We start from the raw sequence: 55524 nt of genomic DNA on the forward strand, positions 1-55524 counted from the left end.
CGCAGTGATCATCTTGAAGGTCGATCCGGGCGGATAGGTGCCCTGCACGGTCTTGGACGCAAGCGGGCGGTATTTGTTGCCAGTCAGTGCGTTGTAATCACGGCTGGAGATGCCGCGTACAAAAAGGTTCGGGTCATAGGTGGGCGAGGAGGACATCGCCACCAGATCGCCGCTGTCCACGTCGATGACCACTGCGCTGGCACTTTCTTCCGACAAGCGGGCCTGCACGTAGCTTTGCAATTCGGCATTCACGGTCAACTGGATATCGGAGCCGGGAATGCCCTCGCGCCGATCCAGTTCCCGCATGATCCGTCCCGAGGCGTTGACCTCGACCCGTCGCGCGCCTGCCTTGCCGCGCAGGCGTTCTTCGATTTTGGATTCGACACCAACCTTGCCAATCTGAAAACGCGGGATGCGCAAGAGCTGGTCCGGGTCTTCGATCCGCTCTAGGTCGTAATCGCTGACCGGGCCCACATAACCCAGCACATGCGCAAAGTCGGACCCGCGTGGATAAACACGGCTGAGCCCAACCTCGGGCGTGATGCCGGGCAGGGCGGGGGCATTCACGGAAACGCGGCTGAGGTCATCCCAGGTCACCTCTTCGGCCACCGTCACGGGCAGGAAGGGAGGCGAACGCTTGATCTCGGTCTTCACCCGCTCCAGTTCTTCTGGGTCGAGGGCAATAACCTTGCTCAGACGATCCAGCACGGCGTCTACGTCACCTGCGTCTTCCTGTACGATCACGATCCGGTAGCTTGGCACATTGCGCGCCAGTGGCATTCCGTTGCGGTCGAACACCTCCCCCCGTTCCGGCGGGATGAGACGGATGTTGATCCGGTTTTCTTCGGCCAACAGCCGGAATTGGTCGGCCTGATCCACTTGCAGGTACTGCATTCGCACGCCAAGCGCTCCGACAAAGGCCAACTGCACGCCGCCCAGCAAGGCCGCGCGGCGGGAGATCAGGCGATGGCTTGCCTCAGTATCGACGCGGGGCCGTTTCATGTGCGCACTCCGGTTGCGCCCAGATCATGCGGCGTGGCCTTGCGGACGCCCATGAACAAATGCGTGATGGCCACGACCGCAGGATAAGCGATAACGGTGATCACAACCTGCAACAGCGCGGGCGCAAGGGCGGGCATATCGACCAGAAGGATCGCAAGAACGACGCGGTAGCCCACGCCCACACCCACAATCCACGCCGCGGCCGACATCATCTCGGTCGCGAGGCTTGCATCGCGCAAGGCGCGTGCCTGATGTTGCATCTGTGCGCAGGCCACCAGCGCCAGCACAGCCCACAGGCCCGGAGGACGTTGCAGCAGCAAATCCGCCAGCAGGAAAAGCACAGCGAGCAGCGCCAAGGGCACGTAGTCAGGGCGGCGTACCGACCATGCCAACGCAAAGGCGAGGATGAAGTCGGGCCAAATCCACCCGCCCGTTGCCGTTTGCAGGGGCAGCATGTGGAAAAACAGAATCACCATCACAAGCGTGGTGAAAGCGATCCGCATGGTCCATGGACGGGCGGGGTTCAGCTCGCTCATTCCGTCGCCTCCTCGGGCAGGAGGGCGGCGGCTTCGGCGGGGGTCAGCACTTCGGTGGTGTCAGACACGGGTTCGGTGCCGTAGTGGCGCAGCACCCGCAGGAACTCGAGCCGTTCGTAGTCAGCGGCGAGACGCACGCGCAGGCGGCCGCCGGGGTCTTCGGCCACCTGTCCGATCAGCAGACCGGCGGGAAAGACGCCGCCGTCGCCGCTGGTGATCACCCGGTCGCCCGCGCGCACGAGGTCCGGATTTTCGAGAAAGTCGATGGGCGGGGCGGCGGTGTTGTCGCCCGCAATGATGGCCTTTTGCCCCGAGGGCTGGATCACCGCGGGCACTCGGCTGGATGCATCAGTAACCATGATCACGCGCGCGGTGTTTTGGGCCACACCGGACACGCGGCCCACAAGGCCGATGCCGTCCATGGTCGCCCAGCCTTCGACAATGCCATCGCGCGCGCCGACGTTCAGCAGGACGGACTGGCGAAAGGGGGAGCCTGAATCGGCCAGAACCACCCCGGTAATGTACGTCAGACGCGGGTCGAGCCGCACGTTGTTGAGGTCGAGAAGACGCGCGTTTTCCTGCTCAAGCTGAAGCGCGGCCTCTTTCCATGCCTCCATCTGCCGCAATTCACGACGCAGTTCTGCGTTCTGCTCGGCGATGCGCCGGTAGCTCTGGAAGTCGCGGAACAGGTTGATGGTGCCCGTTACGGGTGCCATGGCCCAATCCATATTGGGCACGATCCGGTCTGTGACCTGCGCCCGGAACCGTTCGACCCGTGGGCTGTCGATACGCCAAAGCAGGAATGTGCCCGTCAGCGCCAGAACCAGCACAGCCAGCACCAGCCGCCGCAGCGGGCCGCCGTAGTCGATGCTGTTGCGGTCCTTTGCCAAGGTGGCATCACCTCACGTTGGTCGCGTGGCGCGATGGTGGTGGATTTGACCCGCCAGAGCAAGCCTGACGGCGTGCGCCGCGCTGTTGTCTCAGCAGATGCGCTTAGCTGTCGTAGTCGATGGCGTGGCGCAGTTGTTTTTCATATTCCAGCGCCTTGCCGGTGCCAAGTGCCACGCAATTCAGGCTTTCGTCAGCGATTGACACGGCAAGCCCCGTCTGTTCGCGTAAGGCGAGGTCCAGATCGCCCAAAAGCGCGCCGCCACCCGTCAGCATCACGCCGCGGTCGACGATGTCCGCTGCAAGGTCGGGCGGCGTGGTTTCAAGCGCTGTCATCACCGCTTCGCAGATTTGCTGCACAGGTTCGGCCAGCGCTTCGGCGATTTGCGCCTGTGTGACTTCGATCTCTTTGGGCACGCCATTCAGCAGGTCACGGCCACGGATCTGCATTGACGTGCCGCGCCCGTCATCGGGCATCCGTGCGGTGCCGATCGAGGTTTTGATGCGTTCGGCGGTGGTCTCACCCACCAGAAGGTTCTGCTGGCGGCGCAGGTAGGAAATGATCGCTTCGTCCATGCGGTCGCCACCGACCCGGACCGACCGGGCATAGACGATGTCGCCCAGGCTCAGCACCGCCACTTCGGTCGTCCCGCCGCCGATGTCCACGACCATGTTCCCGGTCGGGTCGGTAATCGGCATACCCGCGCCGATAGCCGCCGCGATGGGTTCCGCGATCAGGCCCGCGCGCCGTGCGCCCGCGGACAAAACCGACTGGCGGATCGCACGTTTTTCCACTGGCGTGGCACCGTGCGGCACGCAAACGATGATTTTGGGTTTGGAAAACGTCGAGCGTTTATGCACTTTGCGGATGAAGTGTTTGATCATCTCCTCGGCGGTGTCAAAGTCGGCAATAACACCTTCACGCATGGGGCGGATGGCCTCGATACTGCCGGGCGTCCTGCCCAGCATCAGCTTGGCATCTTCGCCCACGGCGAGCACCTTTTTGACCCCATCCTTGACGTGATAGGCAACGACCGAGGGTTCCGACAGGATCACGCCGCGGCCCTTGACGTAGACCAACGTGTTGGCGGTGCCGAGGTCAATCGCCATATCCGACGAGAACAACCCACCAAGATTTCCGAAAACCGACATTTCTGACCCACGCCCCAACTGTTCTTGGCCCCTGAGTCGGGGCTGTTTGACTGTCGTCTTATAAGGGCGGGCAGGGGTGGTTTAAAGGCCGTATTCGGGGCCCGGGCGGCACCATCACGCCGATAGCTTTGCGAGGAACGACGCACACTCTGCCGCTGCGTCCAACGGCAGAACGTGGGCCACATACTGATCCGGACGGACGAGCACCATTGCCCCTTGTGTCCGGTTAATCCCCCGCATCTCAAAGATGTCCGCACCCGGGTCCGCGCAGAACACAGTTTCGTAGTTGCGCAGGTCCAAGGCGCCCTTGACCGGGAAAAGGTCAGACGGCACCTGCGTTTCCCGGTGCGGCGTTTGCAGGATCAGGCGGCAGTCCAGCCTCGCCTGTGGTGGGTTGCGCATCAATTCGACCGCTGGATCGGCATCCTCGCCGGCAAAGACAAACAGGCGCCATGTCCCGTCCGCCTCTATCACGTGGCCCAAATGGGTCTGCCGGGCGTCAGCCCAGCGGATGACGGGCGCAGAGTGCAACCGCGTGCCAATCTCGAACCCCGTCGCAAGGTGTTGCCATGTCTCGGGGGCACGGATGATTGAAGGGGCATAGCGCGTGGCAACACCGGCGGTATAACGTCCCTGCTGCTGGAAATAGCGTTGGAACGCTTCGGGTTCTGCGCCGCTGGCAAAAAGCCCGGCGAATTCCTTGTCGAAATCAATCAATTCGCGGGCGATGGCCTGTCGTTCATCGGAATAGCTGCTGAGCAATGCGGGGGACCCATGACCTTCGATCACGTGTTGCAGCTTCCAGCCAAGGTTCAACGCGTCGGCCATGGACACGTTCATGCCCTGACCCGCCTTGGGGCTGTGTGTGTGGCAGGCATCTCCGGCAATGAATACGCGTGGATTCTGCGCATCATCGGTAAAGCGTTCGGTGAGACGTTGCCCGATCTCGTAGACGGACCACCACGCGATTTCACGTACATCGAGCGTATAGGGCGCCAGAATGCGCCCTGCGGCGGCGATCAGGTGATCGGCGGTGATCTCGCGGTCGGCCACGCGTTCTTCGGGGCGGAGCTTGTCCAGCTCGATATAGAGCCGGACCATGTAGCCGCCCTCGCGCGGGATGATCAGCAGGCTGCCTTCGTCCGCGGACTGGATTGCGGCCTTGAACCGGATGTCGGGAAAGTCTGTAACGGCGAGCACATCCATGACGCCCCACGCGGCGTTTTGTGCCTCGCCTTGTAGCTGCAGGCCAAGGGCCTGCCGCACGGTACTGCGCGCCCCATCGCAGCCGATCACGTAGCGGGTGCTGAGCTCTTCGCTTTGCTCATCGCGGCGCACGGTGACGCGCACCGGTGCGTCCGGTGCACCGGGTATATCCAGCGCAGTGACGGTGGTGCCGTACTCTGGCTCAAGGCGCGTCGGGCATTTGCGCATCAGGTCGAGATAGAAGTCCTGCACCCGGGCCTGACTGAGAATAACATGGGGGAACTCTGACAGCCCGTCCTCGACATCTTGTACACGCCCGCTGCGGGCGATGCGGGTCGGGTCAAACGGGTCGGGTTTCCAGAAGGTTGTTTCGTTGACCCAATAGGCCTCGCGCATGATCTGGTGGGCAAAGCCAAAGAGTTCGAACATCTCCATGCTTCGACAGGCGATGCCGTCGGCCTGTCCCACGATCAGCGGACCGTCGCGGCGTTCGATGATGCGGGTCCGGATGTCCGGAAAATGCGCCAGATAGGCGGCAAGTGTCAGGCCGGCGGGGCCACTGCCAACGATGAGGACGTCACAATCGGATGTGCTATGGGACTGCGCAGGTCGCAAGGTTGGATCGCCGGGGCGGAAACCGTCATAATGGTATTGCATACGGGCCTCCGCTTGTGGCGCAGGATGGGCAGCATCGCCCATCCTGTCTGAGGATCAGGTGGCGTCTTTGTAGCTGATCTCGCGTTGATCCGTGCCGCCTTTCTCGCGTCGCACGAGCAAGCGGTTGAGGGCGTGCACGTATGCCTTGGCGCTGGCCACAACAGTGTCGGTGTCTGCGGACTGGCCGGTGACAATGCGACCGTCCTCTTCCATGCGGACCGATACCGTTGCTTGCGCGTCGGTGCCTTCGGTCACGGCGTGCACCTGATAAAGCTGCAACCGCGCCTCGTGCGGAAAGAGCGCTTTGACCGCGTTGAAGGTGGCATCGACGGGGCCGTCGCCGGTCTGCGTGGTCATCTTGGCCTCACCGTCGATCATCAGCACCATGTCGGCCACTTGCGGACCTTCGGTGCCGCAGCGTACGGCGAGCTTCTCGATCTTGAGCCGTTCATCCTCGGGGTCTGTGGAGGTGCGCATGAGCGCGATCAGGTCGTCGTCGAACACCTCTTTTTTGCGGTCGGCGAGATCTTTGAACCGGACAAAAATGTCCTTGAGCTGGTTGTCGCCCACCTCGAAGCCCAATTCTTCGAGCTTGGCGCGCAGTGCTGCGCGGCCTGAATGTTTGCCCAAGGGCAGCGACGTTCCGGCAAGGCCCACATCCTCGGGGCGCATGATCTCGAACGTTTCGGCGTTTTTGAGCATCCCGTCCTGATGGATGCCCGACTCGTGTGCAAAGGCATTCTTGCCCACGATGGCCTTATTGAACTGGACCGGGAAACCCGAGACAGTGGCGACGCGGCGCGAGATATTCATGATCTTGCGGGTGTCGATGCCGGTCTCGAATGGCATGATGTCGCCGCGCACCTTGAGCGCCATCACGACCTCTTCGAGGGCGGTGTTGCCCGCGCGTTCGCCAAGACCGTTGATTGTACATTCGATTTGCCGCGCACCCGCCTCGACTGCGGCGAGGCTGTTCGCCGTCGCCATGCCAAGGTCGTTGTGGCAGTGGGTGGCAAAGACCACCTCGTCCGCGCCCGGCACCCGTTCGATCAGGGTGCGGATCAGTTCCGCGCTTTCGCGCGGGGCTGTGTAGCCGACAGTGTCGGGGATGTTGATCGTGGTGGCACCGGCCTTGATCGCGATTTCCACAACGCGGCAGAGATAGTCCATCTCGGTCCGCGTGGCGTCCATCGGCGACCACTGCACGTTGTCGCAGAGGTTGCGGGCGTGGGTCACGGTCTGTTCGATCCGCTCGGCCATTTCGTCCATGGTCAGGTTCGGGATGGCGCGGTGGAGGGGCGAGGTGCCAATGAAGGTGTGGATACGCGGTTTTGCGGCATGTCTGACCGCCTCCCAGCAGCGGTCGATGTCGCCGATCTGCGCGCGCGCGAGGCCGCAAATGACCGCATTGTTGGCCTGTTTGGCAATCTCGCTGACGGCGGCGAAGTCCCCTTCGGAGGCGATGGGAAAGCCCGCTTCGATGATGTCCACGCCCATTTCGTCCAGCAGCCCGGCAATCTCGAGCTTTTCGGCGTGGGTCATGGTGGCACCCGGCGATTGCTCGCCGTCGCGCAAGGTCGTGTCAAAAATGACAACTCTGTCTTTGGTCATGGGTCTGTTCCGTTTATCTGCTTCGTGTTCCGTGGCGCGCACCGCATTCCTCTGAGCAGGCGCGCCAGTCGGTGCGCTCAGAGGCGGATTAGAAGCAGGAGGCCACGCAGGATCGCGCCCTGTGGGCGTGCGATGGGGGTATGCGTGGTCGGTGTCATGCCAGCAGTTATACCGCGCCTTTGGCAAATGGGAAGGCTGGAAATTGCAATTGGTGTGTGGGTGCGCGGGGGCGGACGCCTCCGGCGGGAGTATTTGTAAAGAGAAGAAGTTGATGGATCCAGTTTGACCGCTAGCTGGTGCGGCCATGGATAAGATTTTGATCATTGGTGCGTCGGGCGGGATCGGGTCGGCATTGGCTGCGGGGTTCGAGGCGGGTGGCGCATCGGTAGACCGGCTGTCGCGGTCTGCGGATGGGCTGGATGTTACGGACGCGGCGTCCGTGTCGACACATCTGGACGGGCGTCGGGGCTATTCCCGTGTGGTTGTGGCGACCGGAGCATTGGAAATCGACGGCGCAGCACCGGAAAAAACAATCAAAGGTTTGCGCGCGCAGGCCATGCTCGATCAATATGCGCTCAACGCCGTGGGGCCTGCATTGGTCTTGAGCCATGCGGCTGGACTGTTGCGGCGAGACGCACCGTCGGTTGTGGCGGTTTTGTCGGCCCGTGTGGGATCGATCGGTGACAACAGGATCGGCGGCTGGATCGGTTACCGCAGCGCCAAGGCGGCGGCAAATCAGGTCGTGCGGACAGCAGCAATTGAATTGGCCCGGACGCATAAGCAAGCCGCCGTTGTGGCGCTGCATCCCGGCACGGTGGCGACGGCGTTTACCGAAAAATACCTTGGACGGCATCCATCGGTGTCCCCCTCTGAGGCGGCGCGCAATCTGATTTCGGTCATGGATGACCTTGGGCCTGCGCAGTCGGGCGGTTTCTACGACTACAGCGGGGCGGAGGTGCCGTGGTGAGCCGTCTTGTCCTGATCCTTGGCGACCAGTTGACCGAGACCATCGCGGCACTTGCCGCAGCAGACAAGACGCGTGACGTCGTGGTCATGGCAGAGGTCGCGGAAGAGGGCACCTATGTGCCCCATCATCCCAAAAAGATCGCGCTGATCCTGGCCGCCATGCGCAAATTTGCCGCGCGCTTGCGAGACGATGGATGGCAGGTCGCCTATTCGGAACTGGACGACAGCGAAAACACCCAGTCGATCCCGGGCGAGTTGATCCGCCGGGCGGAGCAATATGGCGCGTCCGAGGTGATCGCGACGGAGCCGGGCGAATTCCGTCTCATTGAGGCGCTGCGGGACTGCCCGCTTAATATTCAGATCCTCGAAGACACCCGGTTTATTGCCGCGCACGCAGAGTTCGATGCATGGGCCAAGGGGCGCAAGGCCCTGCGCATGGAGTATTTCTATCGTGAGATGCGGCGCAAAACCGGCCTGATGATGGACGGCGACGCGCCTGCGGGCGGTCAGTGGAACTTTGACCATGACAACAGGAAACCGGCAAAAGAAGGAGTGGACTATTCCGGTCCGATGCAGTTCACGCCAGATACGACGGTGGAAGCGGTGCTGGACATGGTCGAGCGCCGGTTTGGCACCCATTTTGGGGATCTGCGCCCATTCTGGTTTGCGACGGATCAGGGGCAGGCGCGGCAGGCGCTTGCTTATTTCGTGCGCGAGGCATTGCCCAAGTTCGGCGACTATCAGGACGCCATGTTGGCCGATCACCGCTTTCTCTATCATGCGCTGGTGTCGCCTTATGTAAACATCGGTCTTCTGGATCCGCTGGAAGTGTGTCAGGCGGCAGAGGACGCGTGGAAAGAGGGTGATGTGCCGATCAATGCCGCCGAAGGTTTCATCCGCCAGATCATCGGATGGCGCGAGTACATGCGGGGCATTTACTACCACGAGGGGCCGGATTACCCGTCCCGCAACGGGTTGGGCCATGACCGCAAACTGCCGGAATTCTTCTGGGGGTCGGAGACGCGGATGCGCTGTGTGTCCAAGGCAGTGGAGCAGACGGGCACCGACGCCTATGCGCACCATATCCAACGTCTAATGGTGACGGGCAATTTTGCGTTGCTTGCGGGGCTCGACCCGGCGGAGGTGTCCGACTGGTATCTTGCCGTCTACGCCGATGCTTTCGAATGGGTCGAGGCCCCCAATGTCGTGGGTATGTCGCAATTCGCCGACGGCGGTGTGATCGCGTCAAAGCCCTATGTGTCATCAGGCGCTTACATCAACCGGATGTCCGACTATTGCAAAGGCTGCCACTACAAGGTCAGCGTCAAGACCGGAGAGGGTGCGTGCCCGTTCAACCTGTTGTACTGGCATTTTCTCGACCGCCATCGCGACCGGTTATCAGGCAATGCACGCATGGGCAACATGTACCGGACATGGGACCGCATGGACGAGGCGCGGCGCAAGACGGTTTTGGCGGACGCAGACGCGTTTCTTGCAAAGCTGGACGCGGGCGACGTGGTCTAAATCCGGCTCTTATGGTATGCTGTCCCGGACTTCGGTTCGGCAGGGACAGGACATGACGCAATCGTTCGACGCATTGGTGGAGCGGCAGATTCAAAGAGCGCTGGCCGAAGGGAAACTGGATGGCCTGACCGGCGAGGGCGAACCTTTGCCTGATCGGTCCGGAGAGGCCTTTGCCGATCTCGCAACCGGTGTCGCCGTAAGGATGCTGGCAGAGGCTGGCGCCTTGCCCGAGGAATTCAAGATCAAGAAACTGCTTGATGCTGCCAAAAACACCTACACGGCGGCGCAAACCGACATCGAAAAGCGCACGGCGATGGCCCTGATCGCCGACTTGCAGCAGCGGTACAATATTGCGGTTGAGGCGCGGCGACGGTTTATGGCCCCCTGAGCGTCTCACTCGCCTTTGGCCACACAGACTTCGAACCCGTCGATGTCTCGGGCGTCGCTGATTTGGGGACTACAGGCCGTGACCTTTTGCACGCAAGCGATGTCGAGCTTTGGGAACTGGCAAGCGCTCATGGCGGCGAGCATGGCCTGGGATGCGGCGTCTTCCCACGCGGCACCTGCCGCCACCCCTTCAATATTGAGGCCAAGCGCTTGCGCGATGGGCAGACTGGCCCCTTCCATCGACCAGTCGGTTTCCACCGTTTCGCCATTTGCAAGGGTCACCGTCAGAGCGACCGACGGGGCCTCCAGCACATCCGCCAAGGTGCCAACGGGCACCTGACCCTCGCCATGCCACAAACGGTCGCGCACCGCGCGGCCCGTTGAACGGGCGTATTCCACGATGCGCCCCTGTTCGGTGTGGGCAATGATGTCCTTGGCTGCAAATCCTTGGGGCGTGACGACGGCCACCAGACCCTCGTCGGGCAGGTTCCCGATGCGATCCGGCAGCGCATAAAGCGCCATGACACGGCCCACCGGGTTGCGATAAAGGTGCAGGCCGAACCCGTCATCGTTGATCATCTGCGCGACTTTGGTCTCGAAGCCGTCGACAGGGTCGGACCACGTCTCGACAAACGCCCACTCGGCAGAGACCGGCCCCGCAAGGCACAGCGTCAGCATCAGCGCGGCTGTTTCTCTTGACCGAAAATACCACGGGGGAGCGCCAGAGGCGCGGGGGCAGAGCCCCAAAAACATGGCCCCCAGCATCAGCTGTCGTCAGCCAGCGCGCCGCCGTCCCAGTCGCCTGTGGCCTCTTCGCCGGTGGCGTAGCGCATCGTGCCGCTGCCTTGCCGCTTGCCTGCTTTGAACGTGCCTTCGTAGACGTCGCCATTGGCGTAGGTGGCAACGCCGACCCCTTCGATCTCGCCCCGTGCCCACGCGCCTTCGTAAACAAAGCCCTTCGACATCACAATCTTGCCGGTCCCGTGCCGCTGCCCGGCCTCGAATTGACCGTCATAGACCGTGCCATCCGGGTACGTCGCGCGCCCCATACCGTGGCGCTGTCCGTCCAGCCACTCGCCCTCGTAGCGGTATCCGTCGGCATAGGTCATAACGCCGGTGCCGTGATTGCGCGCATTCTTGAATTCGCCCTCGTAGACCACGCCGTTGGAGTAGGTGGCGCGGCCCGAACCCTCGATCACACCTGCGACCCAGTCTCCTTCATAGGTGGAGCCGTCCGTGTATGTGATTTTGCCGGTGCCATGGGCCAGATCGTCGCGAAATTCGCCTTCGTATACGGCCCCGTCCGGATAGGTTACGCGGCCTTGCCCTGCAATCTGTCCATCGCGCCATTCGCCCACATAGAGATAGCCGTCAGTGCCTGTGAACGTCCCTGTCCCGTGACGCCGGTCATCCTGAAACTGGCCTTCGTAGATATCGCCATTGGCATAAGTGACCTTGCCGTCGCCCTCGCGTTTGCCGGACACCAGCGTGCCTTCGTAGACGTCGCCATTTGGCTGGGTCAGCGCGCCCGTTCCGTCAATCTGGCCGTCTTTCCAAAAACCCACATAGATCAGCCCGTCGGGCATGGTCAGTTTGCCCTGACCTTCGCGCTTGCCGTTCTGGATTTGGCCGTCATAGACCGCCCCGTCAGGGTAGGTGATCACACCCATCCCCTGCTTGATTCCGTCGACCCAATCGCCCTTGTACTCATAGCCGCCAGGGCTTTGCATGACGCCCTTGCCATGGTGTTTGGCATTGCGGAATTGGCCTTCGTAGCGAACCCCGTTGGCATAAAGCGCCACGCCCTCGCCGATAATGGCGCCCGCCTGCCACGTGCCCTCGTAGGTGCCGCCATCGGCAAAGGTGATCTTGCCAAACCCGTCGGGCTTGCCTTTTTCAAAATTGCCTTCATAGACCGAACCGTTGGGAAAGCGCGCGGTGCCTTCGCCCTTGATCTCACCATCGACCCACATGCCGGTGTATTCGTAGCCGTTGGGCAACCTGTATGTGCCCTGTCCGTGCTGAAGGCCCCCGCGAAAGGTGCCCTCGTAGATGCCGCCATCGTCATATTGCTTGGTCTGGACCTGACCACTTTGGGCAAATGCCAGTGCGGGCATGAGGGTGAGGGCCATGATCAGACTGCGAGCGCGCATATGTCACCTTATCCAGAATCTCACGTCCGCAGCGGATCACCCGGACGCAGCAAAGGTTAGGGCAGGGGCGGACAAGGGGCAATGGGCTTGACCGACCCGTGAACGGCGCGCGGCACATCTCGTCGCGGGTGGGTTCCCTCCCCGGCGCATTCTGCTACATCACGGCCCGCAAGCAGGAGTGCCGACATGGCTGACACATTCCGTATCACGATTGCCCAGATGAATCCGGTGGTGGGCGACATCCCCGGCAATATCGCCAAGGCGCGCCGCGCATGGGAAGCGGGACGGGACGCAGGCGCTGACCTCGTCGCGCTGCCCGAGATGTTCGTGTCGGGCTACAATGCACAGGATCTGGTGATGAAACCGGCCTTTCACGCCGCTGCGATGCAGGCGGCACAGGACCTTGCTACGGATTGCGCCGACGGCCCTGCATTGGCCATCGGGTGCCCATGGGCCGAAGGCGCTGAACTGTTCAATGCCTATCTGATCTGCAAAGGCGGTCAGATTGCCAGCCGGGTGCTGAAACACCATCTGCCCAACGACACGGTCTTTGATGAAGTGCGGATTTTCGATGCCGGGCCATTGGGTGGGCCGTATTCCGTTGGCAATACCCGTGTCGGCTCACCCATTTGCGAGGATGCGTGGTATCCGGATGTGGCCGAAACGCTGGAAGAGACGGGCGCAGAATTCCTGCTGATCCCCAACGGCTCACCTTACCACCGCGACAAACTTGAGGTGCGGCTGAACCATATCGTCAGTCGCGTGGTCGAAACCGGCCTGCCCGCGATTTATCTGAACATGATCGGGGGGCAGGACGATCAGGTGTTTGACGGCGGCAGCTTTGCGCTGAACCCCGGCGGCAAGCTCGCGTTGCAACTGCCCGTCTTTGATGAGGCGATGTCCCATGTGGATCTGATCCGCACGCCCGAAGGCTGGCGCATCGTCGAAGGTGAAATCTCGGCGCATCCCGACGCATGGGAACAGGATTACCGGGTCATGGTGACCGCCTTGCGCGACTATTGCGCCAAGACGGGGTTCCGTCAGGTGTTGCTGGGCATGTCGGGTGGGGTGGACAGCGCGCTGACCGCGACCATCGCCGCTGACGCGCTGGGCCCCGAAAATGTGCGCTGCGTGATGCTGCCATCGGAATACACGTCGCCCGACAGTCTGGAAGATGCGGAGGCCTGCGCGAAGGCGCTGGGTTGCCGCTATGACTATGTGCCGATTTCCGACACCCGTGCGGCTGTGACGTCTACGCTGGCGCCGCTGTTCGAGGGGACCGAAGAGGGACTGACCGAGGAAAACATCCAAAGCCGCATCCGCGGCCTGTTGCTCATGGCGCTGTCCAACAAGTTTGGCGAGATGCTGCTGACCACCGGCAACAAATCCGAGGTCGCTGTGGGTTATGCGACGATCTACGGCGACATGGCGGGCGGCTACAATCCGATCAAGGACCTCTACAAGACCCGCGTGTTCGAAACCTGCCGCTGGCGCAATGCCAATCACCGCGACTGGATGCTGGGCAACGCTGGCGAAGTGATCCCGGAACGCATCATCTCCAAGCCTCCAAGTGCGGAGTTGCGCGAGGATCAAAAGGACAGCGACAGCCTGCCTGACTATCCCGAATTGGACGCCCTGCTACAAATCCTCGTGGATGATGACGGGTCCATCGCGGATTGTGTTGCGGCGGGATACGACGCCGATACGGCGCGCAAGATCGAACGGTTGATCTACCTCAGTGAATACAAGCGTTTCCAGTCCGCACCGGGTGCGCGGCTAACCTCAAGCGCCTTCTGGCTCGACCGCCGCTATCCCATCGTCAACCGATGGCGTGATCCATCTTGACCACAAGGCTGCCGGAGCCGCTGATCCTGCACGTGATGCCCGCGAAACTGCGCGGCTCGGCACGGATGTCCATCGGTCTGGGGCTGTTTCTGGTGGGCTTATGTGCCGCCGTCTAAGTCTACGGCACGTATATCCATCTATTCTTCAATTTCTTTCTGGTGATTGGTCTGTTGCTGGTCGTCTTTGGCACGATGAGCCTTGCCATGGCGCGTGGCCGCCCCGTCGCTTTGCGGATCGACCGGCATGGGGTGTCGGGGTACTACGTGCGCACGCTCAACTGGACCGACATCTTGCGCTTTGACCGTATGGAAAGGGGCAGTGGATCGCTGGGCATTGAACTTTTTGACCGCGATGAGGTGCGCCGACGTCAACGCCGGTTGATGTGACGGTTCAACCTGCGTCTGCCACTGTCGGGCAACTGGCACATTATTGTGCCGGGCGAAGTGCTGGACGCAGACCTGGACAGGATCGTCGCAGCCGCCAAGGCGTTTCAGTCCGCGGCCATTGCGCGGGACCAGAGGCCGGGCCGCCGCTGAATGTCATTCCCACCACCGGTCAATCGTGGCGATATCCTCGTCTGACCAGCCAAAGTGGTGCGCAAATTCATGCACGACGACATGTGTCACGAGTTGCGCCAGTGTCACGCCCGGCCTGTCGCGCAGTTCGTCTAGGATCGGCGCGCGATACAGCCAAACGGTGTCAGGGTATGGCGCGGGGTCTGCGACGCTTTTTTGTGTCAGGGGGATGCCGTCATAAAGGCCTGTGAGATCCAGTGGATCATTGATGCCAAGATCGGCCAGCACGTCGCCGGGCGGCCAATCGACCACCTGAATGATCACGGCGCGGGCATGGGTGCGAAAGGGCTCTGGCAGCCCGTCCACGGCGTCTTGCGCCAGCGCGGCAATGGCCGCCGCGCTGGTGGGGTCGTCACGGCCCCTCAGAGCGTCAGCTGATAGCTGTGCGGAACATATCGGTAGCCTGCATCCGCCCGTTCCACATAGCCAAAGGCAGGCCACGGCATATGATAGCTGGAGAACGGCACAGCGTCCGTGGCCATCATATCGAGCAGGGTCTTGCGGGTGGCTGCGGCGGCGGCCTTGTCCATATCGAACCGCACCTCCCAATCCGGGTAGCCCAGCGACCAGACAAAGTGGTTCGCGAAATCCGCACCCAACATCAGTTGCGCACCATCGCTTTCCAGCATGTAGACCATGTGGCCGGGGGTATGCCCAAAAGCGGCCATGCTGGTAACACCGGAGGCAATGCCTGCCCCGTCATCCACCATTGTGAATTGGTCCATCAGCGGCCTGACGATGCCGTCGAAGCGTTCATTCCCGGCGGCGGCCCAGTGGTTCATCTCGACAGCACCCGCGTAGTGCTGGGCATTGCCAAAAGTGGGCGTGCCATCGGTTTGCAGCCCGCCGATATGGTCGCCGTGCATGTGGGTGATCACCACTTTGTCGACCTGATCTGCAGTGTATCCCGCAGCCTCGAGCGCGCCAACCGTGCCCGCAGGGTTCAGACCGGTGTCGAACAGGATCAGTTCGGCGCCGGTGTTGACAACGACCGGGGTGAAGAAGAACTGCGCTGCGTTCAGCGGCAGGTTGTTGGCGTTTGACACTTCTTCGAACGTGGTCTTGTCGACATTCATGCCAAAGATCGACTGCGGGTCTTCGCGCACGGCTGTGCCCGCCAGCAGGTTCGTGACCTCGAATCCGCCAAGCTTCACGCGCTTGAAAGGTGGCTGGGACGCCCCGAGCATCGGGGCACCTGCGGTGACGGCGGAGGCAGCAAAGGGCAGGGCGGCAGCCCCGGCCAAAGCCGCGCGGCGTGAAAATTTGGGAGCGTGGGACATCGGTGTTATCCTTCCTGTCAGATATCTAAGACATAGCGCGCCTGACGCACAGTCACGTGCAAAGCTGCGGTCGCATCTGTTCATTTTCGCGCGAGGGGGCATGGCGGAGCCGAAAACCAAAGTACTGGATACACCGTTCAGCCAGTGGGTTGCCGAAACAGTGCCTGAGGCCCGCCAAGATGAGGCGCGCAGGCTGGACGCCCTTTTTCGCGGTGCCACAGGCTTTGCCCCGCAGGTCTGGACCGGCGGCATCGTGGGATATGGCGCTTACGATTATACCTATGCGTCGGGACGCACCGGTACGTGGATGGCCACCGGATTTGCCCCCCGCAAGGCCAAGATCAGCGTCTACATTATGCCCGGCTATACCGACTTCGGTCCGATCCTCGACCGGTTAGGCCCGCATTCCAAGGGTAAGAGCTGTCTTTACATCACTCGGCTGGCGCGTGTGGACGACTCAGTGCTGGCGGAACTGATCACGGCGGGGGTGAAGGACCTGAACGGATTGTGGCCCGTCAGGTCCATCGCGTGAGCCTGTCGAAGTGGTCGGCGTAACGCCGAATTCGCTGTCGAAGACACTTGTTGATGTGGGCAGCACTCTATTGCGGGGCGGAAGGCTATTATCGATTGGCAGGCTGATACCGGGTGGCAGGTTCAGCTCAATGTCCAATCCGCCCCACGCGCGCACGCATAGGGTCAGTGCAGAAGTCTCTGGGGGGTACGTTTATGGTGCCATCGTCGTCTTAGGAGAGATGATCATCGCCTGCTCTCAGGACATTGAAGCCGTACTGGTCCGTCAGCGCGGTTTCCCAGTGGGATCGGGTGACGTATCGGGGCCGTTATCGACCACCAAGTCTTCGGTGCCCCGGCTCATCTCACGGCCGACCACCGCGATCACAGTCGTCAAAGGGTGCACGTTGTGTGCCCGTTCCAGTCCGGGGTCACCCTGTTTTACGCTGCCACATGGCGCCAAAGCGGAACAACAGGCCGATCCGAGCCAACGCTCCTTGGCCATCGGTCGCGTTATGGCCACAACAATCACAGCCTTGAGGGCAGGAATCGCGCGTCAAAGAGGGTGTTTTGTGACGAATTCCTTACAATTCGGACGGGCCAAACGGTCGCACTTTTGCTAAGGTGCTGAAAAAACAAGGAAACACACTAATTTCCTGATCACGAACACATGTTGCGGGGTGGCAAACCCTCTGCTACATCCCCCCTGATTTTGACGCCGTTGGCTCATCTGCGGCGTACCAACGCCCCCGGATCACTCTATGTGATGACCTACCGGGGCCAAGACATCGAAAGGGTGGACGTGTCCGAACCAGCTTCGATCTCAACTGGCATCGCGGCCCGCTATGCAACAGCGGTCTATGATCTTGCCAAAGACGACAAGGCCGTGGGGACCCTCGAAGGGGACATTGACACGCTGAGCGCCGCACTGGCCGACAGCGGTGACCTGAACGCGCTGATCCACTCGCCGGTCTACAGCCGCGAAGAGCAGGCCGCCGCGATCACGGCGATTGCCAAAAAGGCCGGGCTCAGCGCGCTGATGACAAACACGCTGGCCCTGATGGCCGACAAACGTCGTTTGTTTGTTGTACCGCAACTGCTGCAAGCGCTCCGCGCCATCATTGCCGAAGACAAGGGCGAAGTGACCGCAGAGGTGACATCAGCCAAGGCGCTGACCAAGGCGCAGTCGGACAAACTTGCCAAAACGCTCAAGGCTCGCATGGGCAAGGACGTTTCCATCACAGCTTCCGTCGATGAAAGCCTCATCGGCGGTTTGATCGTTAAAGTGGGCTCGAAGATGATCGACACGTCGATCCGCTCGCGGCTCGCCTCCCTCCAGAATGCAATGAAAGAGGTCGGATAAATGGGTATCCAAGCAGCAGAGATTTCTGCGATCCTGAAAGACCAGATCAAGAACTTTGGTCAGGAAGCAGAAGTGGCCGAAGTGGGCCGCGTGTTGTCGGTGGGTGACGGTATCGCCCGCGTCTACGGCCTCGACAATGTTCAGGCCGGTGAGATGGTCGAATTCCCCGGCGGCATCATGGGGATGGCCCTGAACCTCGAAAACGACAACGTCGGCGTGGTGATCTTCGGCTCCGACCGGGACATCAAGGAAGGCGACACCGTCAAGCGCACCAACTCCATCGTGGACGTGCCTGCGGGCAACGGCCTGCTGGGCCGCGTTGTGGATGGTCTGGGCAACCCGCTGGATGGCAAAGGCCCCATCGAAGACGTGACTCGTTCGGTTGCGGACGTCAAAGCCCCGGGCATCATCCCGCGTAAATCGGTGCACGAACCGATGGCAACCGGCCTGAAGGCTGTGGACGCGATGATCCCGATTGGCCGTGGCCAGCGCGAGCTGATCATTGGTGACCGTCAGACCGGCAAAACTGCTGTGGCGCTGGACGCGATCCTGAACCAGAAATCCTATAACGACGCCGCGGGCGATGATGAGAGCAAGAAGCTCTACTGCATCTACGTCGCCGTTGGCCAAAAGCGTTCCACCGTGGCGCAGCTGGTGAAAAAGCTCGAAGAGAGTGGCGCGATTGACTACTCGATCGTTGTGGCTGCCACCGCGTCCGACCCTGCGCCGATGCAATTTCTGGCACCCTACGCCGCGACCGCGATGGCCGAATTCTTCCGTGACAATGGTCGCCACGCGCTGATCATCTACGATGACTTGTCCAAGCAGGCCGTGGCCTATCGTCAGATGTCCCTGCTGCTGCGCCGCCCGCCGGGCCGCGAAGCCTATCCCGGCGACGTGTTCTACCTCCACTCGCGCCTGCTGGAACGTTCGGCCAAGCTGAACGAAGACAACGGTGCCGGTTCGCTGACCGCGCTGCCGATCATTGAGACGCAGGGCGGCGACGTGTCGGCCTTTATCCCGACCAACGTGATTTCGATCACCGACGGCCAGATCTTCCTTGAGACGGAATTGTTCTATCAGGGCATCCGTCCTGCCGTGAACACCGGTCTTTCGGTGTCTCGTGTGGGTTCGTCCGCTCAGACCGACGCGATGTCGTCCGTCGCCGGCCCGGTGAAACTGTCGCTGGCTCAGTACCGCGAAATGGCCGCCTTTGCGCAGTTCGGTTCCGACCTTGATGCCGCCACCCAGCAGTTGCTGAACCGCGGTGCGCGTCTGACCGAACTGATGAAGCAGGCGCAGTATTCGCCACTGACCAATGCCGAGATCGTCTGCGTGATTTTTGCAGGTACAAACGGCTATCTCGACAACATCCCCGTCAGCGACGTGGGCAAGTTCGAAGCCGGTCTGCTGGCATTCCTGCGGTCGCAAAAAGCTGACTTCCTCAAGTGGATCGCCGACGAAGACCCCAAGTTCAAGTCGGGTGAAAACGTCGACAAGATGAAGGCGGTCCTCGACGAGTTCGCGTCGACCTTCGCGTAAGGAGATCGGGACATGCCCAATCTCAAGGACCTGAAAAACAGGATCGCGTCGGTCAAATCGACTCGCAAGATCACCAAGGCCATGCAAATGGTGGCCGCCGCAAAACTGCGGCGGGCGCAAGAGGCTGCCGAAAACGCACGGCCCTATACCGAGCGTTTTAATGCCGTGATGGCCGGGCTCGCCTCGGCGGCGGCCGGATCCGACAGCGCGCCCAAGCTGTTGTCGGGCACCGGTTCTGACCAGACCCACCTTCTGGTGGTGATGACAGCCGAGCGTGGCCTGTGCGGTGGTTTCAATACCAACATCGCCAAGCTGGCGCGCACAAAGGCTCAACAGCTGGTGGCCGCTGGCAAGACGGTAAAAATCCTCACTGTCGGCAAAAAAGGCCGTGATCAATTGAAGCGCGACTTTGGCGATCATTTCGTCGGTCATGTGGACATGACCGAGGTGAAGAACGTGGGTTATGCGGATGCGCAGAATGTGGCCAAGGATGTCCTTGGGCGCTTTGACGCGGGTGAGTTCGACGTGGCGACGATCTTCTATTCGAAGTTCCAGAACGTTGTGACGCAGATCCCGACCGCGCAACAGGTGATCCCGTTCGAGGTGCCAGAAGACTACGAAGCGCCCGATACGCTTTATGACTACGAGCCGGACGAAGAGGCGATCCTTGCCGATCTTCTGCCGCGTGGCGTGGCCACGGCGATCTTCGCTGGACTGCTTGAAAACGGCGCATCCGAACAGGGCGCGCGCATGAGCGCAATGGACAACGCGACCCGCAACGCGGGCGAGATGATCGACAAGCTGACCATCGAGTTCAACCGCTCGCGTCAGGCCGTGATCACCAACGAGCTGATTGAAATCATTTCCGGCGCGGAAGCGCTGTAAGACACCCGGAGACGAGATAATGGCAAACGCTAAAGGCAAAATCACACAAGTCATCGGGGCCGTCTGCGACGTGCAGTTCGATGACCACCTGCCAGAGATTTTGAACGCTCTGGAAACTGACAACAACGGCAACAAGCTGGTTCTGGAAGTGGCGCAGCACCTTGGTGAGAATACCGTGCGCTGCATCGCGATGGACAGTTCCGAAGGTCTGGTGCGCGGTCAGGACGTGACCGACACAGGTGGCCCGATCATGGTGCCTGTCGGCCCCAAGACACTTGGCCGTATCCTGAACGTCGTGGGCGAGCCTGTTGACGAAGGTGGCCCGGTCGAGGCCGAAGAAAAACGCGCCATCCACCAGGACGCGCCGGAATTTGCCGAACAGTCGACAGAATCAGAAATCCTCGTGACCGGGATCAAGGTTGTGGACCTGCTGGCGCCTTATGCGAAAGGCGGTAAAATCGGCCTCTTCGGTGGTGCTGGCGTGGGCAAGACCGTTCTGATCATGGAACTGATCAACAACATCGCCAAGGTGCACTCGGGCTATTCCGTGTTCGCCGGTGTGGGGGAGCGGACCCGCGAGGGCAACGACCTCTATCACGAGATGATCGAATCCAACGTGATCAAGCCCGACAACCTTGAGGATTCTCAGGTGGCGCTGGTTTATGGTCAGATGAACGAACCTCCAGGTGCGCGTGCTCGTGTGGCTCTGACCGGCCTGACGCTGGCGGAACAGTTCCGCGATGCGTCCGGCACCGACGTTCTGTTCTTTGTGGACAACATCTTCCGCTTTACCCAAGCGGGTTCCGAAGTGTCGGCTCTGCTGGGTCGTATCCCTTCGGCGGTGGGCTATCAGCCGACGCTGGCGACAGATATGGGCCAGATGCAGGAACGGATCACGTCGACCAAATCTGGGTCCATCACCTCGATCCAGGCTGTGTATGTGCCTGCGGACGACCTGACCGACCCCGCGCCTGCGACAACCTTTGCGCACCTTGACGCGACAACCGTTCTGTCTCGCGCGATCTCCGAGCTTGGCATCTACCCCGCCGTGGACCCGCTCGACAGCTCGTCGCGCCTGATGGACCCGCAGATCGTGGGTGAAGAGCACTACAAAGTGGCCTCTGACGTGCAGCAGATCCTGCAACGCTATAAGTCGCTGCAAGACATCATCGCCATCCTCGGGATGGACGAACTGTCGGAAGAGGACAAGCTGACCGTGGCCCGTGCCCGGAAAATCCAGCGCTTCCTGTCGCAGCCCTTCGACGTGGCCAAAGTGTTCACCGGCTCTGACGGTGTGCAGGTGCCTCTCGAAGACACGATTGCCTCGTTCAAGGCGGTTGTAGCTGGAGAATACGACCACCTGCCCGAAGGCGCTTTCTACATGGTGGGTGGCATCGATGAGGTGATCGCCAAAGCCGAGAAGATGGCCGCGGACGCAGCCTGAACGTAAGGCGGGCTTAAGCCCGCCCTACATCTCAATCTCCGGGCGTAGGGCGGGCTTCAGCCCGCCGCCCCTAAGAGGAGAACGACATGCAATTTGATCTGGTTTCGCCCGAGCGCAGCCTCGCCTCCATGGACGCAACATCCGTGCAGATACCGGGTGCTGACGGTGACATGACCGTCATGTCCGACCACGCCCCCACGATTACGACCCTGCGTCCCGGCGTGCTCAAGGTCGAAAGTGGTGGCACGAGCCACGAATATGTGGTGACCGGCGGTTTCGCTGAGATCGGCTCGCAGGGCGTGTCCGTTCTGGCTGAACAGGCTGTGGCCAAGGGTGATATGACCCAGGATCAGCTGGACGCGATGATGGACGATGCGCAGGACAGCTATAACCGAGCCAAGGACGGCGGCAACGTGGATGACGCGGCCAAGCTGCTCGCTGACATGGTTGCCATGGGTGGTGAGATCGGTTTGAGCCCGAAACAGCCAAGCCTCTGACCCTGTCTAGATAAGTCCCTACAGGAACCCCGCTTTGGCGGGGTTTTTTGTTGTCTGCTGTTGCCCCATAAATGGGGACTCCCATTGTTGGCTGGACATGATACTTCGGTGAAACTGGGGAAAAAATACGTTTTTGGCATGAAGCGACTGCGCAATCATTTGGTAGGCATCGATCAGGGTGATACGGTGCTGTTTTCGGATTTTGAGGATGGCGGCGAGATGTGGACCGGACGCGGGCAGCGAGAGCGCCGCAGAAGGGTCGCGTTTTCCGAACCGTTCCGCGATGTGCCCATGGTACATGTGTCGATCTCGATGTGGGATGTGGACAACGAGACCGCCATGCGCGCGGACGTAGCCGCCGAAACAATCACGAAGGACGGGTTCGATCTGGTATTTCGCACGTGGGGTGACACCCGCGTGGCGCGGGTGCGCATGGCATGGCTCGCCATGGGCGAGTTGCGGCAAACGGATGAGTGGGATCTTTACTGACGCGGAGGCTCTGCCCAGTGTATCGGCCCTTCGGGGAGGATTTTTGGGGGACAGAGACGGGGACTAGCGCAGTACGCTGGCCAGAAACCTGCGCGTCCGGTCTCGCTTGGGGTTTGAGAAGATATCTTCGGGCGCGCCTTCCTCGGCGATCACGCCCTGATCCATAAAGACCACGCGATCAGCCACGTCACGGGCAAAGCTCATCTCGTGGGTGGCGAGCACCATGGTCATGCCATCGTTGCGCAACTGGCGCAGGACATCAAGCACCTCGCCGACCAGTTCCGGATCAAGGGCAGAGGTGATTTCGTCCAGAAGCAGGGTTTCCGGGCGCATGGCAAGCGCCCGGATCACCGCGACGCGCTGTTGCTGGCCACCGCTGAGTTGGTCGGGATACTTGTTGATGTGATCGGCGAGGCCAAAACGCTGGAACAGTGCCTCGATCCGCGGACGGGCTGTGTCCGTTTCTTGCAGCACGCGGCGCGGGGCGAGTGCGACGTTTTCATAGGCGCTCATATGGGGGAAAAGGTTAAAGCTTTGAAAGACGATGCCAATGCGTTGGCGTATGGGCCCCAGATCGAACCCCGGTTCTGCGATGTCCACGCCGTCAAGCAAGACCGCGCCATCGTCCACCGGCTCCAACCCGTTCATGCAACGCAGCAGTGTGGATTTCCCCGATCCGGACGCGCCGATCAGGCAGACCAGTTCCCCGGCGCCGATGTTGAGGTCAATGCCGCGCAGCACATGGGCCTCGCCAAAGCTCTTTTCCACGCCGCGCAAGGAGAGCTTAGGATCTGGCATTGCGGTCCTTGTTCAGCAGATAATCGGCATAGCGCGTCGCAGGCACGGTCACGCAGAGGAAGATCACGGCGGCCACCACATAAGGGGTGAAATTCGCCAGCAGGCTTTTGAAGATGCCCGCCTGCCGCAGGATTTCGACCGGCCCGATAAAGCTGAGCAGCGCCACGTCTTTTTGCAGGGCCACAAGCATGTTCATGTTGGCGGGCACAACGCGGCGAATGGCTTGTGGCAGGATCACGTAGCGCATTGTGTCGCGGCTGCTGAGGCCAAGGCAGATGGCCGCGTTGCGTTGGCTGGCGTGGATGCTTTCGATGCCGGACCGCAGCACTTCGGCCACGTAGGCCGAATAGGTCAGCACCAGCGCCACCGTGCCCCAGATGTAGGGTGAGTTCCAGGGCCGCGGCAGGCCGAGGCCCGGTACGCCAAATCCGACGAGATACACCAGCAGCACAACGGGAATGCCACGAAAAAGGTCCACATACACCGCGCCAAAGATGCGCAGCGGAAAGAGCGCTGCGGATTGCGCCCCACGCGCCAATGCGATGGCGAGGCCAAGCGCAAAAATCATGGGCACCGACCAAGCAAAAATGGCCACGTCCAGCAGGAAAGCCCGCAGGAGCGTCGGGAAGGTGTTTACGAAGGTCTCAGCGTCAAAAAACGACCGTTTGACCGCGTCCCAACCGGGTGCCAGCGGCACCAGCACCACAACGAGTACCACGACAATTGCCGTGCTGAGACCTGCGATCATGTTGGCCCGGCGGCGTTGCCGGGCCTCGTAGGCGGCGCGTCTGCTCACTTGATCAGGGGCACGCCTGTCGCTTCTTGCAGCCACTGCGCCTCGATCTCAGCCAACCGGCCGTTTTCAGTCATGACGGCAAGTGCGGCATCAACACATGCCTTGAGCGCGGAGCCCTCGGGCATCAATGCGCCGAATTGATCCGGGTCTTCGGCGGCATTGGGATCGAACTGGCCAAGAATAGCGCCGCCTTCAACCACAACCGCCGACAGGTAAAGCGCGGTCGGAAGATCAAAAAGCGCGGCATCGATCTGACCCGCTTGGATGGCCGCAGTGACGTTGACGTTGTCATCGTAGACCAGCGGGCTTTGATTTGGCTGGATCTGTTCCATCACAACCGGCAGCGCCGTGGTAGAGGCGACGACACCCCATTTCAGCTCTTTGAGAAAATCCATGGTGGGCGATGTGCCACCCGCGGCCATGACCGTCTCGGTGGTCAGAACGGCCTGCGGCGCGGTGTAGTAGGGGGCGGAAAAATCGACCACTTTGTCACGTTCCTCGGTGATCGAATATTGCTGCATGTTGATGTCAAAATTCTTGGCACCGGGTTGGATCGCCTCGTCAAATGACGTGCGCACCCATGTGACCGCATCGGCGGCAAAGCCCATTTCTTCGGCCAGCGCATAGGCTACGGCGGCCTCGAACCCTTGGCCGCTTTCGGGGGCGTCGTCGATGACCCAAGGGTAATAGGCCGGGTTGCCGGTGGCGATGGTCAGCGTGCCGTCGGTCAGGGTCTTGCCAGCGGCGCAGTGCCCGTCGGCCAGCGCTGCCCCGGCGAGGGCGGAAAAAATCGCGGCGGTTAAGACGGTCTTCATGTGGAAACTCCCTTATGCTTTGCGTGAAATCTTGACCAAGCGTGCGGGGCTGTCCACCCCTTACTGCCCGCAGCGTGGGTGCAGGGGACTAGTCTTGGCCAAAATCGCATCACGCTTGTTCGATATCGGGCAAAGGCTTAGTCTGTAGAAAAAACGCGGCAGACCAGACACGAACCGGGCGCAGTGCCGTCCGGGACAGACGAGGCAGGCATGGACCAGACGGCCACGGGCAGAAACATCATGCTCATCACGTTCGATGATGCGGTGGCGTTCTGGAAGTACCGGAATATCTTTGGCGCATCGCTACAAACGCCGAACCTCGACCGTATTTGTGCGCAGTCGACCGCGTTTCATGCGGCCTATTGCCAGTCACCGATTTGTAGCCCGTCCCGCGCCTCGTTCATATCTGGCCAGACACCGCACCAATCGGGCATGACATTGCCCAAAGTGGACATGTTCAAACTGATCCCGCCGGAACGGATGTGGCCGCATCAGTTAAAGAAGAACGGCTATTACACGTCGTCGGGCGGCAAAATTATCCTTGGATATGTGCCGTTGGAAGATCGTATTCACGACGTGCTCTATTGCGACGCGCCCAAGACCTTTCGCAAGGACTGGAAAGTGCCCGACGACATCAGCACCGCGTTGGGTGGGTTCCGGGGTGGCCGGGCGACGGACGATCCAAAGCACGACAAGCGCTATTACGATTTTCAGTCCTCGCGGTCCGCGATCAAGTTCCTGAACGCCTATGACGGCGACGCGCCATTCTACCGTGAGGTCGGGTTTTACGGACCGCATGGGCCGTGGATCACACCACGCCGCTTCAAGGATATGTATAACGAAGACGACTTTGAGGTGCCGCAGGCGTGGAAAGACGGTTTCGCCAAAAGCCCGTTTTTCGATGCGGTGTCCGAGGAAAACTTCGAAGACAAGCCATTGGCCTATTGGCGCAAGAGTGTACGCAACTATTTCTCTGCGATCAGTCACGTGGACTATCATCTGGGCCGCGTCTGGGATGCGCTGAAGGCGTCACGGCACGCCGACAACACGGTGGTTGTTATCGCGTCGGATCACGGCTTGCATCTGGGCGAACGCAACCGGTTCCGAAAACACACCCTGTGGGAGCAGGTGGCCAATGTGCCCATGATCGTGCACGACCCGGCGCAGCCGGTCGGCCATGTGGTCAGTGATCCGGTGGCCTTGCTTGATATCGGCCCAACGGTCATGGACTACGCCGGGCTGCCACCCTTGCCAGATTGTGTGGGCCGCTCGCTGCGCCCCCAATGCGAAGGGGATCGTGTCCCTGACCGTGCGATTTTGACCGTGCGGGGCGACAATGCAGCCATGCGCATGGGCCGGTATCGCTTTATCCGCTACGAAGACGGATCGACCGAATTTTATGACATTGGGCGGGATTGGTGGCAGACTTCGGAATTGGGAACGTCGCACCCGGATTACGCAGATGCCAAAGCGGCGCACGCGGCCTGCTGCGCCGAGTACGGTTTTGATCTTGGTAGATCACGCGCGGCAGCTTAGGACGATGCGATGACTGTGCACACACCCTCTGGCCGCAACATCATGCTGATCACTTTCGATGATGCGGTGGCGTTTTGGAAGTACAAGACGGTGTTCGGTCAGGCCCTACAGACACCGAACCTGGACCGCATCTGCGCACAATCCACAGCGTTCCACGCCGCCTATACGCAGGCCCCAGTGTGCAGCCCGTCGCGCGCCTGTTTCATGTCCGGCAAAGCGCCGCATCAAAGCGGGCTGACCACCCCCTACAAGGAAATCTTTGAAAAGATCCCCCCACAGGAGATGTGGCCGTACCTTTTGAAACAGAACGGTTATTTCAACTCGTCCGGTGGCAAAGTCATGCAGGGCTTTCCGCCCATCGTGGATGACATCCATTCCGTGATCTACTCTGATGAGCCCAAATTCTTTCGCGTGGATTGGAAGGTTCCGCCTGCGATCAGTATGGAATTCGGTGGATTTCGCGGGGGCAAGGCAACGATCAGTGACGCATATGACCGGCGGTTCTATGACTTTCAGGCGTCGAAATCCGCGATCCAGTTCCTCAAGGCGCAGGACGGCACACAGCCCTTCTACCGCGAGGTCGGCTTCTACGGCCCGCATGGACCATGGATCACGCCGCGCCGGTTCAAGGATATGTACGAGGCGGACAAGTTTCGGATGCCCGATGCATGGGGCGACGGTATCGCCGGCCACCCCTATCTCGATCAACACTGGACCGAGAATTTCGACCCGACCCGCGTGAACATCTGGCGCAAGTCGGTGCGCAACTACTTCTCGGCCCTTAGCCATGCAGATTACCATCTGGGTCGGGTTTGGGACGCGCTGAAGGCGTCGGATCACGCGGACAACACGGTGGTGATCATCGCCTCCGATCACGGGATGCATTTGGGCGAACGCAACCGGTTCCGCAAACACACCCTGTGGGAGCAGGTGGCGAACGTGCCGCTGATCGTCCACGACCCCGCGCGGCCTGTGGCACATGTGGTTACGGACCCTGTGGGCCTGATCGACATCGGCCCGACGGTCATGGATTACGCAGGTCTGCCCCCGCTTGAAAACTCAGTAGGTCGGTCGTTGCGGCCCTTGTGCGAATGGGGCCGCGCGCCTGATCGCGCCGTGCCCACAATCCTGCGGGACAATGCAGGCGTGCGCAAAGGCAAGTACCGCTTTATCCGCTACGAAGACGGATCGACCGAGTTCTTTGATCTGGCGCAGGACTGGTGGCAGACGCACAACCTAGGCCCCGATCATCCCGATTACGCCGAGATGGAAGCCGCCCACGCAGAATGCTGTCTGGAATACGGGCTGGACGTCTTGACGGTCGAAGCTGCGGCGTGATCCAAAGGCAATTGACCGGCCCGCACCGCGCCCGCTAGCGTGCGGATATGCGACGTGATTACTCATTGGTCGAGGGCACGCCCAAGCTCTCCAATCCTTCTTGGTTCCGCCCCAAAGTGGACCCGGATCAGATACGTGCGCTCATGCAGAAATCCGACGCCATCGCGGGCCGCGATGCGCTGCTGTGGCTGGGGATCATGGTGGTGAGCGTAGCAATTGCGATTGCGCTCTGGCCATCTTGGTGGTCGGCCCCGTTCTGGTTTGTTTATGGGGTTATGTACGGCTCAGGGTCGGACGCACGCTGGCACGAATGCGGGCACAAGACCGCGTTCAGGACCGAGTGGATGAACCGCGTCATCTACCACATCGCCAGCTTCATGCTGTTCCGCAATCCGTACGTCTGGCAGGCGAGCCATGTGCGCCACCACACTGATACGATCATTGTCGGACGAGACCCGGAGATCCAAGCAATGCGTCCGCCTGATCTGGCCAAGCTCGTGCTGAACGTCTTTGGCCTGATCGACAACTACCACATGATCCGGCGCATGTTCCTTCACGCAGGAGGCCGCCTGCACCCGGACGAGGCCGAATACGTGCGCATGGACGATATGGGCAAGATCACAATGGCGTCGCGCGTCGCGCTCGTCATTCATGGTGCGACGATCGTGTTGGCGGTCGCGATGGGGTCGATCCTGCCGTTGATGGTGATCGGGTTGCCGGCATTTTACGGCGCGTGGCACCGGGTGATGACGGGGGTGCTGCAACATCTGGGCTTGGCCGAGAATGTGACGGACCACCGGCTGAACACCCGCACGGTGCTGATGAATCCGATCAGCCGCTTTATCTACCTGAATATGAACTACCATGTGGAACACCACATGTTCACCATGGTGCCCTACTATCACCTGCCCACATTACACAGGCTGATCGCGCAGGATGTGCCCGCGCCCGAACCGTCCATTGCCGCGGCATTTCGGCGGCTCGTGCCGGTGATGGTCAGACAGCTGCGCTACAAGGATGCCGTGATCGTCTACGATTTGCCGCCCGGTGCCACACCCTATCGACCGGAGGTCGAGGCGCTGCGACCGCACGTGGTCTGAGGGTCACTCCGCCGCGTACATCCCGTCATAGATCGGGCTGAGTGTGTCGGCCTCAAACAGGGACGATACCGACGTGCCGTGCCAGATGTTCAGGATCGCCTGGGCAAAGATCGGGGCCACAGGCACGATACGGATATTTGGCGCTGCCTTGACCGCATCTGTCGGCTGGATTGTGTCGGTGATCACCAGCGATTTCATCACCGACTTGGTCACACGTTCGACCGCAGGCCCGGACATGACGCCGTGCGAAATGTAGGAATGCACCTCTTTGGCGCCGTTCTCCATCAGCACTTCGGCGGCCTTGCACAGCGTGCCCGCGGTATCGACCATATCGTCGATAATCAGACAGACCTTGTCGGTCACGTCGCCGATCACCGTCATCTCGGCCACTTCGCCCGCTTTTTCGCGGCGCTTGTCCACGATCGACAAGGGCGCGCCCAGCCGCTTGGCCAGTTCGCGCGCACGGGCCACGCCGCCCACGTCGGGCGACACAATCATCAGGTCGTCCATGCGGCCCGCAAATTGAGATTTGATGTCCAGCGCAAAGACGGGCGAGGCATAGAGGTTGTCCACCGGAATATCGAAAAAGCCTTGAATCTGTGCCGCGTGCAGGTCCATGGTCAGCACCCGCTCGATCCCCGCACCCACCAGCATGTTTGCCACCAGCTTGGACGAGATCGGAGTGCGCGCTTTGGTCCGCCGGTCTTGCCGCGCATAGCCGAAATAGGGGATCACAGCCGTTATACGTGCCGCCGACGACCGCCGCAGCGCATCGCACATGATCAGCAATTCCATCAGGTTGTCATTCGCGGGGTTCGACGTCGGCTGGATGATGAACATGTCCTCACCGCGCACATTCTCGAACACTTCGACGAAAATCTCACCGTCATTGAACCGTTCGACCCGCGCATCCACCAGACCGGTATGCACGCCCCGGTGCATCGTCATGCGCCGGGCAATCGCCTGCGCCAGTGGCAGGTTGGCATTGCCCGATATCAGTTTTGGTTCCTCGATATTCGGCATCTCATGTCCCCCGCGGCAGCAGTTATTGTGACAGATTCGTGATGTTGACTTCGCTTAGCACGGGCGTACCGTCCCGCGAAACAAAAGACCCCGCAACCGGAGACCAAAATGGCCCATATCGACTACTATTTCGCTACGTTATCCCCGTACACCTACCTTGCCGGGAAACGGTTCGAGGATGTGGCCCAAAAGCATGGGGCCTCCGTCACCTACAAACCGCTGGATGTGATTGCTCTGTTTGGTCGGACGGGCGGGACCCCACCCAAGGATCGACACCCGAACCGCATCGAATACCGTGCGCAGGAACTGGTGCGGCAGGCAAAGAAACATGACCTGCCGTTCAACCTCAAACCTGCGCACTGGCCCACCAATGCGGCACCGTCCTCCTACGCGATTATCGCGGCACAATCTGCGGGGGGCGGCGATCTGGGCGCGCTGGTACACAGCGTGCTGCGCGCCGTTTGGGCCGAAGACAGGGACATTGCACAGGATGACGTGGTCAAGGCGTGCCTCTCCGAAGCCGGATTTGACCCCGGTCTGGCGGACAGCGGGCTGCTGAGCGGGGCGGAAACCTATGCCGCCAACCTCGAAGAGGCCGTGAACGCAGGTGTGTTTGGTGCGCCGTTCTACATCGTGGACGGTGACCAGCGGTTTTGGGGACAGGACAAGATCGAAGACCTCGACGCCCACCTCGCGGGTCGTTTGTGACGCCACATGTCCACCGCCGGACCTTCGGGTCCGGTGCGCATCCCATCCTCGCCATTCACTGTTCACTGGCCCATTCCGGCGCATGGCGGGGGCTGGCCAGAGCGCTCGGGCCAGAGGTCACGTTGCACGCTTTCGATCTGCCAAATCACGGGCAGTCGGGCGATTGGGACGGGACGGGCGACATACACGACGCCGCCACGGCAATGGCCCGACAGGTGATGGACGAGATCGGCGATGGCCCCATCGACGTGATTGGCCATTCTTTCGGCGCGACTGTGGCCTTGCGCCTTGCGGTCGAAACACCCGGGCGATTGCGGCGTGCGGTGCTGTTCGAACCGGTCTTCTTTGCAGCCGCCTGCGTGGATGACCCGGCATTTGCTGCGGAATACACATCTTTCGACTGGGCCCGCGCGACGGCCTATGCCGAGGGCCGGTTGGAAGACGCCGCGCGCATTTTCAACCGCCAATGGGGTGGTGCCGGTACGTGGGACCGCCTGCCTGCCAAAGCGCGCACCTACATGTCCGACCGGATCGGGTTTGTGCACCACAGCACACCATCCTTGATCCACGACAGCGCCAACCTGCTCGGTCCGGGGCGGATGGATCACGCGCATCTGCCGATCCTGTTGATGCGCGGCGCGCTGTCGCCATGGGCGACCAAGGTGAACCACGCCATCGCCCTGCGCCTGCCCTGCGCGACCGAAACCACTGTGGCGCAGGTTGGCCATATGGCGCCCGTCACCGATCCCGAAGCTACCGCAGCACCTGTCCGCACGTTCCTCGGCCTGACAGGTTAGTCGCCCATCGGCTCTTCGATAATGTGATCTTCCCAATCGTCGTCAGCCACGTCGAACTCACTGACCGTACGGTTCCGCATCGACACAGCAGCACGGTGCACCGTCTCCGGATCGCCGGAAATCAGCGGATGCCACTCCGGCAATGCCTTGCCCAGATGCAGCAACCGGTAGGCACAGGTCTGCGGCAGCCAATACATGTGTTCTGCGATGGTGGATGGTTTCAGCACAATGCAATCGGGCACAAACTGGTGGCGAATGTCGTATTGGGCGCAACGGCATGTGGCATCGTCCAGCAACCGGCACGCCACGCGGGTCAATGCGACCTCGCCGCTGTCCTCGTCCTCCAGCTTGTTCAGGCAGCATTTGCCACAGCCGTCGCACAGCGCTTCCCATTCGGCGGGGGTCATCTGGTCCAGCCGCTTTTTGTCCCAAAAGCGCGCAGGCAGGCCCTTGCGGTCAATCGGGTCGTTCATAGCTCCGCCAGAATGCGCCGCGCAGCGGCGCTGTCCCGATCCATTTGTTCGATCAATGTGTCGACGGACGCAAAATGCTCTTCGCCCCGCAAATGTGCCACCAGCGCGACAGAGACAGCAGCACCATAAAGATCGCCGGAAAAATCAAAGACAAAGGTTTCCAGATTTGGCGTGTTCACACCAAACATCGGGCGCACGCCCAGTGATGCGACGCCGTGATAGGACCCGGCATGGGGTCCGTCCAGCACGTCAAACAGAACCGCATACACCCCGAAGGCGGGCAGGTGCAGACCATCCACCGACATGTTCGCGGTCGGATAGCCCAGCTTGCGCCCGCGCTGTTCACCACCAATCACCGGTCCTTCGATCCGGTGCCAGTGCCCCAGCATCGCCGCTGCATCCTGTGGCTTGCCATCGCTCAGGGCCTGACGGATCGCGGTGGAGGAAACGGTCTTGTCCGACCGCTCCAGCAATGGCGCAATGGTCACGCCAAAGCCCATCTCATCGCCAAAGCTCTGCAAGTCCGCCGCCGTCCCGGCGCGGCCTTTCCCAAAACAGAAATCAGCCCCCACAACCACATGGCGCAACCCAAGCCCCTGCGCCAGAACGTCATGCGCAAAGGCACGCGGCGTCAGACCGGCCAGTTCCGCGTTGAACGGCAACTCATAAAGCCGGGCAACCCCCAGCTTCTCCAATCGGCTTGCACGTGCCGCAGGCCCCATCAAACGGAAATCTGGCGCGTCCGGCGCAAAGTAACTGCGCGGATGCGGCTCAAAGGTGAGAATGCCCAAAGGTGCTTCCGGTTCCGCCGCCCGCGCAAGGTCGATCACCGACTGGTGGCCAACATGCACCCCGTCGAAATTCCCGATTGCCACCGAAGCCCCACGGTCGGCGGCATCCACAAACTGATAGTCCCGGACAATCCGCATGTGCCTTGCCTAGCCGCGCCCATCCGCAAGAGCAACCATGCGTTTCTTCTGACCAGAAATACCACGGGGTGAGGCCGCAGGCCGAGGGGCAGCGCCCCTTCCAAACAATCGCGTCGCGCGTCTGCGCGTCCTTTGGATCAGTCGAATTTGCGGGACGGGGCCAGCACGGTCGCTTCACCCACCAGCACCTTTTTCCCGTCCACACGGCAGGCGCAGTCCATCCGCACACGGCGTTTCGAAAAATCGATGTCCGTTACGGTCACCATCGCCTCGACCATGTCACCGGGTCGCACAGGCGCCAGAAATTTCAGCGACTGACCCAGATACACTGTGCCGTGCCCCGGCAACTGTTCACCGATCACTGCCGACACAAGGCCCGCCGTCAGCATCCCGTGCGCGATGCGCCCCTCAAAGATCGTGTCGCGCGCGTAATCATCGTCCAGATGCACCGGGTTCCGGTCCGTCGACACGGCGGCGAACATCTCGATATCTTCGTCCGTTACAACTTTGCGCAGGGACCGGGACATGCCCATTTCGATGTCTTCGATGCAGATTGTGCCACGGGGCTGGTTGTCCAACATCTGTACCCTCCGGTAATTTTCTGACGCAACGCGCGACTCTCACGCAAGGTAATTACTTTGCGCGCGCAGAAAAGCAAGGGAAATGTGGTCTAACGCAGAAAGCCGATCGCATAGGTGGGGGCGCTTTGTTCCTGTGTTAAATAGGCCTCCAGCGCATCCGGGTCCGGTTGGTGCGACGTTTTGGTCTCCGCCGCAGCGAGACCGCCAGAGATAAACAGCGAATCGATGTCTTCGCCCATGGCCCCCGCGATATCCGTGAGAACCCCATCGCCAATCGCGAGAATGCCCGCATCCGGCACGTCCGCGCCCAATTCCATCAGTCGGCGCCGCGCCAGATCGTAGATCGGCGGATGTGGTTTGCCGAAACAAAGGCTCTCGCCCCCCATATCGGTATAAAGCTGCGCCAGCGCACCCGCGCACCACTCCCGTACCTCACCGCGATCCACCACAATGTCAGGGTTCGCACAAAGCAGCTTCAGCCCCCGTGTCTTGGCCGCCAGAAATTCCGGGCGCATCACGTCAGGGTCGGCCATCGGGTCGCGCGGCCCCGTGCACACAATCCCGTCAGCCTCGTCCAGCGGCACCATGGTCACGTCCACAGGGTCCTTGATCACGCCGATGGGTTGAAAGAACTTTTCTTCGCCCGGTCGCCCGATGAAATAGACCTTGTTGCCCACCACGCCGCGAAACATCGCGGCCCGCGCACTGTCGCCCGAGGTGGCGATTGTGTCCCATGCGTCGTCCGGCACGCCAAACTGCACCAATTGCTTTTGCACACCCGCCCTCGGACGGGGAGAATTGGTGACCAGCACCACCTTGCCGCCGCGCGCTCTGTACGCCTGCAACGCCGCCACCGCGTCGGGCAGGGCGGCCACACCGTTGTGCACACAGCCCCACAGGTCGACAAACAGCGCGTCGTAGCGGTCTGAAATCTCTGCGAGCGAAGCGATAATCTGGGCCATGACACCTCCATCTGGCAAGGGTACTGGCGACTTGCCACAGTCGGTGCGCCAGCGAAAGGACTAACATCGGGGCGGGTCACGCCACCCTGCCAACGGCAAAGGGCCGCATATTTGCGGCCCCTTGAGAGACGTCTACCTGTCCGCCATGCGGTCAGAACTTAACGGCCGTTCCGGTGACTTTGCGGGAGGCCCAGCTGAGCGGTACAACACGCGGCGCTCCGACAGTCACGTTGATCACCGCATCCGCACCACGTTTTGACGCCTCCTGCCGCAACCGCTCCAGCGCATCCTCGCGGGTCGGATCCGGATGAAAGGCGGTCAGCTTGCTCACCTCAATCTCGATGTCACCCAGCGCGGTGAAAGTGCGATTTGGCGTGCCGTCGAAAGTCTGAATATAAGCCGCAGGCGTGGCCGCCTGCGCAACGGGTGCTGTCGTGACAGTCTCCGGTCCCGCCGTGACGAACTGGCCGTTCTGCACGTCACAGGCCGTCAACGCGGCCAGCGCCACCATGGGCGCGGCAAGTCTTTTCAAGATGTGGCTCAGACCTTTAGATTGGGAATGATCTGCTTTTTGCGGCTCATCACGCCGGGCAACACCACGGTGTCGCCGGACACTGTCGCGTCAAAGCTCTTTTCGGCAACGCCCTTCACCCGATCGTTGGGGATCAGCATCGTGGCCTCTTCGTTCAGGATATCGACGACAAACAGAAGCACTTCGTCTGCGCCGTCTTCCTTGGCCACGTCGACCATCGACGCCATCAGGCTGTCCTTGCGGTCCAGCACCAGCTTGGGTGCGGTGGTTTCCAGAACGGACACCCGGAACTGTGTCCCGTCCACGGCGTATTCCTTGCTGTCCATGCGCAAAAGCTCCGCGTCGGAGAATGCGGAGACGTCGGATTTCGCCTCGAACATCTGAGACGCGTATGCGCTGATGTCGATGTCCAGATCTTTGGCCAGATCATAGGCAATCGCCTTGTCTTCCTGCGTGGTCGTGGGCGAGCGGAATTCCAGCGTGTCGGATAGGATGCACGACAGCATCGCGCCTTTGACCCACTTGGGCGCTTGCGCCATGTCCTTGCCGATCATCTTCCACATGATGGTGGCGGTGCAGGCCAGCGGTTCAATCCGGATGTCGATGGGGCCCTTTGTCTCCAGCCCGCCCACCAGCTTGTGGTGGTCGATGATGGCTGTGATGTCGGCGTCGTTGATCGCGTCGGGCAGTTCGGCGGGATTATTGGTGTCTACGATGACAACGGGCTGATCGGCGTCCACACCGTCGATGATGCGTGGCTTGGGCAGGTCCCAGTGGTCCAGCACAAAGGCCGCTTCGGTGTTGGGCTCGCCCAGCAGGACCGCTTCGGCGTCGCCGCCCTTGATCTCGTTCAGATACCACGCCCAGATGATGGGCGAACCGGTGGAATCCGTGTCGGGTGATTTGTGGCCAAAGACAAGCGTGGTCATGGGGGAGGCGTCCTTTAGAATCCGAATTTCGCGCCCTTATAGCAGCGCGCCCGCCGGTGTCACCGGGGGCGAAGGGTGATCATGTGACGCAGGCTGCGTTGACGGGTCCGCGCACGCCGTATATCCTGACCTTATTCCAGCCAAGGAGTGCCCTGCACATGGACAAGTCAGCCTGACCGCACACCCCTTTCGCGCCATGACATGGCGTATTCTGGCATCGGAGTATTCTGACAATGGACCATTCTATCTGACTCGCACGGCGGGTTGAGCCCGCGCATTCGCGCCGTTCCATTCAGATCACGAGGCACATCATGCCCAAAACATCCAAACCCTCCCGCAAACGCGGGGACACCCGAACTTTGTCCGCGCCACGTCCCAAGACCCCGGTGCGCCCCTCTGCCGCCCCGCGCGGCGGACGACCGCAACGCGGTGCACAAACCCAAGGGGGGCGCCCCCCGCGCTTTCCGGGACGTACTGGCGGGCGTTAGACCTTGCCAAAAGGCCCGGGCGCAGGCTTAGCTCGCCCGGGCAAACCCTTCTGACCAGCCAAAGACCGTGACCGCCCGCGAAACCGACCTTTATCCCCCCGTCAAAGCCTTCCTCGAAGATCAGGGCTATGTGGTGAAATCCGAAGTCGGCGCGGCGGATGTTGTGGCCGTCCGGGGCGGTGAACCACCGGTAATCGTCGAGTTAAAACTCGGATTTTCGCTGGCGCTTGTGCATCAATGTGTCGCCCGGCTGGGGCTGAGCGATGACGTCTACATGGCGGTGGCGCGCGGCAGCGGCAAACGGTTCCTGAAGACGGTCAAAGACATGACACGGCTTTGTCGCAGGCTGGGTCTGGGCCTGTTGACCGTGCGGCTGTCGGACGGTCTGGTGCAGGTGCATTGCGATCCCGGCCCTTACGCTCCACGCAAGAACGCCAAGCGTCAGGGCCGCTTGCTCAAGGAATTTGCGGCCCGAACGGGCGATCCCAATGACGGCGGGCAGACCCGCGTCGGGTTGGTGACCGCCTACCGGCAGGACGCGCTGCGGGTCGCGCTATATCTCTTTGAGGTGGGCGCAAGCAAAGGCGCGGATGTGGCGCGGGAAACCAACGTGGCGCGCGCGACCACAATGATGCGCGACAACCACTACGGCTGGTTCGAGAAGGTGGAAAAAGGCGTCTACGGCCTCACCCCGCAGGGCGCGGAGGCCGCTGGCCAAGTCCAGGATCAGCTGGGCGGGTGATCACACCCGGAAATTGCCGCCCGTCTCCAGCGGGCGCCCGTTCTGGCTGTAGGTGATGGTGTAATCCACGGTGCCGTCGTCCTGCTGCACAAACACCGCATCCGCCCCGCTGGTATAGCGTGTCGAACCGGCGCAGGTGGCCGAAAAGGCGATCAGGTTGCCGCTGACAGTCTCATCAAAACTTGCAAAGCCCGCATTGGTGCAGATGCGTCCCACCATCTGGCGCACCTGTGCGCGGGAAAAGGATTCGGTCCGGTAGGTGCCGGTCACAGCCGTTCCGCCCGACTGGACGGCCATGCGCACCGTATCGGGCGATTGGGCAACCTCACCGCACGCGGTGAATGACAGGACAAGGCCAAGGCATGATGCGGTCTTCAGGATCGGTCGCATGATGATCTCTCTAACTCTCTGGTGATCAAATATCCCCCGACGCTAGAGACGCCCCAAGCGCGGGTCAATACGGGGGCGCAGTCCGGCAGGGACCGAGGCGTGGCCCATCAAGCCCGGTGCGGCACAAGCGTCTCGGACATCAGATCGTCCAGAAACAGGCTGAGCAATTGCAGGCGCCCGGAGACATCCGCTTTGCGATAAAGGGCGGCGCATTGTGCCTTGACCGTGCCTTGGGCTGTCTGCCGCAGTTCTGCCATTTCGGCGACGGAAAACCCTTTGAGTGCCAGAACAGCCACGGCGCGCTCCGCCTCGGTCAGGTCCCATTCGTCAAATCGGGTTTCCAACAGATCGGCAAATGCGCCAGAGGCAACCTTGAGCTGATCGGTGATTTCGGTTTGCCGCCGCATGATCTGGCGCAGTTCGGACCCGGTAAAGGCGAGGCCCAGAAAAAGAGCGACCGTAACGATCCCTTCGACCGCATCGCTTTCGGCAAGAAATGCAGCTTGTCCCGGCATCACCAGATCAAAGAAGATGTCGTAAAGGAAATAGGCGCAACACAGCGCCTGTATGCCAAAGAGGGTCCACAGGATCGTCTGACGCGCGGGCATGGCACTCACTTTCCATTAGAGGAGGACCGCCCGAACTGCGCGGGCGATCCATTGGGTTCGGGTCAGCTTAGTCGTCGTCGCCGTCTTCGTCATCTTCGAGTTCCATGGCGATGATGTGACCTGTGTCTGCGGCCACTTCGACCTCGTAGGCGACACCGTCCAGTGTCACGTCGACTTCGATCTCGCCCTCTTCGGCTTCGAACTCTTCGACCGTGTAGCCCATGTCGGTCAGGGCGGCGCGAATGCCCTCCTCTGTTGTGCCAAGGGGCTGGCCCAGTTCCAGCCCGGCAAACGCCGTGGCAGGGACAAGAAGACCGGCGAGGATGGCGGGTTTGATGAGCGTGTTCATGTGTCGTTTTCCTTTGTTGTTTGGCTGTGCCGCGTCGTAGCGGATGGCATGAACTTGGACACCGGCTGGATCATATCGAATTGGACTTTCGGGCGAGGTTGGGCGGCCTAGGCCAAAGGTTTATGGGCCGTTTCGGTCGGTTTGATCGAATTTTTGGGATCACACGCCGCCGCAGGCGTTGACTCGTCCGCGCGAGGTGCCTAACTACGCGACGTTATCACTCGTACCAAGTGAGTGCTAACGGCCCCGATCCGGGGTCGAGGGAGAAACTTTGAGCCTCAAGGAGCTACAAAGATGGCATTGAAACCGCTTCATGATCGCGTGCTTGTACGCCGCACCGAAAGCGAAGAGAAAACCTCTGGTGGTCTGATCATTCCCGACAGCGCCAAGGAAAAGCCGAGCGAAGGCGAGATCGTTGCCGCAGGCCCCGGCGCGCGCAAAGACAGCGGCGAGCTGATCGAGATGGGCGTGAAAGCCGGCGATAAGGTGCTGTTCGGCAAATGGTCCGGCACCGAGGTCACCATCGAAGGCGAAGAGCTGCTGATGATGAAAGAATCCGACATCATGGGGATCATCGAGTAAGCGACCGCGCTGCTGCGATGGGCGATTGTCCATCTTAACGATGAATTCCGAACACTTATTCTCAAAGGAGAACGAAAATGGCTGCTAAGGACGTCAAATTCGATACAGACGCGCGCTCGCGGATGCTGAGCGGCGTGAACATCCTCGCCGACGCCGTCAAGGTGACACTGGGCCCCAAGGGTCGCAACGTGGTGCTCGACAAATCCTTCGGCGCGCCCCGCATCACCAAGGACGGTGTGTCGGTCGCCAAGGAAATCGAACTGGAAGACAAGTTCGAGAACATGGGCGCGCAAATGGTCAAAGAAGTGGCCCAGCGTACCAATGACGAAGCGGGCGACGGCACAACAACCGCAACCGTGCTGGCGCAAGCCATCGTCAAAGAAGGCATGAAATCGGTTGCTGCGGGCATGAATCCGATGGACCTCAAGCGCGGCATCGACATGGCGACCGGCAAGGTCGTCGAAGCGATCAAGGCGGCTGCGCGCGAAGTCAACGACAGCGCCGAAGTGGCGCAGGTCGGCACCATCTCCGCCAATGGCGAGAGCGACATCGGCCAGCAAATCGCGGACGCGATGCAGAAGGTCGGCAACGAGGGTGTCATCACCGTCGAAGAAAACAAAGGCCTCGAGACAGAGACCGACGTCGTCGAAGGTATGCAGTTCGACCGTGGCTACCTGAGCCCCTACTTTGTGACCAACGCGGACAAGATGACCGCCGAGCTCGAAGACTGCATGATCCTGCTGCACGAAAAGAAACTGTCGTCGCTGCAGCCCATGGTTCCGCTGCTTGAGTCGGTGATCCAGTCGCAGAAGCCGCTGCTGATCATCGCGGAAGACGTCGAAGGCGAAGCGCTGGCGACCCTCGTGGTCAACAAACTGCGCGGCGGCCTGAAGATCGCAGCCGTCAAAGCCCCCGGCTTTGGTGACCGCCGCAAGGCCATGCTGCAGGACATCGCAATCCTGACTGGTGGTCAGGTGATCTCCGAAGATCTGGGCATGAAGCTCGAGAACGTGACCATGGACATGCTGGGCACCGCCAAGCGCGTTCAGATCACCAAAGACGAGACCACAGTCATCGACGGTGCGGGCGAGAAAGCCGAGATCGAGGCACGCGTTGCCCAGATCCGCGGCCAGATCGAAGAAACAACATCCGACTACGACCGTGAGAAGCTGCAAGAGCGTGTGGCCAAACTGGCTGGCGGTGTTGCTGTGATCCGTGTCGGTGGCATGACCGAAGTCGAAGTGAAAGAGCGCAAGGATCGTGTGGACGATGCGCTGAACGCGACACGCGCTGCTGTGCAGGAAGGTGTCGTCGTCGGTGGCGGTGTTGCACTGGTTCAGGCGGCCAAGTCGCTGGACGGTCTGGAAGGCGAGAACAATGACCAGAACGTCGGTATCTCGATCGTGCGCAAGGCCATCGAGGCTCCGCTGCGTCAGATCGCCGAGAATGCCGGCGTCGACGGTGCCGTGGTTGCGGGCAAGATCCGTGAAAGCGACGACGTCACATTCGGGTTTAACGCGCAGACCGAAGAATATGGTGACATGTTCGCCTTTGGTGTGATCGACCCTGCCAAAGTGGTGCGCACTGCTTTGCAGGACGCAGCATCGGTTGCAGCATTGCTGATCACAACCGAAGCCATGGTCGCCGACAAGCCTGCCAAAGAAGGCGCGGGCGGTGCCGGTGGCGGTATGCCCGACATGGGCGGCATGGGCGGCATGATGTAAGCCTGCCCAAGCGTAAGACATCAGGGGGTCGCCCGGCTGGGCGGCCCCCTTTTTTTGTTGGGTCGTCGGGTGCTCTGTTTTGCCCCTTTCGGGTCAAAAGGCGCCCACCCGCCGACCCCGGTATTGCCCTTGCCTTGACCGTGGCGCTGCGCCACTTTCGCCGTGAAAGGTGGGCCGATGCAGCGCGTGATGATCATTGGACAGCCCGGATCGGGCAAGTCGACGCTTGCGCGGAAACTCGGCGCACTTACCTTTTTGCCAGTGATCCATATGGATCACATCCATTGGACATCCGGTTGGGTGGAACGGACCACCGCCGAAAAGACACGGATGAGCCTTGAGGTCATCAAAGCCGCCAGTTGGATTTTTGAAGGCGGGCACAGCGCCACCTATGCGCAACGACTTGACCGGGCTGACACGTTGATCTGGCTGGACATGCCTCTGGGTCTTAGGGTGCGCCGTGTGCTGTGGCGAAGCCTGCGGTACTTTGGCCGCACGCGCCCGGATTTGCCGGAGGGATGTCCTGAACAACTGAGCCCTGAATTTCTTGCGTTCATCTGGCGCACGCGGCACAGGGCGCGAGCCAGAATGCGTGCGGTGTTTGACGCGGCAGGCCCGGACAAAGTGACGTATCATTTCACCGCACCGGCACAGGTGCAGACCTTTCTGGCCGATTTGCGCGATGCTTTGGCGGTTGGCAATTTGGGCATTCCACACCGGTGAACCAATCCGCGCGCCTGATCCTTTTGACCTGTGTGACGATGGTCGCCTTTGCGTCCAATTCGGTACTGAACCGGTTGGCGGTGGAAAGCGGGTCGATTGATGCGTCGAGCTTTGCCGTGATCCGGGTGCTTGCCGGTGCGCTGGCGCTGTGCATGATCCTGTCGGTGCGGGGCGGCGGCCTGCCTGTTGTGGCCAAGGGCAGGGGCGTGGGTGTCATCAGTCTGAGCGTTTATATGGTTGGGTTTTCGCTGGCTTATGTGACGCTTGATGCTGGCCTTGGGGCGCTCATCCTGTTTGGCACGGTGCAGGTCACCATGTTTGGTTGGGGTGCGTTGCGGGGCGCGGCACCGACTGTGCGGCAGGTGACGGGGGCGAGCGTTGCATTTGCCGGGCTGGTCTTTGCGCTCTGGCCGCGTGGCGGGGGCGGGGGCACGGACCTTGCCGGTGCATTTTTGATGGTGCTCGCCGGTGTGGGGTGGGCGGCGTATACGCTGGCCGGGCGCGGTGCCAAAGATCCGCTTGCGGCGACGGCTGCCAATTTCGTGGTGACCTTGCCGGTGATGCTGCTTTTGCTGGTGGGCGCGTCCCTGCACGCGGCTCCGTCGGGCATCGCTTTGGCCATTCTGTGCGGTGCTGTTACCTCCGGGCTTGGCTACGCGCTGTGGTATAACGTGCTGCCGCAACTCACCGCGCAAACCGCTGCTGTCGTTCAACTATGCGTGCCAATCATTGCGATCGCCGCCGGTGCAGCACTGTTGGGCGAGGCTGTGGGGCTGGACCTTGTTCTGTCCGCGCTGCTGGTCTTGGGCGGCATTGCCGTGGCCGTTACCGCACCAAAAGCTCCAGCGGATCGTAGCTGATCCCGCCGGTGCCAAAGGCCACATCGCCAAGGCTGTCAGGTTTGTGCGGTGTCTGTGCCAACGCCTCGGCGGTGAGCCACCGGCGCTCTGTTACGATAGCCTCCGGGTCAGTCCACGCGGTTGGGCGGGGACTGCCTACGGCAAGCGTGCAATGGAAAAACACGTCCACTTGGTGGAACTGGCTCTCAGGATCGTGGAATTCGTTCAACAGGCAAGGCGCGCCGACAGTCACGTGCAGGCCGGTTTCTTCGAAGACTTCGCGGATCAGGTTGTCGGGCAGGGACGTGCCGACATTCACTCCGCCACCGGGAACACACATCAGCGGGCTTTGGCCATCGGGAAATGCGTTGACCATGAGCAGGCGATCATCTTCGACAATGATGGCGCGAACGGCGAGGCGTGGGGATTTTGGGCGCATGGGCAGTCCTGTCCGGTGCATTTGGGTCATTCCATAGGGCGGGTGGACGCGCTATCTCAAGCGTCATGCGGATATGTGCCCTGATTATGATGTTGTGTGTTGCCCGGCCTGCGCTGGCGGATTGCGTGATCCTGTTACATGGGCTGGCCCGCAGCGAAGCGTCGTTGCTGGTGATGGAAGCCGCGCTGGAGGCCGAAGGATTCAAAGTGGTCCGGCCCGGATACCCGTCCACGGCCGAAACAGTGCAGAGCCTTGCCAGCGACGTGGTTCCACAAGCGGTTCAGGCCTGCGGCAAAGACACGATACATGTCGTAACCCATTCAATGGGTGGGATATTGGTGCGCTACTGGTTCGGCACGCAGTGGAAGCCCACCCGACTGGGGCGTGTGGTGATGATGGGGCCGCCCAACCACGGCAGCGAAGTTGTCGATACCTTGGGTGATCTGGCCGCATTTGGCTGGATCAACGGCCCGGCGGGAACGCAGCTTGGCACCGGGCCGGACAGCCTGCCGCAACGGCTTCCGGCGGTGACCTATCCGGTCGGGATCATCGCGGGCAGTCAATCATTGAACCCTTACTTCTCATCGCTGTTACCGGGGCCGGACGATGGCAAAGTATCGGTCGCCTCGACCCGTGTGGACGGCATGGCGGCGCATCTGACGTTGCCGGTCACGCACACGTTCATGATGAATAACCCACGGGTCATCGTGCAGGTGGTGCAATTCCTGCGTGACGGTCGGTTCGAAGCGGATCTGACATGGGCAGAGGCTGTGCTTGAGCAGTTTGGCGTGGACGAAGATGCTCGCGATTGATCTGACGGGCGCAAAGGTTCTGTTGCCGGACGGTCTTGCTGCGCAACGGCTGAGCATTGCGGACGGCTGTGTGGTGGCTGAGCGTGCGGGCCGGGCCGTGGACCTGACCGGCTATCGCGTGCTGCCCGGCATCATCGACGTGCATGGCGATGGGTTCGAACGGCACGTGGCCCCGCGCCGCGGCGCGATGAAGGAGATGACCGAAGGGTTGCGCGCGACCGAAGCAGAACTGGCCTCCAATGGCATCACCACGGGCGTTCTGGCACAATTCCTGAGTTGGGAAGGCGGGCTGCGGGGACTGGATTTCGCGGATCAGGTCTTTGCCGGGCTCAGCGCCGTGCGCGGTGACGTGGTGACGGATTTGCGGCCGCAATTGAGGTTCGAGACGCATATGCTCGACCAGTATGACGACCTGCCGGATCGCGTGGCGGCGTGGGGCATCGATTACCTCGTGTTCAACGATCACCTGCCCCATGACCGGCTGGCCGAGGGGCGCAAGCCGCCCCGCCTGACCGGGCAAGCGCTAAAGGCGGGTCGGAACCCGGACGCGCATTTTCAGATGTTGCTGGACCTGCACGCAGTGTCTGATCAGGTGCCTGCCGCTTTGGACGTGTTGTGCGGACGGCTGAGGGCGGCGGGTGTGCGTATCGGCAGCCACGACGACCAAACGGATGCTGACCGCGCGGTGTGGCACGCGCGCGGCGCGCATGTGGCAGAGTTTCCCGAGACGGCTGTCGCGGCGGAGGCTGCGCGCAAGGCGGGCGATGCGGTTGTGTTGGGCGCGCCGAACGTCGTGCGCGGCGGCTCTCACAAGGGCAACGCATCGGCTGTTGAGTTGATCGCCATGGGGCTGTGCGACGCGCTGGCGTCGGACTACCACTACCCCTCGCCGCGCCGGGCAGCGCTGATGCTGGCGCGCACGGGAATGCTGGATTTGCCGTCGGCATGGGCACTGCTGTCCTCTGGCCCCGCACAGGTGCTGGGCCTGTCCGACCGGGGCGCGCTTGTGCCGGGTCTGCGGGCCGATCTTGTCGTTCTGGATGCACATGACCGCGTGGCCGCCACAATCGCGGGTGGCCGGGTCAGCTACATGTCCGGCGACATTGCAGAACGGTTCGTGGGTTAGCGGGTGATCCGGTTCACGTGGCCCATTTTGCGGCCCGACCGCGTTTCGCCCTTGCCGTAAAGATGCAGTGCCGCGTCGGCGTCACGCGCAATCTCTGGCACGCGGTTCATGTCATCGCCAATCAGGTTCTCCATGACCACATCCGCATAGCGCTGGCCGTCGCCCAACGGCCAGCCCGCCACGGCACGGATATGCTGTTCGAACTGATCCACGGCGCAACCGTTCTGTGTCCAGTGGCCCGAATTGTGCACCCGTGGTGCGATCTCGTTCACGATCAGGCCTTGCGCCGTCACGAACAGCTCAACACCCATCACGCCAACATATTCGAGCGCGTTCAGGATTTGCGCCGCCAGCAGAACCGCGTCCGTGCGCTGTGCTGCGGTCAGTCGGGCCGGCACCGTCGTGGTGCGCAGGATGCCGTCCGCATGTACGTTTTCACCGGGGTCAAAGCACGACACGCTGCCGTCGACGCCCCGCGCTGCAATCACCGACACCTCATGGCTGAAATCCACGAACCCTTCGAGGATCGCAGGCGCCCCCTGCATCTCGGCCAAGGCACGCTTGGCGTCTTCGGGCGTGGTCAGGCGGGCCTGTCCCTTGCCATCATAGCCAAAGCGGCGCGTTTTCAGAATGGCAGGCGTGCCGATCTGCGACAATGCAGCGGCCAATGCGGTCATATCCGGCACATCCGCGAATGGCGCAGTCTTCAGTCCGAGGTCCTGTAGAAACTGCTTTTCGACCAACCGGTCCTGACTTACCCGCAGCGCCTCGCGACCGGGACGGATCGGCGCGTGATCTTCCAGCGCATCCAGGGTCAGGGTCGGGATATTCTCAAATTCATAGGTGATGACATCCACCGACGTGGCAAAGGCATAAAGGGCGTCATTGTCCTCATAGGGTGCAGTTGTGACCATATGCGCCACATCCCCTGCGGGTGGGGTTTTGCCGGGCTCAAAGATATGCGTGCGAAAGCCCAGCCGCGCCGCTGCAACGGACAACATCCGGCCCAATTGACCACCGCCAAGAATGCCGATGATGGCGCCCGTCGCCAGCGGTTCAGTCATCCTGCGGCACCTCGGGGATTGAGGCCGACAGCGCCGCGCGCCAAGCCTCCAGCCGTTCGGCCAGCGCATCGTCAGATGTGGCGAGGATCGCGGCGGCCATCAGCCCGGCATTTGCTGCCCCCGCGGCGCCAATGGCCATGGTTGCCACCGGATAGCCACGCGGCATTTGCAGGATGGAATAAAGGCTGTCGACCCCGGACAATGCCTTGGTCTGCACAGGCACGCCGATCACTGGCACGCGCGTCTTGGACGCCATCATGCCTGGCAGATGTGCGGCCCCGCCTGCGCCTGCGATTATCGCTTTCAGTCCCCGGTCCGCTGCGGTCTTGCCGTAGTCCCAAAGGCGGTCCGGCGTGCGGTGCGCGGATACGATACGCGTCTCGTACGGCACCTTGAGCGCGTCCAGCATCTCGGTGGCTTCGCGCATTGTGGGCCAATCCGACTGGCTGCCCATGATGATGCCAACGGCGGGAGGGGTGTCAGTCATGTCAATTCGCCCGTCTGAAAGAAGCGCGCACTATAGCCAGAACGGACCAAGTGGCAATGGCCGCGCCTCAGGCGATGATATCGGGGGTCAAACGGTCTTCGATGAGGGCAATCTTGTCCTTCAGAAGAAGCTTTTTCTTCTTCAGGCGCTGGATCGTAAGCTGATCCGACGTGCCCTTGTCCTGAAGCGCCCGGATCGCCTCGTCGAGGTCGCGATGCTCGCGGCGGAACACCTCCAACTCGACGCGCAGAACATCGTCCGTCTTCATCGAAATGTCCGAGGGCGCATTCATGCCGTGATTCCAATCTGTTCCAGACTTTAGAATATAATCACACAACTGCGATGCGCCTAGACCTTGTTCCGCCTTGGTTTACTGCCCATATTCATGACATCCGCTGCCGCTCTTGGGGTGGGTAAATGACTGTCGCTTGACCAAAGGACGTGTCGCATGACGAAGATGACGCTTGGCTCCTATCCCCATATGCTTGGGTTTGAGCAACTGGAACGACTGCTGGAACGCACGGCCAAAAGCGCCGAAGGCTATCCGCCGTTCAATATCGAACAGACATCCGATAACTCGTACCGGATCACGTTGGCTGTGGCTGGCTTTGCCGAGGCCGACCTGTCGATCACGGTCGAAGACCGGCAATTGGTCATTCGTGGCCGCCAGTCCGAAGAGGTGACAGAACGCGTTTTTCTGCACCGTGGGATTGCCGCGCGGCAGTTTCAGCGCAGCTTTGTGCTGGCCGACGGGGTCGAGGTGGGCGAGGCCATCATGGAAAACGGGCTGCTGCACGTCGATCTGACCCGCGCCCAGCCCGAAAAAATCGTCCAGACCATCAGCATCAGGAAAGGATAGGTCATGAACACGCCTTATGATTTGAACGCCGATGTGGGCCGGATGGTCTATGTGAAACCCATTGCGGTCGACGCCCTGCCCAAAGATGTGCAGGAACAGGCCGAAGGGCTGGAACAGCTGTTTGCCGTCCATGACGCCGAGGGCCAGCAACTGGCACTTGTGGCAGATCGCAAGCTCGCGCTTGCCTTGGCCCGGCAGCATGACTATGCGCCCCAGCCGCTCCATTGACGAAAAGGGCGCGCGCCCCGGCCTGAAAGTTTGGAAAGGGTGGCTGTTTGGCCGCCCTTTTTGTTATCGGGCCGCCTGAGAATGGACGATCACATGCAGCCTGCGATGTCTGGACGGGCGGTCATCGGCTTGAGGGACGCGGCACAGCGTCGTCAGCATTCACGGCGCTTAGTAAAGCTGCGTGATCCTATGCGGCGTAAAACATGGCGGGCACCGGGCGGGACGTATCGCGTTGCTGCAAACCAAAGGCGTCACGCACCAGATGCGCCTCCTTGCGGCGCACAACGGGTCGCGCGGTGAAGGGGTGGGACAGATCGGACCAGCGCGCTTTGCTGTCAGCTTCGAACGCGTCCAAGGTTTCCTGAGACATCACACCGTGCACCGCATCGCCCAACAGCAAACTTTCCGCCGGTACACCGTTGGCAATCAGAATCTCGTGATCCTCACACAGCAGATGATAATATGACATTTCGGCACGCGCCTGTTTGGTCACGGACACGCCATCCACCAGATGCTTGGCCGAGATCAAAATCTCGGTTGATGAAAAGTAGGTTTCGAATGCTGGGTGGCGCAGCATGATCCGGTGCTGCGGCGACACAACCAGCGGCGCGGCGCCACCCACCCAATCCGGCAACACCGTAACCGGCGCCGCCCGCCCAAGGCCCGGCACAACGGAATGCGCCCGCCAGACCACCTCTTTTGGGCCACGATCATAGGTCAGGACAAGATCGCCGGGGTTCAAATCTTCGACCGGCATCTCACCGCCCGGCACGCGGATCAGCGTGCCGGCCGCAAAACAAGCAAAGCGGACCGTCTCGGAGGAATTGAGGTCGTTGGTGTAAAAACCCGGCGGTTCGCCACCGCCGGTGAAATTGTCGAAATACCACGTCTCAAGATCGAAATTCGGGGACCAGACAACCTGCGTCAGATTGCCGTTTTCATCCAAACCCTCAAAAACAATGGCCCCTTCATTGCCTTCGATCGGGGTGCCGTCATTTGCTGTGGTGTAGTCGCTTCGGATGATGGTGGCGTTGGTGATCGTTGCAGCCCCGTTGCCGGTAAAGCTGACCGAATACACCTCACCGACCTCAAAGAGCCGCGGATCACTGTCGCCCGCTTGTGACGTGATTGTCAGGTTGCGCGTAGACGTCGGTGGATAGTCGAACCGACTGTACCCCGGCGAGTAGTTCACATTGCTACCAGTGGCGGCGGCAAATTCGTTGTTCTCTGCGAAAAAAGTATATGGCATGGACCCGACTCCCGGTGAGGGGAATACCGGTCAAAAGTTGTCGACGGCTCAACGCGGCTGGAAAAAATCTGCACCAATTTAATTGAATGTTAGCCTGTCATCCGACGGCTTTGCCGTGGACTGTGCACAAAATCGCCCGCGCCGTGCAGGGCGAAATGCAACAAAAAACGCGCCCCGGCTTGGGGCGCGTTTCAGTGGGTTTTGATATGCGGTTGGCGTCAGCCCGCGATAAGGCCCATGCTTTCCAGCTTGAGCAGCACCTGATGGGCGCAGTTGTCGACTTCGACATTTTCGGTCTCGACGCTCAGCTCGGGATTTTCAGGCACGTCATAAGGGTCTGAGATGCCGGTGAATTCCTTGATCTTGCCTTCACGCGCCAGCTTGTAGAGACCTTTGCGGTCGCGGCGTTCACATTCCTCGATCGTTGTGGCCACGTGCACCTCGACAAAGGCACCAAAGGCTTCGATGTCCTCACGTACGGCGCGCCGTGTGGTGGCGTAAGGGGCGATGGGGGCGCAGATGGCGATCCCGCCATTTTTGGTGATCTCACTGGCCACGTAACCGATGCGGCGAATGTTCAGGTCACGGTGCTCCTTGGAAAAGCCCAGCTCGGAGCTGAGGTTTTTCCGCACGATATCGCCATCCAGCAGCGTGACAGGACGGCCACCCATTTCCATCAGCTTGACCATAAGCGCGTTCGCGATGGTGGATTTGCCCGACCCTGAGAACCCGGTGAAGAACACGGTGAACCCCTGCTGCGAGCGCGGTGGCTTGGTGCGGCGCAGTTCCTTGACCACCTCGGGGAAGGAGAACCATTCGGGGATTTCCAGACCTTCGGCCAGACGGCGGCGCAGTTCGGTGCCCGAGATGTTGAGGATGGTTACGTTGTCCTTGTCCTCAATCTCGTCCGCAGGTTCGTATTGGGCGCGCTCCTGCACATAAACCATGTGTTTGAAGTCGACCATTTCGATGCCCATCTCTTCCTGATGTTCGCGGAAGAGGTCCTGTGCATCATAGGGGCCGTAGAAATCTTCGCCGGCGGAGTTCTTGCCGGGGCCCGCGTGGTCACGGCCCACGATAAAGTGGGTGCAGCCGTGGTTTTTGCGGATCAGGCCGTGCCAGACCGCCTCGCGGGGGCCCGCCATGCGCATGGCAAGGTTCAAGAGCGACATGGACGTGGTGGCCGCAGGATACTGGTCCAGCACGGCCTCGTAGCAGCGCACGCGGGTGAAGTGATCCACGTCGCCGGGCTTGGTCAGGCCCACGACAGGGTGAATCAGCAGGTTGGCCTGCGCTTCGCGGGCGGCGCGGAAGGTCAATTCCTGATGCGCACGGTGCAACGGATTGCGGGTCTGAAAGGCCACAACCTTGCGCCAGCCCATTTTGCGGAAATAGGCGCGCAATTCGTTGGGCGTGTCGCGGCGGGCGCGGAAATCATAATGCACAGGCTGCTGGATGCCGGTGACAGGACCGCCCAGATAGATGTCGCCCGCTTGGTTGTGCAGGTAGTTGACTGCCGGGTGCGCATCATCGTCAGCGCCAAACACCATTTCGGCTTCGTGCGCCTTGTTCGGCGTGTAGCGATCGGTGACGGTCATGGTGGCGAGGATCACGCCTTCTTGGTCGCGCAGGGCGATATCCTGACCGATCTCAAGGCCGTCGGCGAACTTTTCGTTCACGTCGAGAGTGATGGGCATGGGCCACAGCGCGCCATCGGTGGTGCGCATGGTGTCGACCACGCTTTTGTAGTCGGCCTCGCTCAGGAATCCTTTGAGCGGGTTGAAACCGCCGTTCATCAACAGTTCCAGATCGCAAATCTGGCGCGGGGTAAGGTCCCAGCTGACCAAGTCAGCGGCCTCGGTTTTCATCTTTTGCGCGCTGTCGTAGGACACGTACAGCTCGGGGATCGGAGCGAGATTGTTTTCCATCAATTTGTTCCTATGGGTGAGGGGATTGAAGCCTGAAGTTGTGCCCGTCAGTTCGGCGTAGATCGCGTCATACTCTGCGAACTTCCGGGCGAGAAACTGATCGGTGAGACGGTTTTTTTCCGCCGCACCGCGGGTTGTAAGCGCGTAAGACACCCGTTGCCGTTTGTCAGGGCCGTCATGGTCGCCAACCGCGACAAAGCCAGCCTGTGTCGCCTCACGCAGCAGCGCGTTGAGACGGCCCAGCGAAACGCCGATGGCCTGCGCCGTGGCCCGTTGGGACCCGTGGGGCCCCTGATCGAGCTGGCGCAGCAGTCGGAACAACTGATCCTCATGCTCTGGGTTGGCTTTGGGGCGTGTCATCTGCGACTCGGGTTGCACTCATTTACGTTCACGGGTGAACACATGTCAGAGAAAGTATGTTCATGAAAGAACAAACTTTGCCGCAGGGCAGAAATCAGCGAGCGTGGTTAATCAGCAACGGGTTGGGTTACTGCGCGGGAACCACGTGCCCCAGCCGTCCAAGCACGGCTTGCAGGTCCGCAGCCTGAGGCACGGCGAGCGCATCCAGCGGCTCTTCGCGGCCGCGCAGGTGCAGCGACAGCATCTCGGGGTGGGATACGGGCAAGCCCGCCGCAGCCAGCACATCCTCGGAAATCAGCGCTTCGACGCCGTGGACCTTGGTTTCGGCCTCAAGCCGGGAGGCGGTGTTGACTGCGTCGCCGATCAGCGTGCGGGGGGCTTGACCGGCTGCGCCGATCTCGCCCAGCACGACATTGCCCAGATGCACGCCGACACCAATGGCGACCGGGGGGCTGCCTTCGCGTTCGAGCGTTTCGTTGAAGTCGCGCAGCGCGCGCCCTATCCCTTCCACCGCCTGCAAGGCGGCACGTGCCGACCGCGCGGGGCTGTCGTCTTCGAACAGCGCCATGAGACCGTCGCCCATATACTTGTCTACCGTGCCACCTGCCTTGTTCAGGGGTGGCACGATCTGATCAAAGAACCGGTTCAGCAGGAACACCACATCATAGGGAAGTTGCCCGTCGGTACGGGCGGTAAAGCCGCGCATGTCCAGAAACAGAATGGCGAGCCGTGCTTCGTGCCCATGGCTGGCATGGGCACGCTTGCGCGAGCCATCGGGCGCAAACACGCGGTAGACGGTCACCGGCCCGGTGGGCCGCATCTGGCAGGCCAGGCGGGCGTTGCCGGATGCGCCGACCGCAGTCAGGCTGCGCGTTTCGGCGGCGGAGGGTGGGGGGACGTTGTCGTGGCCTTCTTCCAGCACCACGCGGCAAGTTGTACACCGCCCGCGACCACCACAGAGGGAGGTATGTGGCACTCCGGCGCCGCGCGACGTCTCCAGCACCGTCTGGCCACGGGGCGCGCGTACGGTGGGGCCGTCGACATAGGTCACGCGGATCGGTTTGCGAAGCGCCGCAACGGCTTGCCGGCCCACCACCAGCAGAAAGAACGCGGCCAGTACGGCCCAAATGATTTGGTCCGTTTGGGCGTCGATCCTGCCCAGCTGCGTAAACTCTGCCGGTCCGGGCCAGTTCCAGACCCGTTTCGCCAGCAGTTCCGCCCGCGAATCGTAAAGCAGCCCGGAGATCGCCCGCGCCGCCGTCACGTATCCCAGCAGGGCCAGTGTCGGGATCAGAACGGCCAGCGCGACCATCCAGCCAACATTGCGCCGCCACCACTCTGTCCCCTTGAGCCACATGTGCATCCCGATGGATCCATGGACCCAAACCACCAGCACCAGCGCCGCCTGCATCCAACCGTCCGCACGCCCCCAGATCAGGGTCGTTACATAGCCAATCTGGGTTTCCACGCCGAACTGCTGGAAGGCCACGCTGGTGTAGATGAAATGGCTGGAGAGCAGGAGCGGAATGGCAAGGCCAAAGGCGATCTGGAGGTAATCGACCAGCGGCATCCGAAGGCTGCGCTGGCGCACCAGCTTGGCCAGCGACAGGATCAGATGCGCCAGCAGCGCCGATCCGACAACCACCCCACCCGCGATACTGCGGGTCACATAGAGACGCACATCTTGAAAAATTTCGGCAAAGTCGGGTGAAATCAGCACCGACGCAATGTTGAGCAGGTGCAGCGTCACATAAAGCATCAGCACGAGGCCGGAGACGATCCGTATTCGTGTCGCCCATGTTCCGCGCCAGAGCACGTGCGTCATATGCCCTCTCCGATCCTGCCTGCCATGGCAAAGTGAATGCCCCGCACGCCAGCGTCAACGCGCATATTCTAAAACAGGTCAGGCCCGGTTTTATTCGGCGGATTATTCCGCGGCGAGATCCGCGCTGTCTTCGGCTTCGGCGAGGAACCGTTCGGCCTCAAGCGCCGCCATACAGCCCATGCCCGCAGAGGTGACCGCTTGCCGGTATTTGTGGTCGGTCAGATCGCCCGCGGCGAACACACCGGGGATCGATGTTTCGGTGCTGTCGGGTTTTGTAACGACATAGCCGCCCATATGGGTCTCCAGCACGTCTTTGACCAACTCATTGGCGGGCGCGTGGCCGATGGCGATAAACACACCCTTGGCCGGAACCTCGCTGAGTTCGCCGGTCTGGACATTCTTGACCCGCACACCTTCAACGCTCATGGGGCTGTCACCGCCGTAAACTTCTTCGAGCTGATGAAACCAGAGCGGTTCAATCTTGGGATTTTTGAACAGACGGTCCTGCAAAATCTTTTCCGCACGCAATTCGTCCCGGCGGTGGATCAGCGTGACCTTGGAGGCGAAATTGGTCAGGAACAGCGCTTCTTCGACCGCGGTGTTGCCGCCGCCCACCACGACGATCTCCTGACCCCGGTAAAAGAACCCGTCGCAGGTGGCGCAGGCGGACACGCCGAAGCCCTTGAATTTCTCTTCGGACGGCAGGCCCAGCCACTTGGCCCGCGCGCCGGTGGCAAGGATGACCGCGTCTGCGACGTATTCGGTGCCGCTGTCGGATTGGCAGACAAAGGGGCGTTTGGAAAAATTGATGGACGTGATGATATCACCTACGATCTCGCAGCCCATTGCCTTGGCATGTGCTTCCATCCGGACCATCAAATCGGGGCCCTGCACCTCTGTATCGCCGGGCCAGTTCTCCACCTCGGTTGTTGTGGTCAGCTGGCCGCCCGGCTCGATCCCTTGCACAAGGACCGGCTCCAGCATGGCGCGGCTGGCATAGACGCCCGCAGTATAGCCCGCAGGGCCGGAGCCGACGATCAGAACCTTGGTACGTTTGGTGTTGGCCATGGGTGGGTCCTTTCGGGAAAAAGCAGCTGTGCAGATATAGAACGCGTCGGGCAGGGATTGAAGCCTGATCTTGCGCTTGTGATTTGGGCGCCGTCTTTCAAAAAATTGCGCAGCTGTGAAATAATATTGCGCGCGCCTTGCGGGCTGCTATAACAACCGCAAAATCAGGGGGCGTTATGGCAAGCACACGGCTGGATCCGATTGACCGCAAGATATTGGCGGAATTGCAGGCGGATGGCCGCATGACAAATGTCGAGCTGGCCAAGCGCGTCGGGATTTCCGCACCGCCCTGCCTGCGCCGTGTACGCACACTGGAGGAAAGCGGATACATCCGCGGCTACCATGCGGATGTGGACAGCCACGAGTTGGGCTTTGAAGTGCAGGTGTTTGCAAATGTGGGCCTCGCCAGTCAGGCGGAGGCCGACCTCAGCGCCTTTGAGGATCGGTGCCGCGCATGGCCGCTGGTCCGTGAGTGCCACATGCTGAATGGTGAGGTGGATTTCATCCTGAAATGCGTCGCGCCGGATTTGTCGAGCTTTCAGAGCTTTCTGACCGGCGAACTGCTGACCACGCCCAATGTGGCAAGCGTCAAGACATCGCTGGTGATCCGGCAGGCAAAGGATGCCCCAGGTGTGCCGTTCGATGTGTTGGAAGAGCGGCTGGCCAAATCCGCCTGAGCCAGAATTGATCTGGCGCAACATTGTGCCCATCCATTCACGCTAAACTGTCCAGGCGATGCGCCGGGCCGACCCGGCTGCGGGTTGGCTAGGAGCGCGCGATGACGGTATTGATCTTGTTCGAAAGCGTTGAGGGACACACAGCCAAGGTCGCCGAATACGTGTCTAACACTGTGCAGGCGTTGGGACACGCGACACATGTCGTTGATCTGGGCGGCAATGCGTCCGTGGATTTTGACGACGTGAGCCACGTTGTTCTGGCGGCCTCGGTGCATCAGCGGCGCCACCCCAGGCAGTTCGAGGCGGCGATTGCTGCACATGGTCAGGCGCTGGAACGGTTGCCCACTTTGACGCTGTCGGTGAGCCTGAGCGCAGCCTTTCCCGAAGGGCGGGAAGAGGCGCAGGATTATCTCGACGAGATGAAGATGCGGACCGGGGTGCATCCAACCCGGGAGGCCTTGGTGGCGGGTGCCGTGCAAACGGCGAAGTATGACTACTTTGCCATGCAGGTCGTGCGCTATGTGGTGCTGAAAGGGCGAGAGTTCGATACCTCCGCCCCATCGCATGTGTTCACCGACTGGGAGGCGTTGCGCGCCACCGTGACCGGTTTTTTGGCCACCGCGGCCTAGATCACGTCCTCGGGTTCGGGCGCGCGCGGGTGCGCAAGCGGGCCGAAATCCGTGATGTGCGCGATATGCGGGAACATCGACAGGAAATGGTCGCGCTGGGCATGTGTGACCTGCCGAGTGGCATTCATGCCGGGGTGGAATGTCTCCATCTCGATCCCGCCCACGGTGATGGCCGCGTGCCGGGTCAAACACAGATGGAACAGGCGCACCGGCGTGGGTGGCACAACCTCGATGATGTTAACGTTGTCGGTGAACAGCCGTGCGGGGGTCAGCAGTGGCGCACCGCCCGTGGTGCCGCGCAGATGCGCAGGCGTCTGCAACAGGCGTGCGGCAGGGCCGACCGTCACAAAGGTTTCCGGGCGGTTTTGCCCGAAACTATCGGCCATGATGCGGATCAGGGGCATACGGCGGCCTGCATCGGCGGGCACAAAACTTGACGAGCCGATCCAGACAACCTGCGCCGGCTGTCCGGTGGAGGTGTTCAACCAGTCGCCCGGCT

60 protein-coding genes (2 of these 60 only partly in view) are annotated in these 55524 nt (G+C 61.3%); 28 read left to right on the top strand and 32 right to left on the bottom strand.

What is annotated here, in order from left to right:
* From mrdA to Q1A85_RS05245, 6 genes are all read right to left on the bottom strand, one after another.
* Positions 1–1002, bottom strand: the 5' portion of a protein-coding gene (gene mrdA / locus Q1A85_RS05220) for a penicillin-binding protein 2 (RefSeq protein ID WP_299686079.1). 942 nt of this gene lie to the left of the window's left edge; only the first 1002 of its 1944 coding nucleotides appear in the window; its start codon is at positions 1000–1002; its stop codon lies beyond the left edge, outside the window.
* The gene (locus Q1A85_RS05225) at positions 999–1538 is read right to left on the bottom strand and encodes a rod shape-determining protein MreD (RefSeq protein WP_299686082.1); all 540 of its coding nucleotides are present in this window, start codon (positions 1536–1538) and stop codon (positions 999–1001) included. Before Q1A85_RS05225 ends, mrdA begins: the two co-directional genes overlap by 4 nt.
* Positions 1535–2428, bottom strand: a complete 894-nt coding sequence (mreC, locus tag Q1A85_RS05230) for a rod shape-determining protein MreC (protein WP_299686085.1) — start codon at positions 2426–2428, stop codon at positions 1535–1537. Before mreC ends, Q1A85_RS05225 begins: the two co-directional genes overlap by 4 nt.
* Positions 2429–2531: 103 nt before the next feature.
* A complete protein-coding gene (locus Q1A85_RS05235; protein ID WP_076629964.1) occupies positions 2532–3578 on the bottom strand; it encodes a rod shape-determining protein in 1047 nt (348 codons plus the stop codon).
* Positions 3579–3692: 114 nt separating this feature from the next.
* Positions 3693–5441, bottom strand: a complete 1749-nt coding sequence (locus tag Q1A85_RS05240; RefSeq protein ID WP_299686088.1) for an FAD-dependent monooxygenase — start codon at positions 5439–5441, stop codon at positions 3693–3695.
* 54 nt (positions 5442–5495) lie between these two features.
* The gene (locus Q1A85_RS05245) at positions 5496–7052 is read right to left on the bottom strand and encodes a 2-isopropylmalate synthase (protein ID WP_299686091.1); all 1557 of its coding nucleotides are present in this window, start codon (positions 7050–7052) and stop codon (positions 5496–5498) included.
* Positions 7053–7356: 304 nt separating this feature from the next.
* On the opposite strand from Q1A85_RS05245, the gene Q1A85_RS05250 reads away from it, so the two are divergent.
* Genes Q1A85_RS05250 through Q1A85_RS05260 form a run of 3 tightly spaced genes read left to right on the top strand, consistent with a single transcriptional unit; the run spans position 7357 to position 9930 of the window.
* Positions 7357–8019 carry an SDR family NAD(P)-dependent oxidoreductase gene (locus tag Q1A85_RS05250; RefSeq protein ID WP_299686093.1) on the top strand — a complete coding sequence of 221 codons (663 nt, stop codon included), beginning with the start codon at positions 7357–7359 and terminating at the stop codon, positions 8017–8019.
* The gene (locus Q1A85_RS05255) at positions 8013–9542 is read left to right on the top strand and encodes a cryptochrome/photolyase family protein (RefSeq protein WP_299686096.1); all 1530 of its coding nucleotides are present in this window, start codon (positions 8013–8015) and stop codon (positions 9540–9542) included. Before Q1A85_RS05250 ends, Q1A85_RS05255 begins: the two co-directional genes overlap by 7 nt.
* A gap of 52 nt (positions 9543–9594) precedes the next feature.
* The gene (locus Q1A85_RS05260) at positions 9595–9930 is read left to right on the top strand and encodes a DnaJ family domain-containing protein (protein ID WP_299686098.1); all 336 of its coding nucleotides are present in this window, start codon (positions 9595–9597) and stop codon (positions 9928–9930) included.
* A 5-nt stretch (positions 9931–9935) separates the two neighbouring features.
* Here the strand turns inward: Q1A85_RS05260 and Q1A85_RS05265 are convergent, their stop codons facing one another.
* Positions 9936–10607, bottom strand: a complete 672-nt coding sequence (locus tag Q1A85_RS05265; RefSeq protein ID WP_299686101.1) for a hypothetical protein — start codon at positions 10605–10607, stop codon at positions 9936–9938.
* An 86-nt stretch (positions 10608–10693) separates the two neighbouring features.
* The gene (locus Q1A85_RS05270; protein WP_299686104.1) at positions 10694–12061 is read right to left on the bottom strand and encodes a 2-isopropylmalate synthase; all 1368 of its coding nucleotides are present in this window, start codon (positions 12059–12061) and stop codon (positions 10694–10696) included.
* 207 nt (positions 12062–12268) lie between these two features.
* Here Q1A85_RS05270 and Q1A85_RS05275 point away from each other — a divergent pair, with 207 nt between their 5' ends.
* Both Q1A85_RS05275 and Q1A85_RS05280 read left to right on the top strand, forming a co-directional pair.
* Entirely contained in the window at positions 12269–13927 is a 1659-nt protein-coding gene (locus Q1A85_RS05275; protein WP_299686106.1) for an NAD+ synthase, read from the top strand.
* Between the two features lie 158 nt (positions 13928–14085).
* A complete protein-coding gene (locus tag Q1A85_RS05280; RefSeq protein ID WP_299686109.1) occupies positions 14086–14313 on the top strand; it encodes a hypothetical protein in 228 nt (75 codons plus the stop codon).
* 153 nt (positions 14314–14466) lie between these two features.
* On the opposite strand, the gene Q1A85_RS05285 is transcribed toward Q1A85_RS05280, so the two are convergent.
* Both Q1A85_RS05285 and Q1A85_RS05290 read right to left on the bottom strand, forming a co-directional pair.
* Positions 14467–14808: a metallopeptidase family protein gene (locus Q1A85_RS05285; RefSeq protein ID WP_299686113.1), complete on the bottom strand. Its 342-nt coding sequence runs from the start codon at positions 14806–14808 to the stop codon at positions 14467–14469.
* Between the two features lie 56 nt (positions 14809–14864).
* Positions 14865–15782 (bottom strand): MBL fold metallo-hydrolase, encoded by a 918-nt coding sequence (locus tag Q1A85_RS05290; protein ID WP_299686117.1) that lies wholly within the window; start codon positions 15780–15782, stop codon positions 14865–14867.
* A 100-nt stretch (positions 15783–15882) separates the two neighbouring features.
* On the opposite strand from Q1A85_RS05290, the gene Q1A85_RS05295 reads away from it, so the two are divergent.
* The 7 genes from Q1A85_RS05295 to Q1A85_RS05325 all read left to right on the top strand — a co-directional run bounded on the left by Q1A85_RS05295 (position 15883) and on the right by Q1A85_RS05325 (position 22512).
* Positions 15883–16314 carry a DUF1801 domain-containing protein gene (locus Q1A85_RS05295; RefSeq protein ID WP_299686119.1) on the top strand — a complete coding sequence of 144 codons (432 nt, stop codon included), beginning with the start codon at positions 15883–15885 and terminating at the stop codon, positions 16312–16314.
* 780 nt (positions 16315–17094) lie between these two features.
* The gene (locus Q1A85_RS05300; RefSeq protein WP_299686350.1) at positions 17095–17655 is read left to right on the top strand and encodes a F0F1 ATP synthase subunit delta; all 561 of its coding nucleotides are present in this window, start codon (positions 17095–17097) and stop codon (positions 17653–17655) included.
* The gene (gene atpA / locus Q1A85_RS05305) at positions 17656–19197 is read left to right on the top strand and encodes a F0F1 ATP synthase subunit alpha (protein ID WP_299686122.1); all 1542 of its coding nucleotides are present in this window, start codon (positions 17656–17658) and stop codon (positions 19195–19197) included.
* A 12-nt stretch (positions 19198–19209) separates the two neighbouring features.
* Positions 19210–20082 carry a F0F1 ATP synthase subunit gamma gene (locus Q1A85_RS05310; protein WP_299686125.1) on the top strand — a complete coding sequence of 291 codons (873 nt, stop codon included), beginning with the start codon at positions 19210–19212 and terminating at the stop codon, positions 20080–20082.
* Positions 20083–20101: 19 nt separating this feature from the next.
* Positions 20102–21526 (top strand): F0F1 ATP synthase subunit beta, encoded by a 1425-nt coding sequence (atpD, locus tag Q1A85_RS05315; protein ID WP_299686127.1) that lies wholly within the window; start codon positions 20102–20104, stop codon positions 21524–21526.
* An 86-nt stretch (positions 21527–21612) separates the two neighbouring features.
* Positions 21613–22023 carry a F0F1 ATP synthase subunit epsilon gene (locus Q1A85_RS05320; protein ID WP_299686129.1) on the top strand — a complete coding sequence of 137 codons (411 nt, stop codon included), beginning with the start codon at positions 21613–21615 and terminating at the stop codon, positions 22021–22023.
* A 138-nt stretch (positions 22024–22161) separates the two neighbouring features.
* Positions 22162–22512: an H-type lectin domain-containing protein gene (locus tag Q1A85_RS05325; RefSeq protein ID WP_299686352.1), complete on the top strand. Its 351-nt coding sequence runs from the start codon at positions 22162–22164 to the stop codon at positions 22510–22512.
* 63 nt (positions 22513–22575) lie between these two features.
* On the opposite strand, the gene Q1A85_RS05330 is transcribed toward Q1A85_RS05325, so the two are convergent.
* The 3 genes from Q1A85_RS05330 to Q1A85_RS05340 are packed head-to-tail and all read right to left on the bottom strand — an operon-like array spanning position 22576 to position 24921.
* The gene (locus Q1A85_RS05330; protein ID WP_299686131.1) at positions 22576–23310 is read right to left on the bottom strand and encodes an amino acid ABC transporter ATP-binding protein; all 735 of its coding nucleotides are present in this window, start codon (positions 23308–23310) and stop codon (positions 22576–22578) included.
* Entirely contained in the window at positions 23297–24106 is an 810-nt protein-coding gene (locus Q1A85_RS05335; protein ID WP_299686133.1) for an amino acid ABC transporter permease, read from the bottom strand. Before Q1A85_RS05335 ends, Q1A85_RS05330 begins: the two co-directional genes overlap by 14 nt.
* Positions 24103–24921, bottom strand: coding sequence for an ABC transporter substrate-binding protein (locus tag Q1A85_RS05340; protein ID WP_299686135.1), 819 nt, complete (start codon positions 24919–24921; stop codon positions 24103–24105). The genes Q1A85_RS05335 and Q1A85_RS05340 overlap by 4 nt, the downstream gene beginning before the upstream one ends.
* A gap of 240 nt (positions 24922–25161) precedes the next feature.
* Here Q1A85_RS05340 and Q1A85_RS05345 point away from each other — a divergent pair, with 240 nt between their 5' ends.
* The 3 genes from Q1A85_RS05345 to Q1A85_RS05355 are packed head-to-tail and all read left to right on the top strand — an operon-like array spanning position 25162 to position 28895.
* Positions 25162–26457 (top strand): sulfatase-like hydrolase/transferase, encoded by a 1296-nt coding sequence (locus tag Q1A85_RS05345; RefSeq protein WP_299686137.1) that lies wholly within the window; start codon positions 25162–25164, stop codon positions 26455–26457.
* A gap of 9 nt (positions 26458–26466) precedes the next feature.
* Positions 26467–27795 carry a sulfatase-like hydrolase/transferase gene (locus Q1A85_RS05350; RefSeq protein ID WP_299686139.1) on the top strand — a complete coding sequence of 443 codons (1329 nt, stop codon included), beginning with the start codon at positions 26467–26469 and terminating at the stop codon, positions 27793–27795.
* A gap of 47 nt (positions 27796–27842) precedes the next feature.
* Complete coding sequence (locus Q1A85_RS05355) at positions 27843–28895, top strand: fatty acid desaturase (protein WP_299686141.1); 1053 nt, start codon at positions 27843–27845, stop codon at positions 28893–28895.
* Positions 28896–28898: 3 nt separating this feature from the next.
* On the opposite strand, the gene Q1A85_RS05360 is transcribed toward Q1A85_RS05355, so the two are convergent.
* The gene (locus Q1A85_RS05360) at positions 28899–29918 is read right to left on the bottom strand and encodes a ribose-phosphate pyrophosphokinase (RefSeq protein WP_299686143.1); all 1020 of its coding nucleotides are present in this window, start codon (positions 29916–29918) and stop codon (positions 28899–28901) included.
* A gap of 108 nt (positions 29919–30026) precedes the next feature.
* Here Q1A85_RS05360 and Q1A85_RS05365 point away from each other — a divergent pair, with 108 nt between their 5' ends.
* Both Q1A85_RS05365 and Q1A85_RS05370 read left to right on the top strand, forming a co-directional pair.
* Positions 30027–30626 (top strand): 2-hydroxychromene-2-carboxylate isomerase, encoded by a 600-nt coding sequence (locus Q1A85_RS05365; RefSeq protein ID WP_299686145.1) that lies wholly within the window; start codon positions 30027–30029, stop codon positions 30624–30626.
* The gene (locus Q1A85_RS05370; RefSeq protein WP_299686147.1) at positions 30623–31423 is read left to right on the top strand and encodes an alpha/beta fold hydrolase; all 801 of its coding nucleotides are present in this window, start codon (positions 30623–30625) and stop codon (positions 31421–31423) included. The genes Q1A85_RS05365 and Q1A85_RS05370 overlap by 4 nt, the downstream gene beginning before the upstream one ends.
* Here Q1A85_RS05370 and Q1A85_RS05375 read toward each other — a convergent pair.
* The 6 genes from Q1A85_RS05375 to Q1A85_RS05400 form a co-directional block, all read right to left on the bottom strand.
* A complete protein-coding gene (locus Q1A85_RS05375) occupies positions 31420–31896 on the bottom strand; it encodes a YcgN family cysteine cluster protein (protein ID WP_299686149.1) in 477 nt (158 codons plus the stop codon). The genes Q1A85_RS05370 and Q1A85_RS05375 overlap by 4 nt on opposite strands.
* The gene (locus Q1A85_RS05380) at positions 31893–32825 is read right to left on the bottom strand and encodes a bifunctional riboflavin kinase/FAD synthetase (RefSeq protein WP_299686151.1); all 933 of its coding nucleotides are present in this window, start codon (positions 32823–32825) and stop codon (positions 31893–31895) included. The genes Q1A85_RS05375 and Q1A85_RS05380 overlap by 4 nt, the downstream gene beginning before the upstream one ends.
* Positions 32826–32962: 137 nt before the next feature.
* Positions 32963–33406 (bottom strand): MaoC family dehydratase, encoded by a 444-nt coding sequence (locus tag Q1A85_RS05385; protein WP_299686153.1) that lies wholly within the window; start codon positions 33404–33406, stop codon positions 32963–32965.
* 89 nt (positions 33407–33495) lie between these two features.
* The gene (locus Q1A85_RS05390) at positions 33496–34368 is read right to left on the bottom strand and encodes a TIGR01459 family HAD-type hydrolase (protein WP_299686155.1); all 873 of its coding nucleotides are present in this window, start codon (positions 34366–34368) and stop codon (positions 33496–33498) included.
* A gap of 151 nt (positions 34369–34519) precedes the next feature.
* Positions 34520–34900: a heavy metal-binding domain-containing protein gene (locus Q1A85_RS05395; protein WP_299686157.1), complete on the bottom strand. Its 381-nt coding sequence runs from the start codon at positions 34898–34900 to the stop codon at positions 34520–34522.
* A gap of 8 nt (positions 34901–34908) precedes the next feature.
* Positions 34909–35829: a manganese-dependent inorganic pyrophosphatase gene (locus Q1A85_RS05400; protein ID WP_299686159.1), complete on the bottom strand. Its 921-nt coding sequence runs from the start codon at positions 35827–35829 to the stop codon at positions 34909–34911.
* A 555-nt stretch (positions 35830–36384) separates the two neighbouring features.
* On the opposite strand from Q1A85_RS05400, the gene Q1A85_RS05405 reads away from it, so the two are divergent.
* A complete protein-coding gene (locus tag Q1A85_RS05405; protein ID WP_299686161.1) occupies positions 36385–37059 on the top strand; it encodes a DUF2161 domain-containing phosphodiesterase in 675 nt (224 codons plus the stop codon).
* On the opposite strand, the gene Q1A85_RS05410 is transcribed toward Q1A85_RS05405, so the two are convergent.
* The 3 genes from Q1A85_RS05410 to Q1A85_RS05420 all read right to left on the bottom strand — a co-directional run bounded on the left by Q1A85_RS05410 (position 37060) and on the right by Q1A85_RS05420 (position 38406).
* Complete coding sequence (locus Q1A85_RS05410; protein ID WP_299686163.1) at positions 37060–37449, bottom strand: hypothetical protein; 390 nt, start codon at positions 37447–37449, stop codon at positions 37060–37062. It lies immediately after the preceding gene.
* Between the two features lie 107 nt (positions 37450–37556).
* Complete coding sequence (locus Q1A85_RS05415) at positions 37557–38057, bottom strand: hypothetical protein (RefSeq protein WP_299686165.1); 501 nt, start codon at positions 38055–38057, stop codon at positions 37557–37559.
* 67 nt (positions 38058–38124) lie between these two features.
* Entirely contained in the window at positions 38125–38406 is a 282-nt protein-coding gene (locus Q1A85_RS05420; protein ID WP_299686167.1) for a PepSY domain-containing protein, read from the bottom strand.
* Between the two features lie 294 nt (positions 38407–38700).
* Here Q1A85_RS05420 and Q1A85_RS05425 point away from each other — a divergent pair, with 294 nt between their 5' ends.
* The 4 genes from Q1A85_RS05425 (at position 38701) to Q1A85_RS05440 (ending at position 42295) form a co-directional block, all read left to right on the top strand.
* Positions 38701–38988, top strand: a complete 288-nt coding sequence (locus Q1A85_RS05425) for a co-chaperone GroES (RefSeq protein WP_299686169.1) — start codon at positions 38701–38703, stop codon at positions 38986–38988.
* 77 nt (positions 38989–39065) lie between these two features.
* Positions 39066–40712, top strand: coding sequence for a chaperonin GroEL (gene groL / locus Q1A85_RS05430; protein ID WP_299686171.1), 1647 nt, complete (start codon positions 39066–39068; stop codon positions 40710–40712).
* A 177-nt stretch (positions 40713–40889) separates the two neighbouring features.
* Positions 40890–41435, top strand: coding sequence for an AAA family ATPase (locus Q1A85_RS05435; RefSeq protein WP_299686173.1), 546 nt, complete (start codon positions 40890–40892; stop codon positions 41433–41435).
* Complete coding sequence (locus tag Q1A85_RS05440; protein ID WP_366140559.1) at positions 41432–42295, top strand: DMT family transporter; 864 nt, start codon at positions 41432–41434, stop codon at positions 42293–42295. The genes Q1A85_RS05435 and Q1A85_RS05440 overlap by 4 nt, the downstream gene beginning before the upstream one ends.
* Here Q1A85_RS05440 and Q1A85_RS05445 read toward each other — a convergent pair.
* Entirely contained in the window at positions 42261–42713 is a 453-nt protein-coding gene (locus Q1A85_RS05445) for an NUDIX domain-containing protein (protein ID WP_299686175.1), read from the bottom strand. The genes Q1A85_RS05440 and Q1A85_RS05445 overlap by 35 nt on opposite strands.
* Positions 42714–42802: 89 nt before the next feature.
* Here Q1A85_RS05445 and Q1A85_RS05450 point away from each other — a divergent pair, with 89 nt between their 5' ends.
* Positions 42803–43525 carry an alpha/beta fold hydrolase gene (locus Q1A85_RS05450; protein ID WP_299686177.1) on the top strand — a complete coding sequence of 241 codons (723 nt, stop codon included), beginning with the start codon at positions 42803–42805 and terminating at the stop codon, positions 43523–43525.
* On the top strand, positions 43512–44651 hold the full coding sequence (locus Q1A85_RS05455) for an alpha-D-ribose 1-methylphosphonate 5-triphosphate diphosphatase (protein ID WP_299686180.1): 1140 nt from the start codon (positions 43512–43514) through the stop codon (positions 44649–44651). The genes Q1A85_RS05450 and Q1A85_RS05455 overlap by 14 nt, the downstream gene beginning before the upstream one ends.
* Here Q1A85_RS05455 and Q1A85_RS05460 read toward each other — a convergent pair.
* From Q1A85_RS05460 to Q1A85_RS05470, 3 genes are all read right to left on the bottom strand, one after another.
* Entirely contained in the window at positions 44648–45715 is a 1068-nt protein-coding gene (locus Q1A85_RS05460; protein ID WP_299686182.1) for a 5-(carboxyamino)imidazole ribonucleotide synthase, read from the bottom strand. The genes Q1A85_RS05455 and Q1A85_RS05460 overlap by 4 nt on opposite strands.
* Positions 45708–46202: a 5-(carboxyamino)imidazole ribonucleotide mutase gene (gene purE, locus Q1A85_RS05465; RefSeq protein ID WP_299686184.1), complete on the bottom strand. Its 495-nt coding sequence runs from the start codon at positions 46200–46202 to the stop codon at positions 45708–45710. Before purE ends, Q1A85_RS05460 begins: the two co-directional genes overlap by 8 nt.
* Before the next feature lie 67 nt (positions 46203–46269).
* Positions 46270–46494, bottom strand: coding sequence for a DUF465 domain-containing protein (locus Q1A85_RS05470; protein WP_299686186.1), 225 nt, complete (start codon positions 46492–46494; stop codon positions 46270–46272).
* A 156-nt stretch (positions 46495–46650) separates the two neighbouring features.
* Here Q1A85_RS05470 and Q1A85_RS05475 point away from each other — a divergent pair, with 156 nt between their 5' ends.
* Together Q1A85_RS05475 and Q1A85_RS05480 are read left to right on the top strand one after the other, a co-directional pair.
* Positions 46651–47061: an Hsp20 family protein gene (locus tag Q1A85_RS05475; RefSeq protein WP_299686188.1), complete on the top strand. Its 411-nt coding sequence runs from the start codon at positions 46651–46653 to the stop codon at positions 47059–47061.
* Between the two features lie 3 nt (positions 47062–47064).
* A complete protein-coding gene (locus Q1A85_RS05480; RefSeq protein ID WP_299686190.1) occupies positions 47065–47289 on the top strand; it encodes a DUF1150 family protein in 225 nt (74 codons plus the stop codon).
* A 187-nt stretch (positions 47290–47476) separates the two neighbouring features.
* Here Q1A85_RS05480 and Q1A85_RS05485 read toward each other — a convergent pair whose 3' ends face one another.
* From Q1A85_RS05485 to trxB, 4 genes are all read right to left on the bottom strand, one after another.
* Positions 47477–48538 carry a Hint domain-containing protein gene (locus Q1A85_RS05485; protein ID WP_299686192.1) on the bottom strand — a complete coding sequence of 354 codons (1062 nt, stop codon included), beginning with the start codon at positions 48536–48538 and terminating at the stop codon, positions 47477–47479.
* A gap of 218 nt (positions 48539–48756) precedes the next feature.
* Complete coding sequence (locus tag Q1A85_RS05490; protein WP_299686194.1) at positions 48757–50826, bottom strand: bifunctional sulfate adenylyltransferase/adenylylsulfate kinase; 2070 nt, start codon at positions 50824–50826, stop codon at positions 48757–48759.
* Positions 50827–50953: 127 nt separating this feature from the next.
* Positions 50954–52651 carry an adenylate/guanylate cyclase domain-containing protein gene (locus tag Q1A85_RS05495; protein WP_299686196.1) on the bottom strand — a complete coding sequence of 566 codons (1698 nt, stop codon included), beginning with the start codon at positions 52649–52651 and terminating at the stop codon, positions 50954–50956.
* Between the two features lie 102 nt (positions 52652–52753).
* The gene (gene trxB / locus Q1A85_RS05500; RefSeq protein WP_299686198.1) at positions 52754–53719 is read right to left on the bottom strand and encodes a thioredoxin-disulfide reductase; all 966 of its coding nucleotides are present in this window, start codon (positions 53717–53719) and stop codon (positions 52754–52756) included.
* A 176-nt stretch (positions 53720–53895) separates the two neighbouring features.
* Between trxB and Q1A85_RS05505 the strand changes: the two genes are divergently transcribed.
* Both Q1A85_RS05505 and Q1A85_RS05510 read left to right on the top strand, forming a co-directional pair.
* Positions 53896–54396 (top strand): Lrp/AsnC family transcriptional regulator, encoded by a 501-nt coding sequence (locus Q1A85_RS05505; protein ID WP_299141697.1) that lies wholly within the window; start codon positions 53896–53898, stop codon positions 54394–54396.
* A 101-nt stretch (positions 54397–54497) separates the two neighbouring features.
* A complete protein-coding gene (locus Q1A85_RS05510) occupies positions 54498–55025 on the top strand; it encodes a flavodoxin domain-containing protein (protein ID WP_299686201.1) in 528 nt (175 codons plus the stop codon).
* On the opposite strand, the gene Q1A85_RS05515 is transcribed toward Q1A85_RS05510, so the two are convergent.
* Positions 55022–55524, bottom strand: partial view of a Hint domain-containing protein gene (locus tag Q1A85_RS05515; protein ID WP_299686203.1) — the 3' portion only. 313 nt of this gene lie beyond the right edge of the window; only the last 503 of its 816 coding nucleotides appear in the window; its start codon lies off the right edge, out of view — the gene reads right to left on this strand; its stop codon occupies positions 55022–55024. The two genes, Q1A85_RS05510 and Q1A85_RS05515, sit on opposite strands and share 4 nt — an antisense overlap.

The organism is uncultured Tateyamaria sp. (assembly GCF_947503385.1).
GTDB lineage: Bacteria > Pseudomonadota > Alphaproteobacteria > Rhodobacterales > Rhodobacteraceae > Tateyamaria.

Coding starts and splice junctions, on each gene's coding strand:
- Q1A85_RS05225 (WP_299686082.1), bottom strand. CDS start 1,538: ATGAGCGAGCTGAACCCCGCCCGTCCATGGACCATGCGGATCGCTTTC.
- Q1A85_RS05235 (WP_076629964.1), bottom strand. CDS start 3,578: ATGTCGGTTTTCGGAAATCTTGGTGGGTTGTTCTCGTCGGATATGGCG.
- Q1A85_RS05240 (WP_299686088.1), bottom strand. CDS start 5,441: ATGCAATACCATTATGACGGTTTCCGCCCCGGCGATCCAACCTTGCGA.
- Q1A85_RS05245 (WP_299686091.1), bottom strand. CDS start 7,052: ATGACCAAAGACAGAGTTGTCATTTTTGACACGACCTTGCGCGACGGC.
- Q1A85_RS05250 (WP_299686093.1), top strand. CDS start 7,357: ATGGATAAGATTTTGATCATTGGTGCGTCGGGCGGGATCGGGTCGGCA.
- Q1A85_RS05260 (WP_299686098.1), top strand. CDS start 9,595: ATGACGCAATCGTTCGACGCATTGGTGGAGCGGCAGATTCAAAGAGCG.
- Q1A85_RS05265 (WP_299686101.1), bottom strand. CDS start 10,607: ATGCTGACGCTGTGCCTTGCGGGGCCGGTCTCTGCCGAGTGGGCGTTT.
- Q1A85_RS05270 (WP_299686104.1), bottom strand. CDS start 12,061: ATGGCCCTCACCCTCATGCCCGCACTGGCATTTGCCCAAAGTGGTCAG.
- Q1A85_RS05275 (WP_299686106.1), top strand. CDS start 12,269: ATGGCTGACACATTCCGTATCACGATTGCCCAGATGAATCCGGTGGTG.
- Q1A85_RS05290 (WP_299686117.1), bottom strand. CDS start 15,782: ATGTCCCACGCTCCCAAATTTTCACGCCGCGCGGCTTTGGCCGGGGCT.
- Q1A85_RS05295 (WP_299686119.1), top strand. CDS start 15,883: ATGGCGGAGCCGAAAACCAAAGTACTGGATACACCGTTCAGCCAGTGG.
- atpA (WP_299686122.1), top strand. CDS start 17,656: ATGGGTATCCAAGCAGCAGAGATTTCTGCGATCCTGAAAGACCAGATC.
- Q1A85_RS05310 (WP_299686125.1), top strand. CDS start 19,210: ATGCCCAATCTCAAGGACCTGAAAAACAGGATCGCGTCGGTCAAATCG.
- atpD (WP_299686127.1), top strand. CDS start 20,102: ATGGCAAACGCTAAAGGCAAAATCACACAAGTCATCGGGGCCGTCTGC.
- Q1A85_RS05320 (WP_299686129.1), top strand. CDS start 21,613: ATGCAATTTGATCTGGTTTCGCCCGAGCGCAGCCTCGCCTCCATGGAC.
- Q1A85_RS05325 (WP_299686352.1), top strand. CDS start 22,162: ATGAAGCGACTGCGCAATCATTTGGTAGGCATCGATCAGGGTGATACG.
- Q1A85_RS05330 (WP_299686131.1), bottom strand. CDS start 23,310: ATGCCAGATCCTAAGCTCTCCTTGCGCGGCGTGGAAAAGAGCTTTGGC.
- Q1A85_RS05340 (WP_299686135.1), bottom strand. CDS start 24,921: ATGAAGACCGTCTTAACCGCCGCGATTTTTTCCGCCCTCGCCGGGGCA.
- Q1A85_RS05345 (WP_299686137.1), top strand. CDS start 25,162: ATGCTCATCACGTTCGATGATGCGGTGGCGTTCTGGAAGTACCGGAAT.
- Q1A85_RS05350 (WP_299686139.1), top strand. CDS start 26,467: ATGACTGTGCACACACCCTCTGGCCGCAACATCATGCTGATCACTTTC.
- Q1A85_RS05355 (WP_299686141.1), top strand. CDS start 27,843: ATGCGACGTGATTACTCATTGGTCGAGGGCACGCCCAAGCTCTCCAAT.
- Q1A85_RS05360 (WP_299686143.1), bottom strand. CDS start 29,918: ATGCCGAATATCGAGGAACCAAAACTGATATCGGGCAATGCCAACCTG.
- Q1A85_RS05365 (WP_299686145.1), top strand. CDS start 30,027: ATGGCCCATATCGACTACTATTTCGCTACGTTATCCCCGTACACCTAC.
- Q1A85_RS05375 (WP_299686149.1), bottom strand. CDS start 31,896: ATGAACGACCCGATTGACCGCAAGGGCCTGCCTGCGCGCTTTTGGGAC.
- Q1A85_RS05380 (WP_299686151.1), bottom strand. CDS start 32,825: ATGCGGATTGTCCGGGACTATCAGTTTGTGGATGCCGCCGACCGTGGG.
- Q1A85_RS05385 (WP_299686153.1), bottom strand. CDS start 33,406: ATGTTGGACAACCAGCCCCGTGGCACAATCTGCATCGAAGACATCGAA.
- Q1A85_RS05390 (WP_299686155.1), bottom strand. CDS start 34,368: ATGGCCCAGATTATCGCTTCGCTCGCAGAGATTTCAGACCGCTACGAC.
- Q1A85_RS05400 (WP_299686159.1), bottom strand. CDS start 35,829: ATGACCACGCTTGTCTTTGGCCACAAATCACCCGACACGGATTCCACC.
- Q1A85_RS05410 (WP_299686163.1), bottom strand. CDS start 37,449: ATGCGACCGATCCTGAAGACCGCATCATGCCTTGGCCTTGTCCTGTCA.
- Q1A85_RS05415 (WP_299686165.1), bottom strand. CDS start 38,057: ATGCCCGCGCGTCAGACGATCCTGTGGACCCTCTTTGGCATACAGGCG.
- Q1A85_RS05420 (WP_299686167.1), bottom strand. CDS start 38,406: ATGAACACGCTCATCAAACCCGCCATCCTCGCCGGTCTTCTTGTCCCT.
- Q1A85_RS05425 (WP_299686169.1), top strand. CDS start 38,701: ATGGCATTGAAACCGCTTCATGATCGCGTGCTTGTACGCCGCACCGAA.
- groL (WP_299686171.1), top strand. CDS start 39,066: ATGGCTGCTAAGGACGTCAAATTCGATACAGACGCGCGCTCGCGGATG.
- Q1A85_RS05435 (WP_299686173.1), top strand. CDS start 40,890: ATGCAGCGCGTGATGATCATTGGACAGCCCGGATCGGGCAAGTCGACG.
- Q1A85_RS05445 (WP_299686175.1), bottom strand. CDS start 42,713: ATGCGCCCAAAATCCCCACGCCTCGCCGTTCGCGCCATCATTGTCGAA.
- Q1A85_RS05450 (WP_299686177.1), top strand. CDS start 42,803: ATGTTGTGTGTTGCCCGGCCTGCGCTGGCGGATTGCGTGATCCTGTTA.
- Q1A85_RS05455 (WP_299686180.1), top strand. CDS start 43,512: ATGCTCGCGATTGATCTGACGGGCGCAAAGGTTCTGTTGCCGGACGGT.
- Q1A85_RS05460 (WP_299686182.1), bottom strand. CDS start 45,715: ATGACTGAACCGCTGGCGACGGGCGCCATCATCGGCATTCTTGGCGGT.
- purE (WP_299686184.1), bottom strand. CDS start 46,202: ATGACTGACACCCCTCCCGCCGTTGGCATCATCATGGGCAGCCAGTCG.
- Q1A85_RS05470 (WP_299686186.1), bottom strand. CDS start 46,494: ATGAATGCGCCCTCGGACATTTCGATGAAGACGGACGATGTTCTGCGC.
- Q1A85_RS05475 (WP_299686188.1), top strand. CDS start 46,651: ATGACGAAGATGACGCTTGGCTCCTATCCCCATATGCTTGGGTTTGAG.
- Q1A85_RS05480 (WP_299686190.1), top strand. CDS start 47,065: ATGAACACGCCTTATGATTTGAACGCCGATGTGGGCCGGATGGTCTAT.
- Q1A85_RS05485 (WP_299686192.1), bottom strand. CDS start 48,538: ATGCCATATACTTTTTTCGCAGAGAACAACGAATTTGCCGCCGCCACT.
- Q1A85_RS05490 (WP_299686194.1), bottom strand. CDS start 50,826: ATGACACGCCCCAAAGCCAACCCAGAGCATGAGGATCAGTTGTTCCGA.
- Q1A85_RS05495 (WP_299686196.1), bottom strand. CDS start 52,651: ATGACGCACGTGCTCTGGCGCGGAACATGGGCGACACGAATACGGATC.
- trxB (WP_299686198.1), bottom strand. CDS start 53,719: ATGGCCAACACCAAACGTACCAAGGTTCTGATCGTCGGCTCCGGCCCT.
- Q1A85_RS05505 (WP_299141697.1), top strand. CDS start 53,896: ATGGCAAGCACACGGCTGGATCCGATTGACCGCAAGATATTGGCGGAA.
- Q1A85_RS05510 (WP_299686201.1), top strand. CDS start 54,498: ATGACGGTATTGATCTTGTTCGAAAGCGTTGAGGGACACACAGCCAAG.